Source organism: Candidatus Accumulibacter phosphatis, from assembly GCF_012939955.1.
Taxonomy (GTDB): domain Bacteria; phylum Pseudomonadota; class Gammaproteobacteria; order Burkholderiales; family Rhodocyclaceae; genus Accumulibacter; species Accumulibacter delftensis.
The window spans coordinates 1-55360 of sequence record NZ_SPMY01000023.1; the positions used below are offsets into that span (position 1 = coordinate 1).

General features: G+C 62.4%; 46 protein-coding genes, 1 tRNA gene and 8 pseudogenes. 25 read left to right on the plus strand and 30 right to left on the minus strand.

Translation table 11 applies throughout. The annotated features are described in order from the left end of the window. Positions 1 to 200: pseudogene (locus E4Q23_RS08650) on the minus strand (IS1634 family transposase); the annotation flags it as partial. Between the two features lie 575 nt (positions 201 to 775). Between E4Q23_RS08650 and E4Q23_RS08655 the strand changes: the two are divergent. Continuing rightward, positions 776 to 1249 carry a phosphate-starvation-inducible PsiE family protein gene (locus E4Q23_RS08655; RefSeq protein WP_423753329.1) on the plus strand — a complete coding sequence of 158 codons (474 nt, stop codon included), beginning with the start codon at positions 776 to 778 and terminating at the stop codon, positions 1247 to 1249. Between the two features lie 280 nt (positions 1250 to 1529). Here E4Q23_RS08655 and nqrF (E4Q23_RS08660) read toward each other — a convergent pair whose 3' ends face one another. The 16 genes and pseudogenes from nqrF (E4Q23_RS08660) to E4Q23_RS08735 form a co-directional block, all read right to left on the minus strand. Further along, positions 1530 to 2213 carry an NADH:ubiquinone reductase (Na(+)-transporting) subunit F gene (gene nqrF, locus E4Q23_RS08660; protein ID WP_423753330.1) on the minus strand — a complete coding sequence of 228 codons (684 nt, stop codon included), beginning with the start codon at positions 2211 to 2213 and terminating at the stop codon, positions 1530 to 1532. After that, entirely contained in the window at positions 2095 to 3792 is a 1698-nt protein-coding gene (locus E4Q23_RS08665) for a hypothetical protein (protein WP_169066271.1), read from the minus strand. The genes nqrF (E4Q23_RS08660) and E4Q23_RS08665 overlap by 119 nt, the downstream gene beginning before the upstream one ends. Positions 3793 to 4052: 260 nt before the next feature. Beyond that, positions 4053 to 4718 (minus strand): annotated as a pseudogene (gene nqrF, locus E4Q23_RS08670) (NADH:ubiquinone reductase (Na(+)-transporting) subunit F); the annotation flags it as partial. 12 nt (positions 4719 to 4730) lie between these two features. Beyond that, positions 4731 to 5339 carry an NADH:ubiquinone reductase (Na(+)-transporting) subunit E gene (gene nqrE / locus E4Q23_RS08675; RefSeq protein WP_169066272.1) on the minus strand — a complete coding sequence of 203 codons (609 nt, stop codon included), beginning with the start codon at positions 5337 to 5339 and terminating at the stop codon, positions 4731 to 4733. Between the two features lie 33 nt (positions 5340 to 5372). Next, positions 5373 to 6056 (minus strand): NADH:ubiquinone reductase (Na(+)-transporting) subunit D, encoded by a 684-nt coding sequence (locus tag E4Q23_RS08680; RefSeq protein WP_169066273.1) that lies wholly within the window; start codon positions 6054 to 6056, stop codon positions 5373 to 5375. Next, positions 6053 to 6859: a Na(+)-translocating NADH-quinone reductase subunit C gene (locus E4Q23_RS08685; protein ID WP_169066274.1), complete on the minus strand. Its 807-nt coding sequence runs from the start codon at positions 6857 to 6859 to the stop codon at positions 6053 to 6055. Before E4Q23_RS08685 ends, E4Q23_RS08680 begins: the two co-directional genes overlap by 4 nt. Further along, positions 6846 to 8063 (minus strand): NADH:ubiquinone reductase (Na(+)-transporting) subunit B, encoded by a 1218-nt coding sequence (locus E4Q23_RS08690; RefSeq protein WP_169066311.1) that lies wholly within the window; start codon positions 8061 to 8063, stop codon positions 6846 to 6848. Before E4Q23_RS08690 ends, E4Q23_RS08685 begins: the two co-directional genes overlap by 14 nt. A gap of 3 nt (positions 8064 to 8066) precedes the next feature. After that, positions 8067 to 9434 (minus strand): Na(+)-translocating NADH-quinone reductase subunit A, encoded by a 1368-nt coding sequence (locus tag E4Q23_RS08695; protein ID WP_169066312.1) that lies wholly within the window; start codon positions 9432 to 9434, stop codon positions 8067 to 8069. Between the two features lie 55 nt (positions 9435 to 9489). Next, positions 9490 to 10068, minus strand: coding sequence for a TerB family tellurite resistance protein (locus E4Q23_RS08700; RefSeq protein WP_336511640.1), 579 nt, complete (start codon positions 10066 to 10068; stop codon positions 9490 to 9492). A gap of 67 nt (positions 10069 to 10135) precedes the next feature. Then, positions 10136 to 10741 (minus strand): SOUL family heme-binding protein, encoded by a 606-nt coding sequence (locus tag E4Q23_RS08705; protein ID WP_169066275.1) that lies wholly within the window; start codon positions 10739 to 10741, stop codon positions 10136 to 10138. Between the two features lie 95 nt (positions 10742 to 10836). Continuing rightward, positions 10837 to 13566: a cation-transporting P-type ATPase gene (locus tag E4Q23_RS08710; RefSeq protein ID WP_169066276.1), complete on the minus strand. Its 2730-nt coding sequence runs from the start codon at positions 13564 to 13566 to the stop codon at positions 10837 to 10839. A gap of 599 nt (positions 13567 to 14165) precedes the next feature. Further along, positions 14166 to 14747: a histidine phosphatase family protein gene (locus E4Q23_RS08715; protein ID WP_248595331.1), complete on the minus strand. Its 582-nt coding sequence runs from the start codon at positions 14745 to 14747 to the stop codon at positions 14166 to 14168. A 119-nt stretch (positions 14748 to 14866) separates the two neighbouring features. Further along, on the minus strand, positions 14867 to 16216 hold the full coding sequence (locus E4Q23_RS08720; RefSeq protein ID WP_169066277.1) for an ABC1 kinase family protein: 1350 nt from the start codon (positions 16214 to 16216) through the stop codon (positions 14867 to 14869). 57 nt (positions 16217 to 16273) lie between these two features. Continuing rightward, on the minus strand, positions 16274 to 16633 hold the full coding sequence (locus E4Q23_RS08725) for a hypothetical protein (protein ID WP_169066278.1): 360 nt from the start codon (positions 16631 to 16633) through the stop codon (positions 16274 to 16276). A gap of 32 nt (positions 16634 to 16665) precedes the next feature. After that, positions 16666 to 17124, minus strand: coding sequence for a DUF3429 domain-containing protein (locus E4Q23_RS08730; RefSeq protein WP_169066279.1), 459 nt, complete (start codon positions 17122 to 17124; stop codon positions 16666 to 16668). A 6-nt stretch (positions 17125 to 17130) separates the two neighbouring features. After that, on the minus strand, positions 17131 to 17871 hold the full coding sequence (locus tag E4Q23_RS08735; RefSeq protein WP_169066280.1) for an SDR family NAD(P)-dependent oxidoreductase: 741 nt from the start codon (positions 17869 to 17871) through the stop codon (positions 17131 to 17133). Positions 17872 to 18050: 179 nt separating this feature from the next. On the opposite strand from E4Q23_RS08735, the gene E4Q23_RS08740 reads away from it, so the two are divergent. The 8 genes and pseudogenes from E4Q23_RS08740 to E4Q23_RS08775 all read left to right on the plus strand — a co-directional run bounded on the left by E4Q23_RS08740 (position 18051) and on the right by E4Q23_RS08775 (position 27715). Further along, the gene (locus tag E4Q23_RS08740) at positions 18051 to 18338 is read left to right on the plus strand and encodes a TIGR02450 family Trp-rich protein (RefSeq protein ID WP_169066281.1); all 288 of its coding nucleotides are present in this window, start codon (positions 18051 to 18053) and stop codon (positions 18336 to 18338) included. 57 nt (positions 18339 to 18395) lie between these two features. Then, positions 18396 to 19389 (plus strand): annotated as a pseudogene (locus E4Q23_RS08745) (NAD(P)/FAD-dependent oxidoreductase). Positions 19390 to 19488: 99 nt separating this feature from the next. Further along, positions 19489 to 21027 (plus strand): annotated as a pseudogene (locus E4Q23_RS08750) (cryptochrome/photolyase family protein). A gap of 155 nt (positions 21028 to 21182) precedes the next feature. Then, complete coding sequence (locus E4Q23_RS08755; protein WP_169066282.1) at positions 21183 to 21644, plus strand: DUF1499 domain-containing protein; 462 nt, start codon at positions 21183 to 21185, stop codon at positions 21642 to 21644. Between the two features lie 55 nt (positions 21645 to 21699). Continuing rightward, positions 21700 to 22152: a pyridoxamine 5'-phosphate oxidase family protein gene (locus E4Q23_RS08760; protein WP_169066283.1), complete on the plus strand. Its 453-nt coding sequence runs from the start codon at positions 21700 to 21702 to the stop codon at positions 22150 to 22152. A 165-nt stretch (positions 22153 to 22317) separates the two neighbouring features. Continuing rightward, positions 22318 to 23343: an alpha/beta hydrolase family protein gene (locus E4Q23_RS08765; protein WP_248595332.1), complete on the plus strand. Its 1026-nt coding sequence runs from the start codon at positions 22318 to 22320 to the stop codon at positions 23341 to 23343. 420 nt (positions 23344 to 23763) lie between these two features. After that, positions 23764 to 25959: a catalase/peroxidase HPI gene (gene katG / locus E4Q23_RS08770; protein WP_169066285.1), complete on the plus strand. Its 2196-nt coding sequence runs from the start codon at positions 23764 to 23766 to the stop codon at positions 25957 to 25959. Positions 25960 to 26504: 545 nt separating this feature from the next. Continuing rightward, positions 26505 to 27715 (plus strand): annotated as a pseudogene (locus tag E4Q23_RS08775) (AMP-binding protein). 42 nt (positions 27716 to 27757) lie between these two features. Here the strand turns inward: E4Q23_RS08775 and E4Q23_RS08780 are convergent. Then, positions 27758 to 28510 carry an SDR family NAD(P)-dependent oxidoreductase gene (locus E4Q23_RS08780; RefSeq protein WP_169066286.1) on the minus strand — a complete coding sequence of 251 codons (753 nt, stop codon included), beginning with the start codon at positions 28508 to 28510 and terminating at the stop codon, positions 27758 to 27760. A 345-nt stretch (positions 28511 to 28855) separates the two neighbouring features. Beyond that, a complete protein-coding gene (locus tag E4Q23_RS08785; RefSeq protein WP_169066287.1) occupies positions 28856 to 29026 on the minus strand; it encodes a hypothetical protein in 171 nt (56 codons plus the stop codon). 50 nt (positions 29027 to 29076) lie between these two features. Here E4Q23_RS08785 and E4Q23_RS08790 point away from each other — a divergent pair, with 50 nt between their 5' ends. Both E4Q23_RS08790 and E4Q23_RS08795 read left to right on the plus strand, forming a co-directional pair. Beyond that, on the plus strand, positions 29077 to 29298 hold the full coding sequence (locus E4Q23_RS08790) for a tyrosine-type recombinase/integrase (protein WP_211203696.1): 222 nt from the start codon (positions 29077 to 29079) through the stop codon (positions 29296 to 29298). 8 nt (positions 29299 to 29306) lie between these two features. Further along, a pseudogene (locus tag E4Q23_RS08795) lies at positions 29307 to 29513 on the plus strand (transposase zinc-binding domain-containing protein); the annotation flags it as partial. Here E4Q23_RS08795 and E4Q23_RS08800 read toward each other — a convergent pair. Continuing rightward, the gene (locus tag E4Q23_RS08800; RefSeq protein WP_169066288.1) at positions 29494 to 30282 is read right to left on the minus strand and encodes a tyrosine-type recombinase/integrase; all 789 of its coding nucleotides are present in this window, start codon (positions 30280 to 30282) and stop codon (positions 29494 to 29496) included. The pseudogene E4Q23_RS08795 and the gene E4Q23_RS08800 overlap by 20 nt on opposite strands. Before the next feature lie 275 nt (positions 30283 to 30557). Between E4Q23_RS08800 and E4Q23_RS08805 the strand changes: the two are divergent. The 3 genes and pseudogenes from E4Q23_RS08805 to E4Q23_RS08815 form a co-directional block, all read left to right on the plus strand. Next, a pseudogene (locus tag E4Q23_RS08805) lies at positions 30558 to 31164 on the plus strand (IS91 family transposase); the annotation flags it as partial. Between the two features lie 184 nt (positions 31165 to 31348). Further along, on the plus strand, positions 31349 to 33013 hold the full coding sequence (locus E4Q23_RS08810) for a hypothetical protein (protein ID WP_169066290.1): 1665 nt from the start codon (positions 31349 to 31351) through the stop codon (positions 33011 to 33013). 364 nt (positions 33014 to 33377) lie between these two features. After that, complete coding sequence (locus E4Q23_RS08815; RefSeq protein WP_169066291.1) at positions 33378 to 34226, plus strand: DUF3014 domain-containing protein; 849 nt, start codon at positions 33378 to 33380, stop codon at positions 34224 to 34226. A gap of 221 nt (positions 34227 to 34447) precedes the next feature. On the opposite strand, the gene menC is transcribed toward E4Q23_RS08815, so the two are convergent. After that, positions 34448 to 35566 (minus strand): o-succinylbenzoate synthase, encoded by a 1119-nt coding sequence (gene menC, locus E4Q23_RS08820; RefSeq protein ID WP_169066292.1) that lies wholly within the window; start codon positions 35564 to 35566, stop codon positions 34448 to 34450. A gap of 55 nt (positions 35567 to 35621) precedes the next feature. After that, positions 35622 to 36461 (minus strand): 1,4-dihydroxy-2-naphthoyl-CoA synthase, encoded by an 840-nt coding sequence (gene menB / locus E4Q23_RS08825; RefSeq protein WP_169066293.1) that lies wholly within the window; start codon positions 36459 to 36461, stop codon positions 35622 to 35624. 307 nt (positions 36462 to 36768) lie between these two features. Between menB and E4Q23_RS08830 the strand changes: the two genes are divergently transcribed. The 5 genes and pseudogenes from E4Q23_RS08830 (at position 36769) to E4Q23_RS08850 (ending at position 43915) form a co-directional block, all read left to right on the plus strand. Then, positions 36769 to 36969: a hypothetical protein gene (locus E4Q23_RS08830; RefSeq protein ID WP_169066294.1), complete on the plus strand. Its 201-nt coding sequence runs from the start codon at positions 36769 to 36771 to the stop codon at positions 36967 to 36969. Positions 36970 to 36978: 9 nt separating this feature from the next. Then, a pseudogene (locus E4Q23_RS08835) lies at positions 36979 to 39739 on the plus strand (ATP-binding protein). A 158-nt stretch (positions 39740 to 39897) separates the two neighbouring features. Continuing rightward, positions 39898 to 40266 (plus strand): response regulator transcription factor, encoded by a 369-nt coding sequence (locus E4Q23_RS08840; protein WP_169066295.1) that lies wholly within the window; start codon positions 39898 to 39900, stop codon positions 40264 to 40266. Beyond that, a complete protein-coding gene (locus tag E4Q23_RS08845) occupies positions 40267 to 42471 on the plus strand; it encodes a 3'-5' exonuclease (protein WP_169066296.1) in 2205 nt (734 codons plus the stop codon). Continuing rightward, positions 42452 to 43915, plus strand: coding sequence for a DUF294 nucleotidyltransferase-like domain-containing protein (locus E4Q23_RS08850; RefSeq protein WP_169066297.1), 1464 nt, complete (start codon positions 42452 to 42454; stop codon positions 43913 to 43915). Before E4Q23_RS08845 ends, E4Q23_RS08850 begins: the two co-directional genes overlap by 20 nt. 78 nt (positions 43916 to 43993) lie before the next feature. Here E4Q23_RS08850 and E4Q23_RS08855 read toward each other — a convergent pair whose 3' ends face one another. The 3 genes from E4Q23_RS08855 to E4Q23_RS08865 all read right to left on the minus strand — a co-directional run bounded on the left by E4Q23_RS08855 (position 43994) and on the right by E4Q23_RS08865 (position 45164). Next, positions 43994 to 44419 carry an acyl-CoA thioesterase gene (locus tag E4Q23_RS08855; protein WP_169066298.1) on the minus strand — a complete coding sequence of 142 codons (426 nt, stop codon included), beginning with the start codon at positions 44417 to 44419 and terminating at the stop codon, positions 43994 to 43996. A 242-nt stretch (positions 44420 to 44661) separates the two neighbouring features. After that, positions 44662 to 44841 carry a hypothetical protein gene (locus E4Q23_RS08860; protein ID WP_169066299.1) on the minus strand — a complete coding sequence of 60 codons (180 nt, stop codon included), beginning with the start codon at positions 44839 to 44841 and terminating at the stop codon, positions 44662 to 44664. Positions 44842 to 44933: 92 nt separating this feature from the next. Beyond that, on the minus strand, positions 44934 to 45164 hold the full coding sequence (locus E4Q23_RS08865; RefSeq protein WP_169066300.1) for a hypothetical protein: 231 nt from the start codon (positions 45162 to 45164) through the stop codon (positions 44934 to 44936). 122 nt (positions 45165 to 45286) lie between these two features. Between E4Q23_RS08865 and gcvA the strand changes: the two genes are divergently transcribed. Further along, entirely contained in the window at positions 45287 to 46255 is a 969-nt protein-coding gene (gene gcvA / locus E4Q23_RS08870; protein WP_169066301.1) for a transcriptional regulator GcvA, read from the plus strand. A 3-nt stretch (positions 46256 to 46258) separates the two neighbouring features. Here the strand turns inward: gcvA and E4Q23_RS08875 are convergent, their stop codons facing one another. Next, positions 46259 to 46771: a phasin family protein gene (locus E4Q23_RS08875; protein ID WP_169066302.1), complete on the minus strand. Its 513-nt coding sequence runs from the start codon at positions 46769 to 46771 to the stop codon at positions 46259 to 46261. Positions 46772 to 47076: 305 nt separating this feature from the next. On the opposite strand from E4Q23_RS08875, the gene E4Q23_RS08880 reads away from it, so the two are divergent. Next, positions 47077 to 48474, plus strand: a complete 1398-nt coding sequence (locus tag E4Q23_RS08880) for a wax ester/triacylglycerol synthase family O-acyltransferase (RefSeq protein WP_169066303.1) — start codon at positions 47077 to 47079, stop codon at positions 48472 to 48474. A 243-nt stretch (positions 48475 to 48717) separates the two neighbouring features. Here the strand turns inward: E4Q23_RS08880 and E4Q23_RS08885 are convergent, their stop codons facing one another. Continuing rightward, positions 48718 to 48900, minus strand: coding sequence for a hypothetical protein (locus E4Q23_RS08885; protein WP_169066304.1), 183 nt, complete (start codon positions 48898 to 48900; stop codon positions 48718 to 48720). A gap of 257 nt (positions 48901 to 49157) precedes the next feature. Here E4Q23_RS08885 and E4Q23_RS08890 point away from each other — a divergent pair, with 257 nt between their 5' ends. The 3 genes from E4Q23_RS08890 (at position 49158) to E4Q23_RS08900 (ending at position 52136) form a co-directional block, all read left to right on the plus strand. Next, complete coding sequence (locus E4Q23_RS08890) at positions 49158 to 50540, plus strand: replication-associated recombination protein A (protein WP_169066305.1); 1383 nt, start codon at positions 49158 to 49160, stop codon at positions 50538 to 50540. Positions 50541 to 50659: 119 nt separating this feature from the next. Next, positions 50660 to 51943 carry a serine--tRNA ligase gene (gene serS, locus E4Q23_RS08895; protein WP_169066306.1) on the plus strand — a complete coding sequence of 428 codons (1284 nt, stop codon included), beginning with the start codon at positions 50660 to 50662 and terminating at the stop codon, positions 51941 to 51943. Between the two features lie 103 nt (positions 51944 to 52046). After that, positions 52047 to 52136, plus strand: a tRNA-Ser gene (locus tag E4Q23_RS08900). Positions 52137 to 52242: 106 nt separating this feature from the next. Here E4Q23_RS08900 and E4Q23_RS08905 read toward each other — a convergent pair. The 3 genes from E4Q23_RS08905 to E4Q23_RS08915 form a co-directional block, all read right to left on the minus strand. Then, the gene (locus E4Q23_RS08905; RefSeq protein ID WP_169066307.1) at positions 52243 to 53346 is read right to left on the minus strand and encodes a tyrosine-type recombinase/integrase; all 1104 of its coding nucleotides are present in this window, start codon (positions 53344 to 53346) and stop codon (positions 52243 to 52245) included. 18 nt (positions 53347 to 53364) lie between these two features. After that, complete coding sequence (locus E4Q23_RS08910) at positions 53365 to 53616, minus strand: DUF4224 domain-containing protein (protein WP_336511643.1); 252 nt, start codon at positions 53614 to 53616, stop codon at positions 53365 to 53367. Positions 53617 to 54060: 444 nt separating this feature from the next. Next, positions 54061 to 54714, minus strand: coding sequence for a hypothetical protein (locus E4Q23_RS08915; protein WP_169066308.1), 654 nt, complete (start codon positions 54712 to 54714; stop codon positions 54061 to 54063). Positions 54715 to 54974: 260 nt separating this feature from the next. Here E4Q23_RS08915 and ssb point away from each other — a divergent pair. After that, the coding region (gene ssb / locus E4Q23_RS08920) for a single-stranded DNA-binding protein (RefSeq protein WP_169066309.1) at positions 54975 to 55360 on the plus strand (386 nt) is incomplete at its 3' end.

The window sequence follows — 55360 nt, forward strand, 5'->3', positions numbered from 1 at the left end:
TTCCTGGGGATGCTAGGAAGCTGTTCGATGCGACGACACAGCACCGGCCAGTCCTCCTGCTTGATGGCGAAATTACGCCCGAGATTCAGCAGGGTGATCTGACGGACCTTGCCTGCGACGCGTTCGCCCCGCACCAGCCGAAAGGTGAAGTAGCCCTCGCCGGTGACCTTGTTGTTCGTTCGTGTCTGTCGGATATACATGCCCACGATCGTACAAGAAATGCAAGGGGAAAAACTAGGCTTGAAAAACTATTATGGCACAACATTGCGCCTCAGAAATGCGGCCTATTGAGAATCAATGACTTACAATCGCCGCAGCCCGGAAAAGGCCGCAATATGACAAAGAGTTGTTAAAGAGGGGTTAACCTCAGAGGTCATTCACCTCGCCGCGTCGATCCGCGCGAACGACCGGCAGCATCGTGGGGGAGTCGTCGAACCGGTCACGAAAAGACACGAATCCACCGTGAACGTCCGGAACGGTTCGTATAAACCACCGCTCAGACCTTTCTACCCACCGACAGCCCGCGAGAGATCGGCGACGTCCAAGCGGTATTGGGAGAGCATTGATCGTCGAACTGGCGTCAACTCGGGTAGCTGAAGAGACGATGGAACGTCTCCAGAAAAAACTGGCTTCCCCAGGCTGCTGCATCACCGTCGCAGGCCGTCGGCAAAGAGAATTTCTTGATTGACTTCGGCCATGGCGGTTAAGGATACTTCCGGACGTGACTTTGGCGTACGCTTTGTCAGGTCATCATTCAACCAACGGTCAAGGGGCCATGAACATGCCAGAGGAAAACGGGTCGTCGCTTCACGACGATCATCTTTCGGAGAAACACGACGACCCATTGATACGGGGATTGCATCGAGTCATCCGTCAAGCGATTCGCTTGCTGGCCGTCCTGATGACGATGGTAATCCTGTGGTGCGTTGCCGATGTGGTGCTGGAGCTCTACAAGGGGTTGTCAAGCCCGCCGGTGCTGCTTCTTGACCTCAACGATATTTTCGTCGTCTTTGCGGCCTTTCTGGCAGTGCTGATCGCCATCGAAATCCTGGTCAATATCACCCTCTATCTACGCGACGACGTCATCCACGTCCAGCTTGTCGTAGCGACTGCACTGATGGCCATCGCCCGTAAGGTGATCGTGCTTGACCTGAGCACCTTGCAGGCCGAATATCTCTACGGCATGGCAGCTATCCTGCTGGCGCTCGGTGTTACCTACTGGCTGGTTTCTTCGCAGCCCAAGAAGTGAGAGCACGGGGGCAAGTGCTTCGCGACGGCTAACGGACGGTCGCGGATGGTGCCGACTTACTGGATGCGGGCGGACATCGCGCAGGTGTTTTACCGGTTGCGCAGGCACAGGCGCCACTCGCCAGACCACCGCAACTGCCACGCGGTGGCGGACCGCCGAAGAACATGCCGAGTGAAAGCCCCAGTCCGGCCAGTACAATCACGGCCAGCGTCGCGGCCATGATCGGCCAAAAGGTATTGAGAAGCGTCATGTTGCTCCCTTGCGGCGCCTGTGGCGCTGCTCAGCCACCGAAATCGTCGAGCAGGATGCTTTCGCGTGCGACGCCGAGATCGGTCAGCATCCTTGTCACCGCACTGTTCATCATCGGCGGACCACAAAGGTAGTACTCGCAGTCCTCCGGCGCCGGATGGTTGTTCAGGTAATCGTCGAGCAAGACTTGATGGATGAAGCCAGTGCGGCCCTGCCAATGGTCGCTCGGCAGCGGATCCGATAGCGCCAGGTGCCAAGTGAAATTGCTGTTGTCGCGGCTCAATTGCTCGAACTCCTCGACGTAGAATGCTTCGCGCAGGGACCGTGCGCCATACCAGAAGGCGATTCGGCGCTTGCTCCCTCGGCGCTTGAGCAGGTCGAAAATGTGCGAGCGTAGCGGTGCCATGCCGGCACCGCCGCCGATGTAGATCATCTCGGCGTCGGTCTCGCGGGCGTGGAATTCTCCGAAGGGGCCGTAGAGCGTCACCCTATCGCCGGGTTTGCGGCCGAATACCCAGGACGACATCTTGCCCGGCGGAATGTCGTTTCTGCCGGGCGGTGGCGTGGCGATACGGATGTTGAATTTGATTAGGCGCTTAAGCGGGTGTTGACGCAAACATGTTGGTGTTAATGTAGGTGCCAGGACCAACGGTGATGTGCAGGGTGTCGAAGGTGCTGCGCAACTGGCGCTGGAGATTTTCGTAGTGCTGGTCAAGGGCCTGGATGTTCTTGGGTGGGGGTCCCAGGTGTGGTTTGCCGGCGCCGGCGAGAACGGGTTTGATGACTTTCTCGCGCAGGATGAGCCAGCCAGCCAGAATGCTGATGCCCGTCGGATGGGGCCGGTAGCGGCGCGTTGTGGCGATGCGCTCGATGAGTTTCTTGCCACGGAACTTCATGAGATCGTAGGCGGCCTGACGCCCGGTGTAGCCGTCGCGGGCGACTTCAGGCAGCGAAGGACGCACTGCGTCAGCAAGCTCTTGTACCGTGAACCCGTCGGGATTGGGCGCGAGATGCAGGACGGCTTCGGCGACAGAGCGCATGCGCGGCTTTTGTAGATCGACGCCGGACAAGCGGCGATTGCCGCGCTCGGTCGGTTCGATGAGGGAGTCGAGCACGCCATCGGGAAGGAAGCTGACATGTGCGGCCTGCATGGCGTTGAGAAAGTCGATCGCCATGTGCTGGAGCTTGGCCAGCATGATCGAGAGTTTCTCCAGCGAACGCCCGCAGCGCAGTTCCTTGATGTTGTGGGCGATGGCCTCGGCGCGCAGCACGCGCGCTCCCTTGTCGTAGAGCTTGAGGGTCAGCGCTCCGAAATGTACCTTGAAGACCGTCAGGTCGTAGGCAGACTGATCCACGATACGAGCCACGCCGTGGCTTCTGTCGGTACGCCAGCGGGGTCTTTGTTTGCGGCCGAATAGCGTGCGCAGGACCGGCACGTCGAGCAGACGCCGGGTACGATCGATCAAGCCCTGGAAGATCGCATCCAGGGTGTTGCCACGAACGAACAAGAGATTGCGACTGTACTCGATCTGATAGACCGAGTAGCGGTACCGAAAGCGGCTGCGCTCTTGCTCCTCGATCGTCAGAGCGAAGCACAGGCAGCTCGAGTACACCCAACGGTCACAGACCTCGGCCAGTCGCCCTATGGCGTGCTCATCGCACAAGGTATCTGCGAGCTGATCCAAAGCCTGGAACGAACCCCCGACGAAGCAGTTACCCTCCTTCTCCAAGGAGATGGTCTGCGCGCGGGCTTGCCGTTCGACCCATTCGTGACCGTTGAGCATGATTTGGACACCGAAAGGCGGATGTCCACTCATTTTGATGGTGAGGTGACCCCACTCGGGGTCGATCAGGTGAAAGTGGTAATGATTGACGTAGGGCCAGGGCTTCTTGCGCTCCAGGTGGGGCGAACCGTTCTTGCAGGTCGTCACCTCCCAGACCAGGGCAGGTGCCTTGGCGACGAGGATCAGGAACAGGCCGCGAAACTGCGGATCCGCGGGTAGGTATTTCTCGGCCAACTCGTGCTTGCGCAGATCGGGAGGGCAATGGATCAGGGGAATGTCGTGCTCCTTGGCCCAGGCATGAACCCGACGGCTGAAGCGCCCGGCCATCTGCATCAGGTGATCCGCATCCAGGGTCGCGTCCGATCCGGTGAGCGCTCGCCACCAGGTACGGAAAGCGCCCCCTTGCTGGCCGAGGGGAAAGTAGCCATTGAGCACGATGCGATCGATGCAGTCATAACGACCTTCAAGGAGCTCTTCGTAATACGCGGACAAGTCATCGGCTTGTTTCATCGCAAGAACCTCGGTGGGCACCGGAAAATCCCGTCATCCTTTGACAGGCGCGGCGCGAACGGGATTCTTTTCTTTCGCCCGGCGAGGCGTGACCCTCTGTTTGCCCGGAACCACCCCTGAGTGTGGCACCCCTCGCACGGTCTGCGTACCATCACGAATACCCATCCCATGGCGTCAGGACCGCACCATTCCGACAACTCAGTTCGCGGCTGTTCTCCGCAGGAGAACCTCTTTTCCCAAGCGCAGTCTTGGGAAAAGCCTAGCCCCTTCTCTTGCGGATAGTTGGCCATCGAATAGGCGCGTATCGTCGATTCGCCTACGTGCGAAACATAGCGCCAGAGATCCAGGCGATCCCAGTCTTCGCGGTATTCCGGGGCGACATCGATGTCGGCGTAGCGTTGCTCGTGCGGGGGGCATTCGAGCTGCATGTAGCTGCCGGCGCGAAAGCTCACCGCCTCGCCGTCGGGCATGGCCAGGGTCAGTTCCTTGATGAAGGTGGCTACGTTGTCGTTGGCGATCACCCGACAGTCCCAGCGCCGAACACCGAAGACCGACTCCGGAACTCGGATGCTCATATCCTGGCGAACGGGCAACTGGCACGAGAGACGCCAGCCCTCGCGTTCCTGCCGACGAGTGAAATGCCCGCGCTCGGTCGGCGTCATGTCTCCGCCACCGGCCTCGACCAGGCATTTGCACTGGGCACAGGTGCCACCGCCGCCACAGGCCGACGAGAGGAAGAGATTCTGGCTGGCCAGCGTCTGCAAGAGCTTGCCGCCGACCGGGACGAGCAAGGTACGCTGGCCATTGACCTCCAGCCGCACGTCGCCGCTGGGGACCAGTCGCTGCCGTGCCAGCAGGATGACCGCCACCAGAAGGAGCACGGTGCCGGTGAAGACAGTGATGGCCAGCGTGATTTCGGCAAGCATGGAGGGCAGTCCTCAAAGCTTGATGCCGGCAAAGGACATGAAGCCCAGCGACATCAATCCAATGGTGATGAAAGTAATGCCGAGACCAGAGAGACCGGCGGGCGGATCGCTGTACTTGAGCTTTTCGCGAATACCGGCGAGCAGTGCGATGGCCAGCGCCCAGGAAAACCCCGAAGCGAGTCCATAGACCGCGCTCTCGGCAAAATCGTAATCGCGCTCGACCATGAATAGCGTGCCGCCGAGGATTGCGCAATTGACGGTGATCAGCGGCAGGAAAACGCCGAGCGCGTTGTAGAGTGCCGGCACATAGCGGTCGAGCAGCATTTCGAGGATTTGTACCAATGCGGCGATGACGCCGATGTAGGTCAGCAGGCCGAGGAAGGCAAGATCGCTTTCGGGCAGGCCAACCCAGGCCAGGGCGCCTTCGCGGAGCACGTGCGTGTAGATCAGGTTGTTAACCGGCACAGTGATCGTCTGGACGAGCATCACTGCGATCCCGAGTCCGATTGCCGTCTCGACCTTCTTCGAGATGGCTATGAAGGTGCACATGCCGAGAAAGAAGGCCAGCGCCATGTTTTCGACGAAAACCGCGCGGACAAAGAGAGCCAGTAGATGTTCCATCTCAGCGGACCCTGGAATTGCTGTTCGGGAGGCTCATGGTTCTTGCTCGCGCACCTGTGGTGCCATACGGAAGGCCGGCGATTCGACCTGCTCCGGCTTCCAGCTGCGCAGTGCCCAGATAAACAAACCGATCAGGAAAAAGGCGGAGGGTGGCAAAAGGAGCAGGCCGTTCGGCAAATACCAGCCACCGTCGGCGACGGTAGGCAGTACCCGGTAACCGATCAGCGTGCCGCTGCCAAAGAGCTCGCGGGTGATACCCAGGGCAATGAGTAGCGCGCTGTAACCCAGCCCGTTGCCGATGCCATCCAGGAAAGACGGCCATGGCGGGTTCTGCATGGCAAAGGCTTCGGCGCGGCCCATGACGATGCAGTTGGTGATGATCAGCCCGACGAACACGGACAGCTGCTTGGCCAACTCGAAGGCGACCGCACGCAGTACCTGATCGACGACGATGACCAGAGAGGCAATGATGACCACCTGCACGATCATGCGGATAGCCCCGGGGATCTGGTGGCGGAGCAGCGAGATGAAGAGGTTCGAGAAGGCGGTCACCAGCGTCAGGGCCACGGACATGACGAGCGCCGTCTTGAGGTTCGCCGTCACCGCCAGCGCCGAGCAAATGCCGAGGATCTGCAAGGCAATTGGGTTGTTGTCGAAGACCGGGGCGAAAAGTACGGTGAGCGCACGCGGTTTCGTTGCCGAAGTGCCGGTATTCACGATTCAACTCCCTCTTGTCGCAGACGTTTCAGATAGGGGCCGTAGCCCTGCGGACCGAGCCAGAAGCGAATCATGTTGTTGACGCCATTGCTGGTAAGCGTCGCGCCAGCCAGCGCGTCGACGCGCCATCTCGAGTCCTGGTTATCGCTACCGGCCTTGCCGACGCGCAGCTTCAGCTGCCCGTCGCTATCGAACAGGTGCTTGCCTGGCCAAAGCGCCTTCCAGCGCGGGTTGTCGACTTCTCCGCCCAAGCCCGGCGTTTCAGCGTGCTGATAAAAACGCAGCCCGAGGACGGTATTGAGGTCGGCGTCGACGGCGAGAAAGCCGTACAGGGTCGACCACAGGCCATAGCCGCGCACGGGCAGGATCAGCGCCTCGACGCGCTCGCCCTTCATCAGCTTATAGACCACTGCGTAGCGCTCGCGCCGCTGGATGCCGGCGATGTCCTCGCTACGCGACAGTGCTCGTGAGAGCGCCGGATCGGTGGCGGCGCGGGCGCCCTCCCAGGTCAGTGGGTCGAAATTGTCGTGGCCTGGTGGGGAAGCGATGTAGGCGCCGGTGTTCAGATCGACGAGGCGCGGCGTGATGCGTTCGCGAAAGCGTTCGCCGACCTCGGTGGCCGACAGCGCACGATCGTGCAGACCGACGATCGCCAGCAGGTGACGCTCGCGGTCGACGCGGCGATTTTCCAGCTGCATCGACTTCAAGCCCACCGCCGTCCCGGCGACGACCATTGAACAAACCAGGCTGACCAGCAGCGCGATGCGCAGAACGGCGAGCGGCGTTTCCCTAAGGGCAGGCATCACGTTGCTCCCGGCGACGAATGTTGGCGCGCACGACGGCGTAGTCGATCAGCGGCGCACACAGGTTGGCGAACAGGATGGCGAGCATGATTCCCTCCGGAAAGGCGGGATTGACGACCCGTATCAGGACCGCCATCACGCCGATCAGGGCACCGAAGATCCACTTGCCGGCGTTGGTCATGGCTGCGGAAACCGGGTCCGTGGCCATGAAGAACATGCCGAAAGCGAAGCCGCCAATCACCAGATGCCAGTACCAGGGCATGGCGAACATCGGGTTGTCGGACGAGCCAACAAGGTTGAGCAGCGAACTCATCGCCACCATGCCCAGGAAGACACCGAGCACGATGCGCCACGATGCAACGCCGCTGGCGACGAGCAGGCCACCGCCCACGAGAATCAGCAGCGTGCTGGTTTCGCCGATTGAACCGGGAATGACCCCGAGGAAGGCAGCCGACCAGCTGTAGCCAGCTGCACCGATGCCGTCGGCACCGGACTGCGCGGCGATGGCCAGTGGCGTGGCGCCGGTGTAAGCATCGATCACCGTCCACACCGCGTCGCCGGACGACTGTGCCGGGTAGGCGAAGTACAGAAAGGCGCGCCCGGTGAGCGCCGGATTGAGGAAGTTCTTGCCGGTACCGCCGAAGACCTCTTTTCCGATGACTACGCCGAAGCTGATGCCCAGCGCCACCTGCCAGAGTGGGATCGACGGCGGTAGGGTCAGCGCGAAGAGCACCGAGGTGACGAAGAAACCCTCGTTGACCTCGTGCCGGCGGATGCTCGCAAAGAGCACCTCCCAGAAGCCGCCGACAATAAAAGTGACTGCGTAGATCGGGAGAAAGCACGCCGCACCGTAGACCAGATTGTCCCATGCCGACGACGGGTCGAAGCCGGCCATCAGTCCGATCAGCGACAGCCGCCACCCGTCTTGCGCCGATAGCAGCGCTGGCTGTGCCGCCAGGATTTGGTTGGCCTGGAAACCGATGTTCCACATACCGAAGAAAAGTGCCGGCAGGGTGCACGCCCAGGTCATGATCATGATGCGCTTGAGGTCGATGCCGTCGCGCACGTGGGCCGTGGTGCGGGTCACCGAAGCCGGCCGGTAGAAGAAGGTATCGACGGCCTCGTAGAGCGCGTACCACTTTTCGTGGCGCGCGCCGGGCGCGACATGTGGTTCGATGCGGTCGAGCAGTTCGCGCAGTCCCATCACTCAGCCCTCCTTGGCGATACGCGTCAGCACATCACGCAGGATGGGACCGTATTCATACTTGCCAGGGCAGACGTAGGTGCACAAGGCGAGGTCCTCTTCGTCGAGTTCCAGGCAGCCGAGACTCTGTGCCATTTCCGTATCGCCGACGATCAGCGCGCGCAGCAGTTGCGTGGGCAGGATGTCCAGCGGCATGACCGCCTCGTAACTGCCGACCGGCACCATTGCCCGTGGACTGCCCTGGGTACTCGTGGTCAAGGCCAGCGGGCGACGGCCAAACAGGCTGGAGGTGAACACGCGCAGTGCCGAATGCTTGTTCACCCCGGCTCGCAGATAGTGCATGAACTCGCGGTCGTCGCCCTCCGGCAGCACGCTGACCTGCAGATGCAGGCCGCCGAGGAAGGTGTTCGGCGCACTGACCGTGCGCCCACCGAGCAGTGAACCCGAGACGATGCGCTGGCGACCGGGGTGGAGCGAGCCGGCCGTCAGCGCCAGCAGGTCGGCGCCGGGTAGGGTACGCAACAGGCGTGGTGAAACGACCCCTGGTCCGGCCAGCGAGACGATTCGTTCGTACCACGGGCGACCGCTGGCAAACAGGCGGCCAATGGCAATGCAGCTCTGGTAATGCAGATGCCAGACCGTGCGCGTGGCACTTGCCGGATCGAGATAATGGATGTGGGTTCCAGGCAGCCCTGCCGGATGTGGGCCAGCAAAAGCCGCGCAGTGCACATTGGTGAGTCCGGCCGCGGCGTCGGCGGCTGGCGAACGCCCATCGCCAGCCGCCGGAACGGCGACGAAAACCCGTGCCAGCCGCGACAAGGCGATGATGCCGCGGCGGAAATCGTCGGCATATGCGGCAATGATCAATGCCGGATCGGCTGCCAGCGGGTGTGTGTCGAGCGCGGTCACGAAGATGGAACGTGGCGTCGCGTCTGCCGCCGGCAACAGGCTGTAGGGGCGCGTCCGCAGGGCTGTCCATAGCCCCGAGGTCAAGAGCTGAGCGCGCACGACCGTCGCATCGAGCACGGCCAGTTCGGCGTCTTCGCGCGCTGGTCCCAACGCCGGACCCTCGCTTGCGCGGGCATCGGTTTCCAGCACCAAGGCCTGAAAGACACGTTGTGCGCCGCGCCAGATCTCCGCTACGGTGGCCGCGCATGGTGCGGTGAACACCACTCCCGGGCGATCCTTGCCCGAGAACAGCACCTGCCCGGCTTCGACCCGCTCACCCTCGCGAACGGCAAGGGAAGGTCGAAGGCCGTGGCAATCGGCACCAAGCAAAGCCACTGCAGGCGGAAAGAAAACAGCACCGGGGATTTGCTGCGCTGGCTCGCCCGCGACAGGTATTTCCAGTCCTCGCCGAATTTTCGTGATCGCTTGATCGAAGCCGTGACCGGCGTCTTTCTTGCCCATTGTGCTGTTCAGTCAATCAGGCTTCAGCCACCTGAGCCGGCGCTGGAACGAGCGGCGACAAGTGCTTCGCCTCGCGTACCTCGATGTGTGTCACCCGCTGCAGCTCGAGCCCCCAGCGACTCATGGCCTGCGATATCAGAATGGCTTCTCCGGAGTTGAGGCTGCCGTCCGCATTGACGATGTCGACGATCGCGGTCAAGGCCTTCTTTTGCAGTTCAGGCGACTGAATGTCATCCAGCAGGTGATCAACCAACTGTAAATCGAGCTCGATCTGTCCGATATTCGGCGCGCGGGCAGTTTGCATGAGGTCATTACAGAATTCATGTATTACTCGCTCAAGGGTTTCGGCGGGGAGGCCGAGATTCTCGCGCAGTTCGTGTTTTTCGAGTGCCGCGACTTCGCTGTGGTCGAGCGCGCCGTCAGCGAGCAGGGCCAGGGCGACGATCCGTGCCATGGCTTCCGCACTATCGATGGGATAATTCCGCATTCTTTTCTCCTTGTTGGAACGGTCAAAGGGTTTTTTTTTTGGCCGGTAAAAGACTTCTCGGCCAGAACAAAGTTCCGTTGTGCATGACAGCGACTTGCGCCACTGCACAAGCGGTCACGGCTGGCTGGCGTAGCGTCAAATGGTCATGAAAGCCTCCGGGCGATTGAGAAAAACCTCACTGGAGCTTCAACCAGATCTCGTTGCGGCGCAGGAACCACGGCATGAAAGGAGGGTTGTAGCGCGCCAGGACAGGCTCTCCGAGCCAGCCCACGTTTGCCGTACGCAAGACGGTTTCGAGTTCGGCGAGGTGCTCATCGTAATTGGCCTGGGTCCAGAAGCCCGAGTAGCGAATCACCGCGACGGTGCTTGCTGGCACTTCGCGCAGTTGCACCCGCGCATCGTCCGGTTCTGGCGCCAGGTCGAGCGTCACCTCGCTGGGCAATACGAACTGTACGCGATAGCCACCCGGGGCAGCGGCCTGGGTCACCGGTGCGGTCATTTCGAGTCGCATAGGCTCTGGTGCCTGGGTCACCGGTGCGGTCATGGCGAACTTCGTCGAGCCCTTGTTCTTGCCGAAGATATAGCCGGCAAGGATGGGGAACGCTTCACTGCCTGCGTCTTCGGCCGGCGTGTTGATGATCACCTCCGCTACAACATACGGCGCGTAGCGCCGGATCTCTATTTCGCCGATCTTTCGCTCGACTTCATAAGAGGGTTCCTCGATGGCGCTCGACAGGCTCGGTACGGCTGCGATGGCCAGGGAAAGCAAGAGCTTGCGCATGGTAGTCAGTCCAGCAGGGGTAGCGACCGGGCGCCGAGCGGCTGACCCGGAACACGCCCGCGTTGATTGTTGATAGGTCCGCATCGCCTCGCAGCTCATCGCAGCGGTCGCGCAGACCGCGACAGACCATGGCTTCGGCGCCGGTAGGCCTTCTCCAGTTCCATCGCCAGATAGATCGTCAGTCCGACAGCAATGATCGGTAACCAGTCGAAAGCCGCAATCGGCGCGGTGTGGAACAGGCGGTTGAACAGTGGCAGGTAGGTGAATGCGAGCTGGGCGAGCATCATGGTGCTGATGCCGGCCCAGATCCACGGGTTGCTCAGCAAGCCGAGGTGGAACATCGACCAGCGCAGCGAGCGGCAGTTGAGCAGGTAGAAGGACTGCCCGACGGCAAACACGTTGACCGCGATGGTGCGCGCCTGATCTTCACTGGCGCCGCGGAGCAGGGACCACTCGAACAGCCCGAAGGCGCCGACCAGAAGCATCACGCCGACCATCGCGATACGCAGCGCCAGTTCGCCATTCAGGATCGGCGAGCCGGGAGCGCGCGGCGGACGGCTCATGAGATGCGGTTCCTTCGGCTCGAAGGCCAGTGCCAGCCCGAGGAAGACCGCCGTAGTCATGTTGATCCACAGCGCCTGCACGGGCAGGACCGGCAGCGGTTGGGCGAGCAGCACGGCGACGACGATTACCAGTCCCTGGCCGGCGTTGGTCGCCAGGATCCAGGTGATGAACTTGGTCAGATTGTCGAAGACCCCTCGTCCTTCTTCGACGGCGGCGGCGATGGTGGCGAAGTTGTCGTCGGTGAGCACCATGTCCGCGGCTTCCTTGGCCACCTCCGTGCCGGTGATTCCCATCGCCACGCCGATGTTTGCCCGACGCAGGGCGGGTGCGTCATTGACCCCGTCGCCGGTCATCGCCACCACCTCGCCGCGCGTTTGCAGCGCCTGCACGAGGCGCAGCTTCTGCTCGGGAGTGACGCGCGCGAACACCGCCGTATCGTTCGCCGCAGCGGTCAATTCGCTGTCGGAGAGGGTCGCCAGTTGGGTGCCGGTCAGCGCCGCCGGAGCAGTGCCCGGAGTGGCGCGCTGATCGAGGCCAATCTGGCCGGCGATGGCGGCTGCGGTGACTGCATGGTCGCCGGTGATCATCTTGACGCGAATGCCGGCGTCGCGACACGCAGCGACTGCCCTGATCGCTTCCTCGCGTGGCGGGTCGATCATTCCCTGCAGGCCGACGAAGGTCATTTCCTCGGCCAGGTCCGGATGGTCGAGCGTCTCCTGATCCTTGCTCGCCGGCCGCTGGGCGAAAGCGAGCACGCGCAGCCCGGCCGCGGCCATTGCCTCCACCTGTGCGAGCACCACCTCGGGCTCGAGCGGCACCGTCTGTGCCCCGCCGTCCAGCGCGCCGTTGCAGCGCGCCAGCACGCTCTCCACCGAGCCCTTCATGTAAATCATTCGCGACCCGCCGGCGTGCAGGCTGGCCATGTACTGATGCTGCGATTCGAACGGCACTGCATCGAGGCGAGGCGCGCCGGCCAGGGCCTCCTGGGTATCCAGGCCGGCCTTGCGCGCCGCTACCAGCAGCGCACCCTCGGTGGGGTCGCCCTCGACCTGCCAGTGGCCATCCTTTTCACGTAGCAGCGAGTCGTTGCAGAGCAGGCCGGCGCGTAGCAGCGCCAGCAGGGCGGGATGATTGCCGGGTTCGACGGCCAGCCCGTTCTGCTGCAGGCTGCCTTCAGGGCCGTAGCCCACGCCGCTCAGGTCGAATTGAGCGCCCCCCGCAAACAGCTTCTGTACGGTCATCTCGTTGCGTGTCAGGGTGCCGGTCTTGTCCGAACAGATCACGGTCGTGCTGCCCAGTGTCTCAACCGCGGGCAGGCGGCGGATGATCGCGTGCCGTTGCGCCATGCGCCCGACGCCGATGGCCAGGGTGATGGTGAGCACCGCCGGCAGACCCTCCGGGATCATCGCCACCGCCAGTGCGACGGTCGCCATGAACATCGCTACCCAGGATTCCCCATGCATGAGTCCGACCACGAAGGTCAAGGCTGCCAGGGCGAGGATGACGTAGAGCAGGTAGTGGCTGAAGCGCCCGACCTGTCGCGTCAGCGGCGTATCGAGCTGCTGCGTGCCGGCAATCAGACCCGAGATGTTGCCGATCTCGGTGTCGTCGCCAATGGCGGTCACCACTCCGGTCGCCGTGCCGTAGGTCACCAATGTCGACGTGTAGGCCATGTTGCGGCGATCGGCAAGCGCCGTGTCGTTCGCCAGTTCGCCAGCCTGCTTGGCGACCGGCACCGATTCGCCGGTCAGAGCGGACTCGTCGACCTGCAGGTCGCGGACCTGCAACAGGCGCAGGTCTGCCGGAACCTTGTCGCCGGAAACCAGCATGACCAGATCGCCCGGAACGAGGTCGCGAGCGTTGATCCGCTGTTTGTTCCCGGCGCGCAGGACCGTAGCCTCGGTGGTCAGCGCGCGCGAAAGCGCTGCAAGGGCGTTCAAGGCCTTGTTTTCCTGAGCGAAGCCAAGAACTGCGTTGAGCAGGACCACGGCGAAGATCACAGCCGCATCGACATAACCGCCCAGAGCCAGCTTGACCACGATCGCAGCCACCAAAATGTACACCAGCGCCTGGTTGAACTGTTGGAGAAAGCGCTGCAGAGGGCTCTTGCCCTTGGCTGGGGTCAGGGCGTTGGCGCCGAATCGTTCCTGGCGCCCGGCGACTTCGAATTGATCGAGCCCGCCTTCGCCACTGGTATCGAGCAGGTCGATCACCTCGCTTGCCGGCAGATGGTGCCAGTGTTTCTCCAAGAGGTCTTGCACTGCTTTTACTCCTGTACGATTGGTTTTGCAGTCGCGCGTACGAGCTGAGCTCCTGGAAGCACAGCCACGCACAGGATGCGCCCATGATTGGAAGTAGGATTTTTTTATTTTATATGTCTAGGACAAAGAATAGACAAAAAGTTCAGAAGTCGCAAGTGAAGGCGGTTTTTGGTGCTGGTCGAGCGCTTGAAGGCTCGACAGGCATCGGAATGGAACTTCAGGACGCATGCTCGCTTTGCGTCACCAGATCAAGCAGGCGCGAACGATGCCTTGTGCGCCGCTTCGCGCTCGGCGCTATCAAATGCCAGGCTGCTGGAGTGAAGACGACAAGCCAAAACTGGGAACCCGGATCAGGGGGGGCGCCGCTATGGCGACAATTCACGTAGCAGTTGGCCGGCTCGCTCATTCGCCGACCCAGGTCAGCAAGGCTGCCCAAGCTTTCTCCCGCGGCTTGCGTGATGCTGCTGTGGTTCCTCGTACGCCTTGCTCTTGGCCCTCCGCCGGCTCCCTCGCTTTCCGACTCGTCATCGGGGTTCGGGTAGCAATGGAACAGCCGACCGAGTTGAGAGCTGGGCAGGCGCGTCGAATGGCGGTCATGCTCAAGAACCCTCTCTTTCCTCGCTGGGGATGACGCCAAGCCATACTGGCGTCTGGGATTCATTTGTCTGAAAGACGCTGCCGCCACCGGAAGGCGGCGCTGCCTCGGTGAAGGCGTTGATCACGACTTGATGAGTGACCAGAATCACCGGCGGGCCATCGACGGGCAAGCTGGCGAGAAACGCTCGCAAGGCGTCGAGAGTTTTTCGGCGATCGTCCGGCCGTGCAAAAAAGGAATTCAACGCCGGCAAGGACTCTACCGGCCCAAGGTTCAGTAGGCGGGCCGTTTCCAGCGCGCGGCACCACTGGCTTGAAAAGATCCTCGCATTGGTCAGGCCGACCGCCCGCAGACGGGCGCCCAACTGTCGTGCCTGAGCCCGGCCACTGGCATCGAGATTGCGTTGGGTGGAACAATCGCCGATGACGAAATTTGGCGGATCGCCGTACCCCGGCGCGTTGGCATGCCGCAGCATGAGCACACGGCCCGGCTTGGCAAGTTCGTCGAGCGGCACTGCAGGGTCATCGCCCCGCGCCGCAAAGGACAAAGACATGAACACAAGCGACAGGACGAGCAGCGTGCGCATTCTCCTCCTTCCTTCAGTCGACAGGTTCGATAGCGCGTAGATCGAGCTTGAACGGAGGGACCCATCTGTCGATCGGCGATCAGACGGCCGACTTGACCATCCGGTGTCTCGCTGCCGGTTCATGGCGGCAACTGCCTCGACGCGTAATGCAGGAACAGGGCGCGAATATCCACTCGTGCCTTCAGCTTTGCCGCCAGCAGATAAAGACCTCCTGCCTTGCGGTGCAAGAACAGGGCGTCCGCCGGTGGCGTATGCCAGGAATCCCTTTCGGTGCTCAATGCCAGAGCGGCGTCGCGGATTCGCGCTGGCAGATCCGAGTTACCGAAATCGTAGGCACCGGCGTAGCGCAAGGGGTCGCAGGCGTGCATGAAGACATCCAGGACGAGTTGCCGCTGCCGTTCCCCGATATCGGCCCCGAAATACCCGATGGCGCTGGCGGCCACGCTCATTTCCTGCCGGTTTCCGCCGACGGCACCCTCCATCAGCCGGCGATAGGCGTCAACGATGGCTGCTGGGTAGGGGCGGGTGGCGCCAAAGTCGAGCAGAATCAATTGCCGGGTGGCGTTGTTGTAGCGGTAATTGGCGAAATTGGGGTCGGTCTGGATCAATCGGAATTCGAAAATTTCCCGGAAAAGAAGCCTGAACAGCAGTCCTGCCACACGATCTCGCTCTGCTTGCGGGGCATGCAGCAGAGATTCGACCGGCACGCCGCCCATGCCAGACATGACCAGGACGCTCTCCGTCGTCAGGTCAGCGTGCACCTCGGGCAGCATGAACTCGGGCGCGTCGGCAAGCAGTCCGGCGTAGCGGCCGAGCAAGGCCGCCTCGCCGAGATAATCCGCTTCGGCGTGCAACTGACGTTTCGCCTCCAGTAGCAGTGGCCCGATCTCGATGCCGCGCGGCAGCAGGCCCGAAACGCGCAGCAAGGTCGCGACATTGTCGATATCGCTGTCGATACTTCGGCGAACACCGGGGTACTGGACTTTTATGGCCAGGCGTCGCCCGTCCTTCGTTTCCGCCAGGTGGACCTGTCCGATCGATGCTGCCGCCACCGGAGTGAAGGAGAACCGCCGGAATCGACGGTCCCAGCCCATTCCCCAGTTGGCATCGAGTACACTCACCAGCTGGCTCATCGGCATGGCTTTGGCGTCCGAGCGCAAGCTGGCGAGGATATCGCCAAACTCGGGCGGCAACAGGTCGCCTGCATCCATGGACAACAATTGCCCAAGCTTCATCGCTGCACCGCGCAAGCGGGCAAGCTGATCGGCAATACGGTAGGCGTTCTCAGGCGTCAGCAGCAAGTCGCCAATGCGCGGACGCTTGCCCTGGGCTAACTGCCGCGTCCCTTCTGCCAGCATACTGCCGGCAACACCGCTGGCGAGAACACCCAGCCGGGCAAGCCTGGACCACCGTCCGCCGGGAACGGCCGAGGTGCTTGCGTCGCGTTTGCTTCGCTCATCGTCGAGCATGTGGCCTCGCTTTCCATCTGATCCGACAGTTGCCCGGAACACTTGGCGAACAATTCTTCAGAACGAAGCCGGCTGCCGGCAACCGGGAGAATCCGGGGTTTCCGAATCCTCAAGGGGATAGGCGTCCGCCACATAAGCGGGACCTTTCATCACCATGACGATGAATGCAGCAATCGCTACCGTGAGCACCGCCGTCCAGTGCAGGACGACGATACCGAGCGCAAGAATGTCGACCATCTGGAGGCCAGTCGAGGCTTCCACCGCATCCCATTCGCCGAGAAAAATTCTCGCCGCAAGCGACGGCAGGGACAGAAGCAGCGTGCCGAAAACGAGCACCCGGGGTAATAGGCGGAGCACGTCGCGCTCCCGACCAGCAGGCGTCTGCACGAATCCCGGAAGTCTGTCGAAGGCGTTCATCGTGGCTCCTTTGCTCGATGGGTTTTGAACGATTACCAGGTTTCAGCGAAAGCACCAGCGGTCAGGCAAAGGCAGGCCACGCTAGTCAGCCGGAAGCGCAACGGCAGGTACCAGGCCGGCAAATGGCTGCTGGCGATCAGAAATCTATCCTGCCAGTAGTGGGCCAGAAACCCGGTCACCAAAAGAATGCTAGCCAGCATCGGCGAGAACAGAAACGCCGACCAGGCGATAAGCGCCGGGACGACACTCCAGACGAAGCACCACGTCCTCTGACTTGCGCTGAGATCGGTCAAAGTCATGGCGAATCCCCAATGCAGGGCACCGACGAAGGTCAGGATCACCGCGCCGTAGGCAAACAGCGCATCGCTCCAGAGCTTTGCGTGGTGCGGGTCGACGAGGCTGGCGGGGGCCAGGACGAGAAACGGCAGCAGTCCTCCGTAAGCGAGCCAGGCAACGCCGCGCGGCATGGGATTGGGCAGTGAGTGGTCCATCGTGTCCTACCGGACCAACGGTCGGATGCTGGAAAAGCCGGCATCCATCGACCACACCTGGCCGGTCACCCGGGCAGCCTTGTCCGAGAGCAGCCAGACCATCAGTTCGGCCAGTTCGTCGGGGGAACCAATACCCGGTAAGGGGTACTGGCGAGCCGCCGCGTCGCGGCCCATCGCGGTACCGAGAATGGCGGTGGAGGCTGGCGTGTCCATGATGCCGGGGGCGACGGCGTTGATGCGGATGCCATTGCTTGCGTAGGTCGCCGCCGCGCTGCGTACCAGTCCTTCGACGCCGGCTTTCGCTGCCGCAACCGCCTCGTGATTCGGAGTGCCAATCCGCGCTGCAGCCGACGAGACCAGCACCGCCGATCCGGGGGCCTTGGCATCGCGCAAGGCGCCGACAAAAGCGGCCAGCGTATGGAAGGCGCTGATCAGATTGGCGTTGAGGCAGGCCGCGAAGTCGACCTCGGACATGCGATGCAGCGCGCCCAAGCGGATGTTGCCGACGCAGTGCGCGAATGCCGTGGGCAGCATTTGATGTGCTTTGGCGACCTCGAAAATGTGGCGCGATCCGGCAACGCTGGAGCAATCAGCGACCACCTGAACGTGGCTGTCCCCGTAGCTGAGGGTCAAGCGCTCACCCTCCCGGCTGGTCACCAGCAGTTTCCAGCCTGCCTCTGACAGTCTGGTCGCCACCGATTGACCCAGTCCGCCTGACGCTCCAGTAATCAGGGCTACTTTTTCCATGGTATCTCTTCTCCAGTTTCACCGGCTTTTTGGGAGGCGACTCCCCTGAGCGCCGCCGAGAGCATCCGTTTGAGCGATCGAAAGATATTTTGTATTAGACAAAAAAGAAAAATGTAGATCACAAATCCCCGTCGTTTAGCGTATACTACGCATCAGACTTTCGGTTGTCCAGGACAAAAATGAAAAAGGCAGTGAAACCATCTTCCGCACCCGGATCCGAGGTGCAGGCGTTCGCTTCACAGGCTGCTCGCCGCCTCAACCCGAAGAAACTGCTGCTCAGCAAGTGGACGGCTGCTTCCCCGTATGGCAAGGAAAGGCACTTCATGGTTACCGAGGTGATTCAGCCCGGGCAGCCGGCTACCCGCATTGAAACCATCGTTCTGGAAGCCGTGTATTCTGGGCGATTGTTTTCGCTATCCTGGCGTGATCTAAGCGATGGCCGGCAGTGGCTGCAAGGCTGGCAATGACTTGTGCCGGGAAGAATCCACGCACCGGCTCGTCCGACCGATGATTGACAAAAAAACATGCGTCCGACTGTCCATCTTGCGCTGATCGGTGCCGGTATTGCCGGCCTGGCCTGCGCCACAGCACTTCAACGGGCTGGCCTCGAAGTCAGTCTGTTCGACAAGAGTCGCGGCCCCGGTGGGCGCATGAGCACCCGTCGGGGGCGCCGACTGGCAATGCGATCACGGTGCCCAGTATTTCACTGCTCGCGACCCCGCCTTCCGCGCCGAAGTGGCGCGCTGGCAGCGCGCCGGGGTCGCAGGCGTCTGGGAACCAAGGCTGGGGACGTTTGATGGAGCTTCGCCGCAAGGACGCGAGTCGACCGTCGAGCGCTTTGTCGGTGTGCCTGCCATGACGGCGCCTGCCCGTTATCTGGCCAGCGCACTGGCCGTGCACGCACTAACGAACATTGAGCAACTGAGGCAGCAGACGCACGGCTGGCAGATCCTTTCGGCTGAGCAAGGCTGGCTGGAGACGCGCTTCACTGCCGTTCTGCTGGCCGTACCTGCGCCGCAGGCGGTACCGCTATTGCAGCAGGCGGCCCCCGAGCTGGCGGCACTGGCCGGCAGCGCTGTGATGCGCGGTTGTTGGGCACTGATGCTGCGTTTTGCTGCGCCGGTCGACCTGCCCTTCGATGCCGCCTTCGTCAATCAGGGCCCACTGCGCTGGATCGCCCGCAACAGCAGCAAGCCGAGCCGCCGCGGCGAGGAAACCTGGCTCCTGCACGCATGCGCAGACTGGACTGAGGCGCATCTGGAGGAAAATCCCGAGAGCGTCGCCGCAGCCCTGCTGTCTGCCTTTGGCCAACTCGGCGGTCCGGCGCCACAGGATTGGACTGTGCACCGCTGGCGTTACGCCGACACCGAACCGGCTCTCCACGAGGGTTGCGCCTGGCGTCCGGACATTCGACTGGGCCTTTGCGGAGACTGGCTCAACGGCGGCAAAGTGGAGGGTGCCTGGCTCAGTGGTCAGGCGCTGGCCGAACAGGCGTTGCGGTCGTTCGCTCGATGCTGACGGCCGGACCTGGTCAGATGCGGCCTGGCACGATGACCAGCCGATCATGTTGACGCCCCAGGACCTGCGCCAGGGCAGCGGGCTTTGGCAGGAAATTGCATGAGTCCCGGCATAACCCTTCGGCTGATTCTCGGGGACCAGCTCAATCCATAGCACACTTGGTTCGAGCAACAGCGCGACGACGTGCTGTACGTGTTCATGGAAATGCGCCAGGAAACCGACTACGTGGTGCACCACGCGCAAAAAATCATCGCCATCTTTGCCGCGATGCGCGACCTGGCCCGTCAGTTGCGTGCGGCCGGACACTGCGTGCACTACCTGGCGATCGATGATCCGCACAACCGGCAAGCGCTGCCGGACAACCTAGATGCGCTGATGGTTCGGTTCCGCGTTCGGGCCTTCGAATACCAGGCCCCCGACGAATGGCGACTCGACGCGCAACTGGCCGACTATGGGCGGCGTCAATCCATCCCCACCAGAATGGTGGAAAGCGAGCACTTTTATACTCTTCGCGACGAGGCAGCGCGGCTATTTCCGGGACGTAAGCAATGGCTGATGGAGCGCTTTTACCGCCACATGCGGGTGCAACATCGCATACTGATCGATGGTGATAGCCGACCCGTCGGCGGTCAATGGAACTTCGACCACGACAACCGCAAGCCCTGGCCAGGGCTACCGTCCGAACCCGCAGACTTGCGGGCGTCTCACGACCATTCAGCGCTCTGGCAGACGATCGTCGCCGCAGGCGTCAGCAGCTTCGGCGAGGCCAACGCGGCACAGTTGGCCTGGCCGCTCAATCGCGCCGAAGCCTTGCAGCAACTTGACGCCTTCATCGCGAGGGCGCTGCCGCACTTCGGCGACTTTCAGGACGCGATGAGCCATCGCGCCTGGCGAATGTTTCACTCGCTCTTGTCATTTGCACTCAACACCAAGATGCTCGGCCCGCGCGAGGTCGTTGCCAGGGTAGACGCCTCCTGGCGCGCGGGGCGGGTATCACTGGCAACTGCCGAGGGCTTCATCCGGCAGATCATCGGCTGGCGCGAGTACATTCGTGGCTTCTACTGGGCGCACATGCCGGAGTATGTCGAGAACAACACATTCGGCCACGTCCGGTCGCTGCCGGAATGGTTCTGGGACGGTCAGACCAGGATGCGCTGTCTTGCACTCGCCATTGGCCAGTCTCTCGAACAGGCCTACGCCCACCACATCCAGCGACTGATGGTGATCGGCAACTTTGCGCTGCTGGCCGGCCTCGACCCCTCTGGCGTGCATCGTTGGTATCTCGGTGTCTATGTCGACGCTTTCGAATGGGTCGAACTCCCCAACACCATCGGCATGAGCCAGTTCGCCGACGGCGGACTCCTGGCCACCAAGCCGTACGTATCCAGCGCCGCCTACATCGATCGCATGAGTGACTACTGCAAGGGCTGTCATTACGACAAGAAGCTGCGTACCGGCGAGCGAGCCTGCCCCTACAACTCGCTCTACTGGGACTTCTTTGCGCGCAACGCTGGAAAACTCTCGACAAATCCGCGTCTCGGCATGGTCTATCGGCAGTTGGCGAAGATGGATGAGGCGACGCGAGGTTCGTTACAGGAGCATGCAGACGAGCTACGCCGCTCGCTGGATCGCCTGTGATCTTTCATCCCGATGGTTGGCGACCACGGCAAGGAGATCCCGCAACGCTCCGATCTTCGCGGCACCGGGCCTGGCGTCGTGATTCCCGAGTTGCGGGCCGGACCTTCCTTGTCATGCCGTGCCATACTGGCCCACTTCTAACTTTGGGGAAGGCCTTGCGAATCGTTCGAAAAAACACCGGATTTTTGATTGCGAGCCTGGCGATACTGCTCAGTGGATGTGCCTCGGATGCGCCGAAGCCCCACGCCAGCGATGCTTCCGACAGCATCTCTCCGCACCTGGCCTGCACGCTCTCCAGCAACTGTGCCAACTCTCTGGGCACTGGCAGCCTGGTCCCGCTGCGCTATACAGGCACCCCCGCGCAGGCCATGGCAATGCTGCAAGCCACGCTGAAAACCTTCCCCGAGGCAACAATCGTGCGCAGTGAAAATCTTGCGCTGGAAGTGATCTTCACCACGCCCGTTGGCTTCAGGGACCAGGTCAATTTCAGGATCGACGCGGCGATGCAGCGCATTGACTTTCGATCACGGTCGTTGTTCGGGTTTTTCGATTGGGGTAAAAACCGTTCGCGGATGCAGGAATTCGCTGTTCGCTTCGAGCGCGCGAGCGAGCGCTGATGGCCCGCTATTCGAAACCGGCGTCGAACCCGGCTTTTTTTACGGAATGGAAGCGATGAGCACAGATGTCGAGATGCAGAGGGTTCTGACGGACCTGTTTCAGGCGCAACGTTTCGCGGTGTTGGCGACCGATGACCACGGGCAGCCTTTCACCAGCCTGATGGCGTTTGTGGCCTCCGCCGATTTGCAGCAACTGGTCGTTCTGAGCGATAGGACGACGTGCAAGTTCGCCAACCTTGCGGCCAATTGTCGGGTCGCCATGCTGATCGACAACCGTGAGAACAAGGGCTCTGATACCAGGGATTCCGTGGCGGTAACCGCCATCGGAAAGGCACAGGAAGCGGGCCCTGGTGAACGCGCTCCTCTGCTCGAGTTGTTCCTCGCCTGCCACCCCTATCTGGCCGAGTTTGCAGCCTCTCCGACTTGTGCTGTTGTCCGGGTGAAGGTCGATTCGTACCTTCTTGTTTCCAGTTTTCAGAAGGTTGTCGAATGGCGCACCGGAGACTGATACCGTCGGTCGACTCGCGGCAGATTCGCAACTTCGGGGCAAGGCAACGGTCGATTGGAGTCGTCAAACCACCTTTGTTGGCCGTGAGGTCCCGCCATGAAATCTCTCAAGCTTCACATGCCAGCTGTCGCAACTGACAACGCGACACCCGCATCCAGCAGGCCGTTGATCAGAATCACAGCCGCCGCCGGTACCGCACTGTTGGTGCTCGTCCTGGCGTCGCCTCACCTCGCGGCCCAGGTGGTAGAGGTGCCGGTGGCCGTGCCCGCCGTTAACGCGTTGACGGAGAGTGCAGCTGAAGCGGGCACTACGAAGATCGTTACCCGTGATTTCGACTGGTTCGATAGGGCTCGCAACCGCGCCGTTCCGGTTCGCTTGTATCTTCCGGCCCAGACGGCGCCGGCGCAGAGACTGCCTCTGGTGGTTTTCTCGCACGGCATGGGCGGATCGCGGCGGGGCTACAGTTACCTTGGCGCGTACTGGGCCAGTCACGGCTATGCCAGTCTGCATCTGCAGCATGTTGGCAGCGACCGTTCGCTGTGGAGCGGTAACATCTTCGGCCTCGTCGGACGCCTGCAGGGGGCGGCCCAGGAAGAGGAGGCGATCGCTCGCGTCGAGGACCTGCGTTTCGCGCTGGACCAGGTTCTCGCCGATCAAGAACTGGGCTCGAGAATCGACGCCAAGCGCATAGTTGGCGCCGGCCATTCGTACGGCGCCAATACCGTTATGCTGGCCCTGGGTGCGCGCATCCTGCGCCAGGATCGCATCATTGACCTTTTCGAGCCGCGTCTCAGCGCGGCCGTTCTGCTTTCAGCACCGCCCTTCTACGGTGAAAGCAACATGGCTGGAATTCTCGCCGAGATCAGTGTGCCGACACTGCACATTACGGCGACTGAAGACATCATCCGCATTCCGGGCTACTACTCGGGGGTTGCGGACAGGATCGCTGTTTTCGACGCCATGCCTGGCGCCCACAAGGTTCTTGCCGTATTCGACGGCGGATCGCACAGCATGTTCACCGATCGTAATCGCACCGGCGGCGTCGCTCTCAATTCGTTGGTGAAGGCCGCGACAAGGGAGCTGTCGGTCGCTTTCTTCGAGAGTGCGCTGGGCGGCAGCAATGTGGCGCTGCGCAACTGGCCTGCACGCCACGACAGTATTCTCGCCAAGTTCCTTACCCCGGGCTACTAGGCCTTGCGTCGACGTGCTATCCCCTCTTGCTGACCGGATGCCGTGTGCCTCGCTTCGAATTCGAGCGTGTCAACCGCATCCCGATCGTCGCGCTCAATTGCGATGCCAAACAGACCCACGCCATTGGCGATAGGCGCCAGAGGCCGCTCAAAAGCGCGAGCGTGAAGGCTTCGGCCTGGCGGCGCCGACTGGCGAGGCTCGGCAGCACTGCGAACACGGGCTGAGCAATAGCCGTGCACAATCGAGTCTATGACTATAATTGATTGGAACAATGCCCCAGGCCGTCCTAGACTTGGATCGTCTGGTGGACATACGGGTGATTCTGCAGGCAGACCCGTTGGCGGCGCTTCGTTTGTTGATCGGTGCCCAAACTCCAGATTGAATCGGGTAGTCAATTTCAAACATCCAAAGGAGAGAACCATGTCAACCGAAGCAAAGTGCCCGTTCGCGGGCGGCGCTGGCAGCCACACTGTCTCCGGAACATCGACCAACGCAGGCTGGTGGCCCAAGCAACTGAACCTCAAGATGCTGCACCAGCAGTCGTCAAAGTCCAATCCCATGGGCGAGGCGTTCAATTACGCCGAGGAATTCAAGAGCCTTGATCTGGATGCCGTCGTCAAGGATCTCCATGCGTTGATGTCCGATTCGCAGGACTGGTGGCCGGCGGACTATGGCCACTACGGGCCGTTCTTCGTCCGCATGACCTGGCATGCTGCGGGCACCTACCGCATCGCGGACGGTCGCGGCGGTGCAGGCACCGGCGCGCAGCGCTTCGCCCCGCTCAACAGTTGGCCGGACAACGGCAACCTCGACAAGGCGCGCCGCCTGCTCTGGCCGATCAAGCAAAAGTATGGCCGCAAGCTGTCCTGGGCCGACCTGATCGTCCTCACCGGCAACGTGGCGATGGATTCGATGGGCTTCAAGACCTTCGGTTTCGGCGCTGGTCGACCGGACATCTGGGAACCGGAGGACCATATCTACTGGGGCCCGGAAACCACCTGGCTGGGGGACGAGCGCTACACGGGCGACCGTGAGCTTGACAGGCCGCTTGGCGCCGTTCAGATGGGCCTGATCTACGTCAATCCCGAAGGCCCGAACGGCAGGCCGGATCCTCTTGCCTCGGCGCGCGACATCCGGGAGACCTTTGCCAGAATGGCGATGGACGACTACGAGACCGTTGCGCTCACCGCCGGCGGTCACACCTTCGGCAAGGCCCACGGTGCCGGCGACGCCGCCCACGTCGGTCGCGAACCGGAAGGCGCAGGCATTGAGGAGCAGGGCCTGGGCTGGACAAGCAGCTTCGGCTCCGGCAAGGGCGGGGACGCGATCACGAGCGGTATCGAAGGCGCCTGGACCCCCAACCCGATCCAGTGGGATGGCGGTTACTTCGAGACCCTGTTCGGCTACGAATGGGAGCTGACCAAGAGCCCGGCTGGCGCCCACCAGTGGCAGCCCAGGGACCCGGCTGCGGCGACCACCGTGCCGGATGCCCATGATCCGGCCAAACGGCACGCGCCGATGATGACCACTGCGGACATGGCGATGCGCATGGACCCGGCCTACGAGAAGATCTCGCGCCACTTCATGCAGAACCCGGAGGAGTTCGCCGATGCCTTCGCCCGCGCCTGGTTCAAGCTGACCCACCGCGACATGGGCCCGCGCGCGCGCTACCTCGGCAAGCTGGTGCCGAAGGAAGCGTTGATCTGGCAGGACCCGATCCCTGCCGTCGACCATGCGCTGGTCGATGAGCAGGACATTGCGGCGCTGAAGGCCAGGATCCTCGCCTGCGGTCTGTCCATTTCCCAACTGGTCACGACCGCCTGGGCGTCGGCGTCCAGCTTCCGCGGCAGCGACAAGCGTGGCGGCGCCAACGGCGCGCGCATCCGCCTCGCGCCACAGAAAGATTGGGAGGTCAACCAGCCCGCTGATCTGGCGAAGGTGCTGCCGTCGCTAGAGGCCATCCAGAAAGCGTTCAACGGCGCGCAGTCCGGCGGCAAGAAGATCTCGCTGGCCGACCTTATTGTGCTTGGCGGCTGCGCAGCCATCGAGGCGGCAGCGACGAAAGCCGGCCACGAAGTAAAGGTTCCCTTCTCGCCGGGGCGCATGGACGCGTCTCAGGAGCAGACCGATGCAGACTCGTTCGCCGTACTGGAGCCGACCGCAGACGGGTTCCGCAACTACGTCCGCAATGGGCACGAGGGATCGGCGGCCGAGTTGCTGGTGGATCGGGCAAACCTGCTGACACTGACCGCTCCGGAGATGACGGTTCTCGTCGGCGGCATGCGCGCGCTGGGTGCAAACGCCGGGAAGTCCAAACACGGTGTCTTCACCAAACGCCCCGAAGCCTTGACCAATGACTTCTTCGTCAATCTCCTCGACATGAACACCAAGTGGCAGAAGTCCGCCACCTCTGAAGGCGTCTTGGAGGGGCGTGATCGGGCGACGGGCGACCTGAAATGGACGGGCACGATCGTTGATCTCGTCTTCGGTTCGAACTCCCAGCTCCGGGCCCTCGCAGAAGTCTATGCGTGCAGCGATTCGCAGCCGGCGTTCATGGGTGATTTTGTGGCAGCCTGGAACAAGGTGATGAACCTCGATCGCTTCGACCTTGCATGACTTCAGAGAACAGATCCCGAACGTTCTCTGCCGCGCAGCCACGACCTGGAATCGGGCTATCCCGGACCGGGTAGAGGCCGCGCGAATGCCAGCCGGGGACTGTTCAAGGAAAAGAGATGCAATGGCACTCTCGTGAGTAGATAGGCTCCCATCACGCGGCGTCCTTTGCAAACTTTTTGCATGAACCCCATGAAACTCATCTGAAATCCGCTTCGTTCAGCAGCGGTGTTTGCCCCACGATGGGCAATGACAACTCTTCTTACCTTGAGCCGCCCTAGCAGCCTGTCGGACTAACGGTCATGACATGGCGAGATACCCCGGATCATGAAAGTCATGACCGTTTTCCTCTCTTCCCCGACCCTTCTGCCGCGAGGGGAGAAGGGAGATTCGTGAGTCGCTTGCGCGACTTTCACATTAACAATGAATCGCGCCAGGTGATCCTGGTTCAGCCAGTCGTCTACCGACGGCGGTAGCAAGCAGATGGTCGGTCTGGCGGTCAGCGACGATAAACTTGGCCATGTGACGACTCGGTTGCTCGAAGAGATATGATTATATCATGCACGGATCTGGCGCCGGGAAAGTCCGACAGGCTGCTAGAGACGGCGCGACGCGGGCGAGTAGCGTTTCGCTTCATCAGTCGAAACGACCTACGGCGCGACGTCAGCTTCGTGGAACTCGCACGCCAGACCAACCGCTTCGCCAACGTGCTGCAGCGACTCGGCGTCGGCAAGGGCGAGCGCCTGTTCATTCTGGCCGGTCGGGTGCCGGACCTGTACACAGCGCTGATCGGCGCGCTGAACAACGGCAGCGTGGTCTCGCCGCTGTTCTCCGCCTTTGGTCCCGAGCCGATACGCACGCGCATGGCCATCGGCGAGGGCAGGGTGCTGCTGACCAGCGAGTCCCTGTTTCGGCGCAAGGTGGCCGGCATTCTCGGCCAACTGCCGGCGCTCGAGCACATTCTGCTGATCGGCGACGATGGCGGCCGGACCGACGTTCCCGGAGCCCTCGATCTGGCGACACTGATGGAGCAGGCCACGGATGACTGCGCGTCGTTGCAACCTCGGGCGAGGACATGGCCTTGCTGCATTTCACCAGCGGCACCACTGGCGCACCCAAGGCCGCGATACATGTCCACGCGGCGGCAATTGCCCACTATGCGACTAGCAAGTCGGGCATCGATGCCCGCCTGATGCGCAGGCGCGCAGGCGGCGGCATCGAAGAGGCCATTGCTGACGACGTCGAGGGAGAGCTTGCCCTGCGGGTCGGCTGGCCGTCGATGTTCCGCGGCTATCTCGGGCAGGAGGAGCGCTACCGCAAGTGCTTTTCCGGCGACCATTACCTGACCGGCGATCTGGTCAGGCGAGACGCAGAGGGCTGCTTCTGGTTCGTCGGCCGCGTCGATGACCTGATCAAGTTGGCCGGACACCTGATCGGCCCATTCGAGGTCGAGAGCGTCCTGATGGAGCATCCGGCCGTTGCCGAAGCCGGAGTCATTCGCAAGCCCGATCCGATGGCCGGCGCCGTGGTCAGGGCCTTCGTCTTGCTCAACCCGGCATTCGGCGAGAGCGAGTCCTTGCGCATGGAACTGCTCGGCCACGCATGCAGGCGCCTGGGCGCCGTCGTGGCGCCGAAGGAGATCGCGTTTTTGTCGACCCTGCCGCGTACGCGCAGCGGCAAGATCCTGCGCCGCCTCCTGAAGACGCGCGAGCTTGGACTGCCCGAGGGCGACAGCTCGGCGCTGGGCGACTCGGGGTGAGCGCGCTTCGGGCAAGTCCGGCGCAATCCAGTGCGCACGACGTCAATCCGCACGCGCCACTTTGAAGCCGGCGAAGGACTGATTCACGGGCATCAGCTCAAGGCGGTTGATGTTTAGGTGCGGTGGCAACTCAGCGACCCACAGCATCGCGGCTGCGATATCGTCACCCGTCATTGGCGCGGCGCCATGGTAGAGCGCGTCTGACGCGGCCTGGTTTCCACCCGTACGCACCAGGGTGAACTCTGTTTCGACCATGCCAGGCTCTATGGAAGTCACACGAACGCCTGTGCCGTGTAGGTCGCAACGCAGCCCAAGTGAAAACTGCTCGACGAAAGCCTTGGTGCCACCATAGACGTTCCCGCCGGGATAGGGATAGGTGGCCGCGACTGACGACAGGTTGATGATGGCGCCCCGCCGGGAGACCAAACCAGGAAGCAGCTTATGGGTCAGCGATGCGAGCGCGGTCACGTTGGTGTCGATCATGGTCTTCCACTGCGCGAAATCTGCCTGCTGAGCAGGCGACGTCCCAAGCGCGAGGCCCGCATTGTTGATCAGCAGATCAATGTCGCGAAAGCCCTCGGGTAGCCTCGCGAGCGCCGCGTCGCGCGCGATTTCGTCGCAAACGTCGAAGACGGCAGGATGCAGCCTGTCGGCCCCGAGAGCGGCCAGAAGCGCATCAAGCCGCTCCACGCGGCGGCCCGTCGCGACGACACGCCAGCCCGCGGCGACGAACGCGACCGCAGCGGACTTGCCAATTCCGGCGCTTGCACCGGTTATGAGAACGGTTTTGGTCATGATATTCCTTTCCCCGGCGACGCCCAAGGGCGCGCGCTGAGTGGTTTGAAGGCTTGCTACTGAGATACGGTAACCGCAGTCTGCCTCTGCAAGAGGCACTTCACGGTGGTATCGATCATTCTGTCCCACGCGTAGACACGCAGCTTTGGTACGGGCGCGATCGTCATCCGTTCTTCCTTGTTGATCTTGACGCTTATCCAACCGAACGCGCTCCTGGCGCGTTTGACCACGATTTCTCGATCTCCAGCAGAGTCCGCTAGGGCTCTGCCGTGCTGCGGGCGCCGAGAACTACGTGATGCCGGCAACGATCTCACCAAAACGGCGTCGACGCCCGCTTCGGTATCTTCATCTTCCGCTCGCGAAGTCACTGAATTTTACACCGCCCTTGGAAGGCTGAATTTCGGGGACGTTGCTGGTCAGGATATAGGCGATGCATTTCTTGATGTTGGAGAAAATGGTGCGCCCCGCCTCGATGGCTTGCACGATGGTCGCAAAGTTGTCGTCCATCAGCACCATGTCCGCCGCCTCTTTCGCCACCTCGCTACCGGATACGCCGCCGTTCAGCGCTGGAGAACTGGCGGCGGCGCGCCGTCGCCACGCACCTGCTTGAGGTTGGCACCAATGTTCGTACCATACAACTTTTTCTCGGGCACCGCCGTCTGGCCATCACCTCGCGGTACCTGAAGGTGACCCGCAGCACGGTTTGCGCCACGACCAATCCCTTTGACCCGTTGCCCAAGGTGGCGGAGCTTCCACCCCTGACACCGACGCCGCCGGCTCATTTCTGAGGCCGGCGTTGCGCGCCACCGGGCTCGAACTGGCGGACATCTTTCGTCAGGCCGGGCCCCGCTATCGCGAGGACCACGCTGGCACACTCAGCCGTGGGCAGCATCGCGTCATGAGCGCGATCGAGCGTTGCCGCACGGCCGCTCTCGGCGGACATGTCAAACGGTGTGACGCCTGCGGTCACCTGCCCATTTCCCTCAACGAATGTATGCCACGCCCCATCGACTCAAGGGATCGCCGCGAGCGTTGGCGAACACCTCCGGCGTTGAGAGGGCACCTCGCACCGCCAACCATTCCGGTAGTGCGGCGGCGGCTGGTTTCCATAACGGCAATGCTCGCTCTCGACGGCCCTTGCCAAGCACACGGACACTGGCCGACTGCGCGCCCACATCGGCAATGTGCAGGCCCGTCAACTCTGACGCCCACAGGCCAGCACACACCCCCAGATGCAGCATTGCCCGATCCCGCACTCCGTCGCGGGTAGTCGGGTCAGGCGCATCGAGCAAGGCCTGAACCTCCTCTTTGTCGAAATGCGCAACCAGCCGTGTATCGGTCCGCTTGAACGGTATCGCAAGGACGCGGCGGACTTGTTCGAGCGCTGCCGGTTCGCGATGTTGGAGGAAGCGGAAGAATGATCGAATGGCCGCCAAGCGGACATTGCGCGTCTGCGCCGTGTTGCCGCGGTCGACCTCCAGGTGCCCCAAAAAAGCTGCGATCAACGCCGCGTCGAGTTGGTCCAGCCGAAGGGCCGACGGCGCAACCTTGAGCTTGAACGCAGCAAACTCGAACAAGGCCTGGAAACTGCAGGCGTAGGAGTCACAGGTGTGTTCGCTCGCGCCGCGCTGCTTACTCAGGTGATCGCGCAAGAACGCTTCGATGTGCGGGGCGATCAGCTCATCGCTGCTCCCCCGACAAGAACCTCTCACCGGCGGCAGCAATATCCACGAGCAACTCGGCAGTCGCCTGCAAGTACCAGTACGTCGCATCGATGTTCACGTGCCCGAGATAAGTCGCCAACGCCACCATCTGCTGTCCGATGCCTTGACGACCCGCTGGCGCTGACTCCAACGCTCTGACGGCGAACGTGTGCCTCAGCTCCTGCAGCCTCGGTCGGTGCCGGCGAGCTGCGTTTCTTTAATGTGAAAGTCGCGCAAGCGACTCACGAAACTCCCTTCTCCCTTGCGGGAGAAGGGGCAGGGGAAGAGGGAAACGGTCATGACTTTCATGATTTGGGGTGTCTCCACGTGTCATGACCGTTAAAGCACTCGAACCGCTTCGGGTTCCGCGTGCGTTTGTCCGCTATCTGGCTCCGGTGCGACAGGCCGAGTGGGTGGTCTACGCCAAGCCGCCGTTTGGCGGCCCCGAGAACGTCCTCGAGTATCTCGGTCGCTTTACCCACCGGGTGGCCATCGCCAATAATCGGCTGACCGACTTTGCCGATGGCATGGTCTGCTTTCGCTGGGAGGATTACCGCCACGAGTCGCGGCAGAAGGTGAGGCGTCTCGACGAACAGGAGTTCATCCGCCGTTTCTTGCTGCATGTACTACCCGACGGATTTCAACGGATCCGGCATTACGGCCTCTTGGCCAATCGCCATCGGGCCATCAAACCGGCCCGCTGCCGGCAGCTGCTCGCTGAACCTGCGCCGGTGTTCGAGAAGCCCGATACGCCGCTCGACTACCGCGACCGTTATCAGCTGCTTACGGGGAAGTCGCTGCGTTGACTGCCCGAAGTGCGGATGTGGACACATGCTTTGCATTGAAACCTTCCAACCGGGCACTTTGCCACGGGGAGCGCCCCACCAAGGCCGGCCCCAAAAGTCGGGCTTTTGCTTTCCGGCTTCCGGAAATCGCCTGCTAAGCAGCTGAGCGCAATCCAAAATCAGCGCCGCCAAAAAAAACTCCGCGCGGTGCCGGGCCGGCTCTGCCCTGTCTGCCGCTGGTTCGGGATCAGAACATCACACCCCTGGCGACGATGCCATTGACGCCCTGACGCCAAGGACCTAGCATGGCCGGCCGGTTGCTTCCGGCGATGATTCTTCCGGAGACGCCCATGGATGTGGCGACAAACGATGCTGACCAGCGGGTCCGCCATTTCCGGCAGATCCTGATGTGGCCTTTGCAACTGATGCCGCTGGCCGAGGGCGGACCTTTCCAGAACCATAGTCAGCTGCTCGATCGGACCGATGCCGGCAACCCGTGGCGGGAACTGGCCGACGAGTTCAGCGGCGACCCCGAACAGTTTCACGAGCGCCATTACAGCGAGTTCGTGACCTTCCTGCCTTACGTCCAGCGCTTTCTCTACGGCGAAGGCGATGGCCAGAAAGGGAGCAATGCGCGCGACGGCGAATCGCCGATCCGCATCTTCCGTCGCCACGACGTGGCCAAAGTGCGCATGTACTACAAGGACCGCGACGAGCCGATCGATTTCGACATCGCGCACCTCGACCTCTATTTCTTCTACGACATCGAGGTGCTCATCCTGGTCGTCGAGATTTTCGCCGACGACCTCGAACTACGGCAGGTGCACGACACCCTGTACCGCTTCGGGCGGGCCTATCCGCCGTCCTGGGATGACGATGGCAGCGGTAGCCACTGCCTGAAGCGCAGCGAATGGATGGCGCCGGATGGCCGGGTGCTGGCCGCTTCAGACTACGAAAAACGCAGCAAGTACCTCACTTTCGTCTCGCGCTTTCGCGTTCCGTGCATCTCGTCCCATTGGGAGTTCCTGCTCCGGCCACTGGTGCTGCATCACTCCGACGAGGAAGGCCTGGTGCGCTACCGGCAGCTCGAGTATCACCGCATGCCGCTCCTCGCCTACCTGGCGATGGACGACCCGCGCGCCCTCAGCCGTGACGACTTTGCCCGTCTGGTGTTGGTCACCGGACCGGGGAAAATTGGCGCGCCGCCTGCTTCCGAGCTGCCGCTTGACGGTTTCGAAGCACGCTACTGCTACGACCGCTACTGGCACCCGCAAGCCGAGCAGCCAGGGAGCCGCCAGCTCTCCTGCGGGCACGCGGTAGTCATGGTCGGCAGTGCCCGCGACGCCTACTTCTGCGGCCTGGAGGACGGCCTGCTTGGGCAGTTTCGCCACCAGTTCTTCCTGCTGGCCTTGATTCCGCACTTTCACAAGGCTGCCTTGCTGATGCTCTCCGATCGCCTGGTGACAGCGCTCAATCACCTCCGCATCGGCCAGGCCGAGTCGGTCAAGGAATTCAAGCGTGCCATTCGGCAGATCCTCGAAGTCTTTCTGCGCTTCACCCATCGCTACTGGTTCTACGAGATTTCCGACCAGGCCCAGGCTCGCTCGATGTTCAGGCTGACCAGAAAACACCTGGGCACCGAGCGCCTGTATACCGAATTACGCGAGGAAATTCATGACATGAGCCAGTACCTCGACAGCGACAGCCTGCGCCGGCAGTCCAATACGGTCGTCCGCCTGACCGTGGTGACCACCGCCGGCCTGATCGCGACGATCACCACCGGCGTTCTTGGAATGAACCTGCTCGACGCCACGCACGTCCCCTTCGCCGACCGCCTGGCGCTGTTTGCGCTGGTCGCCGTGCCGTCGGCGCTACTCACCGGTTTTGCCATCGCCAAGTCGAAGGCACTCTCGGAGTTTCTCGAAGCGCTGTCCGACGAACGTCTCTCGCCGCGCGCCAAACTCGCCACGCTGACGGCCGTCTGGCGACGGCCGCGCCCACCCGCCGGCGGCTGAGCGGCGGGCTCTCGTCGGTCACGGCCAGGTTCGAACAATCGCTGCAACCCTCAGTCGGCGTGGTAGGTGGCGTTGATGGGAGTGCGCCCGTCGGGTCAGTTGCGTGATCTTGCGCTGTGCACCCTCTCCCGCTAGGGAAGTGGGGCTATTGGTGCTGTCGAGGGGAGTGCTGCGCTTCGTCGAAGCTGCGAGTCGCGCTGAAGAGGTGATGGCAGCCGGCGAGTCCGGCGTGTACCGTGGTATTTGGCGAACGCGTAGAATCACATTTGCACGAACGACATTGTCGGGTTCGCGCCCGCGTGAGGGAGTAGCCTGCGCCGTGGCAACGCTGAATGGGCGCAGGCAGAAATAGAGAGAGGTCTTGATGAATGATTTGTCACGTTCGCTGATTGCCGGTGTGGTCCTCGTGGGCCTCGCCGGAAGTGCTTACCTGTGGTGGCAGCAACGGCAAGAAGGACAAGCCGCAGCGCTGGCTCCGCTGGTGGCGCCAAATACACGCGCGGTGGAAGCGGTGGCGCCGGAGCCAGCGCCCGTACCGCTTCACCATGCCATCGAAGAGATCACGCCGCCGCTTGCGGAGCCTCTGCCGCCCTTGACGGATAGCGGCAGTGAAGTGAGTGACGCGCTGGTGGCCCTGCTGGGCCGCGAGCAGGTGCTGTCTTTCGTGGACGCCAGCGGTTTTGCGCAGCGCGTGGTGGCGACGGTCGATAGCCTGGCCCGTGGCCATGCGGCCTCACGCCTGTGGCCGGTGCATCCCGCACCCGGACGTTTTCAGGTCGTCGAGCGTGACGGCGCGACCTACATTGCCGACGACAACCGCGAGCGTTATAAAGCTTTCGTGCGTTTCGCATCGGCCATCGATACCGAGGCTGCGGTGGCCTTGTACCTGCGCATCTACCCCTTGCTGCAAAAGGCGTATGAAGACCTCGGCTATCCGGGCAAGTACTTCAACAACCGGCTGATCGAAGTGATCGACCAGTTGCTGGCGACTCCTGATCTGCTGAAGCCAGTTCGCCTGAGCCTGGTCGAAGTGAAGGGGCCGGGCGAGACGCCGTCGCCCTGGTTGCGATACGAATACGCGGACCCGGCGCTTGAGGCGCTCCCTGCGGGCCAGAAAATCCTGCTGCGCATGGGGCCGGGGAATGCTGGCGAGTTGAAGGCCAAGTTGCGCCAGTTCCGTCAGCGCGTTGCCAGCAGCGGCGTGACCGGCTAACGGTCATGACATGTCGAGACACCCCTGATGATGAAAGCCATGACCATTTTCCCTCCACTTGCAGTGCGCATTCCGGCTTGCACGCCGGAATCGTTCGCCGAGCGGGGAGTATGCTCCCCGAATTCCCCGCCTCACCCCCCGGCCCTTCTCCCGCGAGGGGCGAAGGGAGTTTCGTGAGTCGCTTGCGCGACTTTCACATTAACGCGCGGTAGCGGTTCAGGTCACTCTGCGGCCGGCCGGTCGGCAATCGGCGAGAAGGCGATTCCTTTGCCGGGCTTGAATCCCAGGCCCGTGGCAAGCGGCAGCAGCAGGTGACCATTGACGATCAGCGGTGGCGCGCCGGTATCTGCCGCTAACCATTGCGAGGTCGCCAGACCATGCGCCAGCTGATTGCCAATGGCGGCTGCGAGATGCGCGGCCGCCGTTACCCCGCAGGCGCTTTCCACGCTGCTGGTGACGACGCAATCCAGACCCGCAGCGAGCGCGCGCTGCGCGAGCCGGAACGCGGGCAGCAGGCCGCCGCAACGTGTCGGTTTGATCACCAGCCGGCGTACGGCTGACCTGCCCAGGAGGTGCTCGGCGTCGAGCAGCTCTGCCGATTCGTCGATGGCGATGGCGATCTTCGTTTGCGCTTGCAGGCTTAGCAGTCGCTCCAGGCTCGGCTCGGCGAGGGGTTCTTCGAGCATCTCGATCGGCATGTCGGCGCAGTGGCGCAGGAAGCGTTCGGCAGCCGTGCTGCTCCACGCGCGATTGGCGTCGAGTCGCAACTGAATGCCCGGCGGCAGGAGCGCGGTGACGCGTCGCAGGTGTTCGATTTCGTGGTCGATCGAGGCCACGCCGACCTTGAGCTTGAGTACACCGAAACCCGCGTTGCACGCGCTGCGTACGCTTTCGTCGGCAAGCCGGTCGATGCTGCCCAGCGCGGCGTTCACCGCCACCGCGGCGACTGCGGTAGCCGTTTCGAAGCCTTGCTGAGTGGTGCGCAGGTAGGTGGCGAGTGACAGTCCGGCGGCCTGGGCGGCGAGGTCGAGCAGCGCCATTTCGACCCCCAGGCGCGCAGCCGGCGCGTCACCGGGGGCGGGGCCGATGGCCTGGAGAGCGTCGCTTGCCTGCATGCCGAGCACGCGTCGTGCCTGCGCACATAGCCGCGATGCGGCGGCAGCGAGGGTTTCCGCAGCGCCTCCCGGTAGCGGCGCACAATCGCCGTAGCCACTCGCGCCGCTGGCGCTATCGAGGCGCAGCAGCCAGCCTTCGCGCTCGCTGAAGCCGCCGGCCGCGGTCTGCCAGCTGGCGCGCAAGGGCAGTCGATAGTGGTGGACGGCGGCGCTAGTGATCTTCATCGCTTGAAAGAAACGTTCAGCAACAGCAGAAGCTGCCACTGGACGCCGCATCGCGCTACGGGCGTTGCCGATATTTCGAGAAGTCCGGCGCCCGTTTTTCGAGCCAGGCGTTACGTCCTTCCTGGCCTTCCTCGGTCATGTAGAACAGGCCGGTGGCGTTGCCGGCGAGTTCCTGGATTCCCGCCAGGCCGTCGGTGTCGGCGTTGAAGCCGGCCTTGATCATGCGCAGCGCCATCGGCGACAGCTTGAGCATGTCGCGGCACCAGCGCACGGTCTCTTCCTCGAGTTCGGCGAGCGGCACGACGGTATTCACCAAGCCCATGGCCAGCGCCGCCGCGGCGTCGTACTGGCGGCAGAGCAGCCAGATTTCCTTGGCCCGTTTCATGCCGATGGTGCGCGCCATGAGGCCGGCGCCGAGGCCAGCGTCGAAACTGCCGACGCGCGGGCCGGTCTGCCCGAAGCGGGCATTGTCGGCGGCAATCGTCAGGTCGCAGACCAGGTGCAGGACGTGCCCGCCGCCGATGGCGTAACCGGCAACCATTGCCACCACCGGTTTCGGGCAACGGCGAATCTGCATCTGCAGGTCGAGGACGTTGAGATGCGGCATGCCCGCCTCATCATGGTAGCCGCCGTCGTCGCCGCGTACGGTCTGATCGCCGCCCGCGCAGAAAGCTTCGTGTCCGGCACCGCTCAGGATGATCACCCCGACCTGCGGATCGAACTGCGCCTGGTGGGTGGCGTCGATCAGTTGGGAGACTGTTTCCGGTCGAAAGGCATTGCGTCGTTCGGGCCGATTGATGACAATGCTGGCGATGCCTTCGGCGAATTCGTAGCGAATATCGGAGTAGGCCTTGCTGGCGGCACGTGGCTGCCAGTCGAGAGCGGGGCGGATCATGGGGACAATTTCCTCGGCAAGGGGGACGGCGGGCAGTATAGCCGCTGCCAAATAGCAAATAGCAAATAGCAAATAGCAATTGCCACCTACCCAATCACGATGGAGCGTTGGCAGGTTAATGTGTAAGTCGCGCAAGCGACTCACGAAACTCCCTTCTCCCTCGCGGGAGAAGGGTCTGGGGAAGAGGGGGAACGGTCATGGCTTTCATGATTCGGGGTATCTCGACATGTCATGACCGTTAGCACGCGGCGCCGCCTGGCAAGCTGAGCGCTTCCGGGGCCCATCTTTTTCGCGGCGGGAGAGAGAGATGCATCGCAGGATACTGGCAGGTGATCGACTGATCGCGGCTTTCCTCATCGGCTGCGTGCTGTTCAATTATCCCCTACTGTCGCTGTTCGACCGGCCGAGCGAGATCTTCGGCATTCCGCTGGTTTATGCCTACATTTTTGCTGCCTGGGCGCTGGTCATTGCCTTGATGGCCTGGGCCGTCGAACGGCGCTTCAAGTAGGCGGCGGCGATGCTCGAAGCGCCGGTACTGATTACTGTCTCGCTGCTCTATCTGGGGCTGCTGTTTGCGGTGGCCTGGTGGGGCGACAAGCGCGCCGATCAGGGACGCTCGCTGATCGCCAGTCCGACCATCTACGCCCTGTCGATGGCCGTTTACTGCACGACCTGGACTTTCTACGGCAGTGTCGGGCGTGCTGCCGTTTCGGGAATCGGCTTTCTGCCCGTTTACCTGGGGCCGACGCTGGTCATGGGGCTCGGCTGGATCGTGCTGCTGAAAATGATTCGCATCGTCAAGGCAAACCGCATCACCTCGATTGCCGATTTCATTTCCTCCCGTTATGGCAAGAGTCATGGGCTCGGCGGCCTGGTGACGATCATCGCCGTGGTGGGCATCATTCCCTACATCTCGCTGCAGCTCAAGGCGGTCTCGAACACCGTCAGCCTGCTCTTCAGCTATCCGGAAATCGTCATGCCGCACCGCAGTGCGACGATGTCCGTAGGGGCAGACATCAGCTTCTACATTGCCTTGATCCTGGCCGCCTTTACCATCGTCTTCGGTACCCGCCATCTCGACGCTACCGAACGCCACGAAGGAATGGTGGCGGCGATTGCTCTGGAATCGGTGGTCAAGCTGGTCGCCTTCCTGGCCGTCGGAGTATTCGTGACCTACGGCGTTTTCGACGGTTTCGGCGATATTTTTGACCGCGTCGCGGAGCAGCAGGAACTGCAAAAGCTGATGACTGCGATTCCCTCCGGGGCGGGTTATAGCGGCTGGTTTTCGCTGGTCGTGCTGTCCGGTCTGGCGTTTCTCTTCCTGCCGCGCCAGTTCCAGGTCGCCGTCGTCGAGAACGTCAATGAGGCGCACCTGAAGCGGGCGGCATGGTTGTTTCCCCTATACCTGCTGTTGATCAATATTTTCGTATTGCCGATCGCGCTGGGCGGCCTGCTGCACTTCGCCGGACAAGGGGTTGACGCCGATACCTTGGTGCTCACCTTCCCGATGTCACAGCGCCAGGAAGGGCTGACGCTGCTGGCCTTCATTGGCGGCCTGTCATCGGCCACCGGCATGGTCATCGTCGAAACCATCGCCTTGTCGACCATGGTCTGCAACGACCTGGTGATGCCGATGCTGCTGCGCCACAAGCGGGCCGCGCTGGTCGAGTCGAAAGACCTCTCGGGCTTGCTGCTCGCCATCCGGCGTGGCGCCATCGTGGTCATCCTGCTGCTCGGTTACCTCTACTTTCGGCTGGCAGGCGAGGCTTATGCACTGGTCGCCATCGGCCTCATCAGTTTTGCGGCGGTGGCGCAGTTTGCGCCGGCGCTGATCGGCGGCATGTACTGGCGCGGCGGTACGCGCGGTGGCGCGCTGGCCGGTCTGACGGCCGGTTTTCTGGTCTGGGCCTACACTTTGCTGTTGCCGTCGTTTGCGAAATCCGGTTGGCTTCCAGGTGATTTTCTCGCGCAAGGATTTTTCGGGATCGAGCTCTTGCGGCCGCAGCAGTTGTTTGGTCTCACCGGGATCGACGAAATCTCGCACTGCCTGTTCTGGAGTTTTTTCGCGAATATTGGTGCCTACGTCGCGGTATCCTTGCTGCGCCCGCCGATGGTCGCCGAGGCGACACAGGCGACCCTGTTCGTCGATGCGCTATCGGAAACCGGGCAGGGTGGGGCCGTGCTCTGGCGTGGCCGGGCGCAGGTCAGTGATCTGCAGGAGCTGGTCGGGCGCTTTCTTGGCCCAAGTCGTGCGCAATCGGCTTTTGCCGGTTTCGCGCGCCGCAACGGTCGCGACGGCGACTCAAAGCCCGAGGCCGATGCCAGGCTGGTGCAGTTCGCCGAATCCCTGTTGGCCGGCGCGATTGGCAGTGCTTCGGCGCGGGTGATGGTCGCCTCGGTGGCCAAGGAAGAGCCGCTGAGCATCGAGGAAGTGATGCATATCCTCGACGAAGCGTCACAGCTGCGCACCTACAGTCGTGAACTCGAGCGCAAGTCACGCGAGCTGACGGCGGCGACGCTGGAGTTGCGGGAGGCGAACGAGCGCCTGCAGGAGCTCGACCGTGTCAAGGACGACATCATGTCGTCGGTAACCCACGAACTGCGCACGCCGCTGACGTCGATCCGTGCTTTCTCGGAACTCTTGCGCGACGATCCGAAAATGCATCTCGCCGATCGCGTGCGCTTCCTGGGCTTGATCGTCAGCGAGGCCGGAGCGTTTGACGCGGCTGATCAACCAGACGCTCGACCTGGCGAAAATCGAGTCCGGGCGAGCCGACTGGAACGGCTGCGAACTCGATCTGAAAGAGGTCGTCGAACAGTCGATCGCTGCTACCAGTCAGCTGGTGCACGAGAAAGAGGCGCACATCGAGGTCGATCTGCCCGATAATCTACCGCTGATTCTTGCCGATCGGGATCGATTGATCCAGGTGATGCTGAATCTGCTTTCCAATGCGGTGAAGTTCCTGACGCCGGGCAGTGGCCTGATTCGCGTGACCCTGAGTCGGCGGGACGATGGCCTGCAAGTCAGCGTTGCCGACAACGGACCGGGGATTCGCCCGGAAGATCAGCAACTGGTTTTCGAAAAGTTTCGTCAGGTCGGCGATACGATGACCGCCAAGCCATCGGGCACCGGCCTTGGGCTACCGATCAGCCGGCGTATCGTGGAACACTTCGGTGGCGAGCTGTGGGTTGAAAGCGTCCCGGGCGAGGGTGCCACATTTCGTTTCACCTTGCCTTTTGCACCTGTGCAGCCGCCAGCGGCGGCACCAGCAGAGTAGTCCATTAATCTAAAAGTCGCGCCAGCGTCGCACGAATCTCCCTCCTCCCCGCGCGGGAGAGGGGTCGGGGAAGAGGGGGGAACGGTCATGACTTTCATGATCGGGGGTATCTCGACAAGTCATGACCGTTAGCGTAGTTATTTATGAGCGGAGTGTTGATGAGCACGAAAATACTGATTGCCGACGACGAGCAAAACATTGTCATTTCGATCGAGTTTCTGCTGCGCCGGGAGGGTTTCGAGGTGCTGGTCGCCGGCGACGGCGAAGAGGCTCTGGCGAAAGTGCGTGCCGAGAAGCCCGATCTCGTTCTGCTCGACGTCATGATGCCCAAGATGAATGGCTTCGACGTTTGCCAGGCCTTGCGCGCTGACCCCGAGCTCAGCGCTACGCGCATTCTGATGCTCACTGCCAAAGGGCGCGACACGGAAGTCAGCAAAGGCCTCGGACTTGGCGCCGACGGCTACATGACCAAGCCCTTCTCGACCAAAGAGTTGCTCGCCGAGGTGCGCAAGCTCCTGGAGACGTAGATGAAGGCCACGCGCCAGCTGTGCAGGGCCGCGCTGTTGGCCGGTCTGTTCGTGCTTGCCGTGGTGCTCGCGGCGGCGACCCTGATGTGGGTCACCGAAGCCGATGGCCGCGCTGGCGGCTGGTCCGCCGAAGGCAGGATCTTCGTCCTGCTCTTGCTGACCCTGGCCGGGGCGGGGGGCGCCTACCTGGTGATCGCCGGCTGGTATGCACGCTACGTCAATGGGCCACTGCGCATGGCCGAGGACTTGGCGGCGGTGGCTACCCACAGTGGCCTGCGTTTGCCCGAGCAGGTAACGCCCGAATTGCGCACTCTGGGGCAGGCGGCAAATCAACTGCTGGCCGCACGCGACGCGCTCGAGCGCGATGTCGCCGAGCGCGTGCGCGAAGCACGCGCTTCGCTCGAGGAGGAGCGCAGCCGTCTGGCTGCGCTGATGGCCGATCTGAGCCAGAGCGTTGTGGTCTGCAATCTGGATGGCCGCGTGCTGCTCTACAACCAACGCGCCAAGCAGGAGCTTTCTGCCGGGCCTGACGGCAGTAATGGCGAATTGCTTGGCCTGGGGCGTTCGATTTACACGGTTTTCGATCGGGCGCTGATCGAGCATGCGCTGGAACGTTTGCAGTCGGCCAGTCGCGATGCGGGCGGCGAGGCCGGTGTGGACCGCAAGAAACTCCTCGGCTCGGCGCAGTTCGTTACCGCCACCCGTGCCGGACGCTTGCTTCGCGCGCACATGTCGCCGGTCCTGGGTAGCGACGGACAGCCCGGCGCGCAGGTCGCCGGCCTGTCGATTACCGGCTTCGTGCTCGTTCTCGACGACGTGACGAGCACCAACGAGCGGCATGCGCGCCGCGACGCCCTGATCCAGTCACTGATCGAAGGCGGGCGCGGGCCCCTGGGGAGCTTGCGCGCGGCAGCCGAAATGCTCTCCGATTTTTCCGATATGCCAGCCCAGCAGCGTGATCGCTTTCTCGGCGTGATTCGCGACGAGGCCAGTGTGCTGTCGACGCAGTTCGAGACAGCGGCGGCAGCTTTTTCGAACGATCTGCGCGAGCGCTGGCTGCTTGAGGAAATCCTCGGCGCCGAGCTCGTCGAAGTCGCTGCACGCCGCATCGCCGAGCGCGGCAACGCCGGGCAGCACAAGCTGGCGGTCAAGTCCGAGCAAATCGATGACGGCCTGTGGCTACGCGTAGACAGCTTCGGACTCCTGCAAGCCCTGAGCTATCTGGCCCTGCGTTTGCAGGACGAGTACGAGGTGCGCGAAGTGCGCCTGTCCTTGCAACGCAGCGGTCACCTCGCCCAGCTCGATTTGTACTGGACCGGCACCTTCCTGAACAATGAAGCGGCCATGATCTGGTTGCAGGACCCGATGAATATCGGTAGCGAAAGCTCGCCGCTGAGCGTCGTCGATGTCATCGAGCGCTGTAACGGCGAGATCTGGTTCCAGCGCGAGCGTGTCTCGCATCGGGCTTTCTTCCGGACCATGCTGCCGGCGGCGGAGGCGCCCAAGGATCTGCCGCGGGCGATCATTTCCGCGGCCGAAGGCGAACGTCCCGAGTTTTATGACTTCGATATCTTCCACTGGTCGGGAGGCAGCCACGAACTCGACGATCGACCGCTGGCGGAGCTTTCGTACACCGTTTTCGATACCGAAACGACCGGTCTGGAGCCTTCTGCCGGCGACGAGATCATCCAGATCGGTGCGACGCGCATCGTCAATCGTCGCCTCCTGCGTCACGAGTGCTTCGATCAACTGGTCGACCCGAAGCGCCCGTTGTCGCAACAATCCGTCAAGGTGCACGGCATCACCCGCGAAATGCTCACCGGACAGCCGGTGATCGCGACCGTCCTGCCGACCTTCCATGCTTTTTGTGCCGACACCGTCCTGGTCGGTCACAACGCCGCTTTCGACATGCGTTTCCTGCAATTGAAGGAGCGGCAAAGCGGCGTGCGCTTCGATCACCCGGTGCTCGATACCTTGCTGCTTTCGGCGGTCTTGCAGCCCAACCAGAACACGCACCGCCTGGAGGCAATCGCCGAGCGCCTTGGCGTCTCGGTGTTCGGACGCCATACCGCGCTCGGCGATGCAATGGTGACCGGCGAAGTCTTTCTGAAGATGTTGCCCTTGCTTGCTGAAATGGGCATCACGACGCTGCGCCAAGCGCGCGAAGCCAGTGAGAGAACCTACCATGCCCGACTCCGCTACTGAGCAGACGGCACGCGTCACCCCGTTTTCGCCGTATGTCGGACTGCGCCATCTGGTGCGCAGTCAGCCCTTGATGGTCGGCCCGTCGACCAGCGTGCGCGAGACGCTACAGCTACTCGACAAGACGCACGGCGATGCGGTGGTAGTGGTCGACGAGGGCAGCCGGGTAGCGCTGGGCATCATCACCCTGCACGACGTCGTGCGCCGCGTGGCCATTGAAGCCTGCGATCTGAATGCGCCGATCGCGGCGGTGATGACCGGCGGCCTGATTACCGTGCCGGCGGACAGCACGGCCCACCAGGCCAGCGTGGTCATGGTGCGGCGCGGGGTGCACCATTTGGTGCTTACCGAGGCGGACGGCAGCTACTTCAACCTCGTTTCGCAGACCGATCTGTACACTCTGCCGGGCGCGCAGGGCACCGATCTCGTCAAAGCAATTCTGGCGGCACGCGACCTGCCGACGCTGGTCCACCTGGCTGCCGAGATCCGCGCACTGGTCGGGCGTCTGGTCGCCGAGCGGGTCAGCGCCGATGCGCTCTGCAATCGCCTCTCGTCGCTCAACGATCTGCTCACCCTGCAGGTCATCGAACTGGTCGCCGGGAAGCACGAGCTGCCCTACGTCCAATGGTGCTGGCTGGTTTTTGGTTCCGAGGGGCGGCTCGAGCAGACCCTGGCTACCGACCAGGACAATGGCCTGATCTTCGCCGCCGACTCGGACGAGCAGGCGGCGCATCTGCGCAACGCTTTCCTGCCTTTCGCCCGGGCGGTGAACGAGGCCCTCGACGCCTGTGGTTTTCCGCTATGCAAGGGCGATATCATGGCCAGTAACCGGCAGTGGTGTTTGTCTGCCGACGAATGGCGAACAGCCTTTTCAGGCTGGCTGGAAAGCCCGCAACCGGAGGCTTTGCTCAATGCGAGCATCTTCTTCGATTTGCGCGGCCTGTATGGGCAGGAGTCGCTGGCCAACGACTTGCGTAGCTGGCTGCTGGCGCGGGCGCACAGTTACCCGATTTTCCTGCGCGCGATGGTCGAGAACACGCTCAACTGGGAGTCGCCGCTGAACTGGTGGAAGGGGTTCCGAACCGATCTTGACAAGGAGTTCCCGAACACCATCGATCTCAAGAAGCATGGTTCACGCCCCTTGGTGGACGCCGCGCGGGTTTACGCGTTGGCCCGCCAGATTCCTGATACCAACACTGCCGAGCGCCTGCGCGTGACCGGCGAGCAGATCGGCGCTGGTGTCCACGAAATGGCGGCGCTGATCGACGCCTTTCAGCACATCCAGCGTCTCCGGCTCCAGCAGCAGGTCAGTGGCGCCGCCGACGCCGTTTCCAATCGTGTCGTGCCCGACGAACTGCACGAACTGGATCGCCTGATCCTCAAGGAAGCGCTCAAGCAGATCGGCTATTTGCAGAAGCGCTTGGTGCGCGAGTACGCCCCGGAATAGAGGCTGGCGGCAGCGCTTGCGCCGGAGCAGATGGGCTGCTGGAAAGGATGCGGGCGGGGAAACGCGGCCGCCGAGCGTTCAGGCTTGCGTGCGGGCGCGGAAGTTGGCCGGTACCGGCGCCACTTTGCGGGCCGCATAGTCGAAGAAGACGATTCCGGTCTTGCCGCGCGCGACTTCACGTTGGCTGAGTTTCTCATGCATGCGCCACAGCAGGTCGCAGCCCTTGCTGCCAAAATCGCCGGCGCTCATGCCAACGACCATCACTTCACCGTGAAAGGCTTCGGACTTGTACTGCACGGCCGCGTCGGCGACGACGATGCCCACCCCCTCGACGTTCAGCTCGGTATAGTCCAGAGACATGAAAAACCGCGCGCGGGCCTCGGAAACCAGGGACAACAACAAGGCATTGTCGAGGTGGCCGGCATAGTTCATGTGGCTGAGATAGAGCGTGATCTCGGTCGAGTACGCGAAATGCTCGGGGATGTCGATCTTGATTCTGGGCATGGTGGGGTCCGTCGTGGCTGGTTGGTTCCGGAGGCCGATCGTACGTCAATCCGCCGGCTCCTGTCACCGCTGGCCGCGGCCAGCGGTGAAGAGGGGAAGAGCTGAGCCCCCAAGCAGGTGCCTGCCTAAATCCCGAACCGTCGCCCCACCAAAAGCCAAACTCCCCTCCCCCCTCGCGGGGGAGGGGTTGGGGGAGAGGGGGCTCAGAGGGGGACGCAGAGAGCAGGTTCGCTTGGCCAGCTTCAGAAGCCAGCCCTGGCATCCACCCGGAGTGTGTTCACAAACTTCTCGAATCCTCTTGCTGTCGCATCGAGCACTTTGTCGGCGAAGGTGGCGATGAAGTCGGAGAGGGCGGCATTGCGTTCCCGGGTGGCACGTTCGACGATCATCGTCATCTGTTCGTGGCTGAGGGGGGTTTTCATTTTACTTTCTGTTCCTGTACTGTTTTGGACTATCGTGAGTCTGGTATAAGAGCGGTGTAAGGTTTTGTCTGCGCTTGCCTGGCGGCCAAAAATCAAACGAAGGCCGACGTATCGAAACCCTTGGGATGGCTGCCTTCGCTGCTCAGGTGGTAGCCACTCTGCTTCGGCGCGGTCGTTTGCGGGGTGTCCTGCTTGCCTTTTTCCAGCCAGTCGAGCAGCCTGTGCATGGCGGTGGCGATGTGTCTGCCAACGGCGAGACTACGTTCCTTGCGTGCGCGTTCAATGATCACTGCGATCTGGTCATGGTTGAGGTTGGTTTTCATTTGGGGTTCCTTCTGTCCTTGCGTTGTTCCCGGTTTCCGAGAGTTCGCCGTAACTTTATTTGTTGGCGGCTGCGCCGGCAAACGATCAAATGTCAGCCGATGCGTGAAAAAATCTCACCTATATGACTTACCGCCTGCCACCCCTGAGTTCGCTGCGCGCTTTCGAAGCGGCGGCTCGCCACCTCAGTTTCAAAGACGCGGCCGCCGAGCTGTCGGTGACGCCGACGGCGATCAGCCACCAGATCCGTGGTCTCGAGGAATACCTGGACTGTCTGCTCTTCAAGCGGCTGACGCGCGCCCTGGAACTGACGCGCGAAGGTCGGGCGATGCTCCCCAAGGTGCGCGAGGGACTGGAGTGCTTCGCCGCCGCGATCGAGAGCACACATCAGGTGGTTTTCGGCGGACGCCTGGTGGTGACTTCACCGCCGGCTTTTGCGGCGCGTTGGCTGCTCCGTCATCTGCCCGAATTCACTGCCGGGCATCCCGAGATCAAGCTGCGCATGGCGACCTCGCTGGATACTATCGACACCGGTGAGGCCTCGCATCTCTCGGGCCTTGCCAGTGTCGATGTGCGTGACGACAAGACCGAAACCTTTATCCGCTATGGCAATGGGCACTATGACGGCTGCCGCGTCGACCGGCTCTTTGCGCCGGCGTACACCGCCGTCTGTAGCCCGTTGCTGCTGAAGGGAATGCGGCCTTTGAACGTACCGGCCGACCTGCGCCGTCACAATCTTCTCCACCACGAAGATGAAGCTCACCTGGATCTCGACCAGCCCGCCCTGGCGACCTGGGACCAATGGTTGCAGGTCGCCGGCGTCACTGGCATCGATTCCGACGGCGGTACGCAGATCAGTGACCCCGGGCTGCTCCTCTCGGCAGCGATCGACGGCGTTGGCGTTGCGCTGGCGTCCAAGCAGCTCATCGAGGCAGAAGTGGCTGCCGGCCGTCTGGTGATGCCTTTCGACATCGTCATCCGCCCGGCACAGGCCTATTACCTGGTCGTCCCTGAAGCGGTCGCCGAGCGCACGGTGGTTACTGCCTTCCGGAAATGGCTGCTCAAGGAGGCGGCGAAGGTGCGCGAGGGATAGAGCTCAAGAAGCGCTGAGCATCATTGGCGCGTCGTCCGCTACGGTCGCCTCGGCTGCCGGCAGTGCGACTGTGGTGGCGGCCGCTTTGCTGCCTGGCTTGGTGCTTGCCGCGGCTTTCTTTGCCGTCGGCGCGTCACCGCTGCCGGTCAGCTTGCGCACTTCGGTGGACAGCTGAGTGAGCCCTTCCGCAAGCTGTTCGACATCGCCCTTGCTGGCCAGGAGCATGGAATGCAGAGGCCGTAGCAGTCGATCTCTGAGCAGCTGTTCGCCACGGTCGATGCTTTCCGTGGCCGTGCTGACCAATTCGGCCGAGCTTTCCTTGATCTGCCGACGTGCTTTGGGTCGCAATGCCTTGCCTTCTTCGAGCAGCGTTTCGAAGGCCTGGGCACCGGTCCTGGTAGCCAGGGAATAGGCGCCAAGGCCAAAAAGCCAGAACTTGCGCACAGATTCCTGGGCGCTGCTAATCCGTTGCGCGTTGCCACCTTGATCAACCAAGGTTGTCTTTGTCTTGCTCATTTTGTTTCTCCTTTATCCAACTGGAACTGAGAGTTTCTGCAACTGCCCGTGCAGCTGACGAAATGAAGTCTAGCGACGATCACTAGAGCACACACACTAAATGCCTGGGTGTTTTCTTCTAAAGTGCAGGCCTTTCGATGTTGTATCCTTGGCAGTCGACGTGGTTGCAGCCGGTCGCAGCCGGCCACCGCTGACCGTCGGGACCCGCTCGCCGCTGGCCGCAAGCTGCCGATCGCAGCTGCGCGCTCTCGCCGCTACGGATTCTCATCTCGCCGCATAGAGCACGAACAAAGAAAGGTGTCTCGATGAACAAACTCTCCTTGCTCGATCTCGCTTTCTTTGTCGCCGAGTCGGAGGCCAGCCCGAAACACGTCGGCGGGCTGATGATCTACAAGCGACCGGCCAGGTCGCCGGCCAGCTTTGTCGCCGATCTTTATCAGGAACTGCTCGCTTTCGACGACGTCCAGCCGCCGTTCAACCGCATCATCCATTTCTCGCTGACCGGCATGCCGACCTGGCAGGAAAGCGAGGCCGTCGACCTCCAGCAACACCTCTTCTTCCACAAGCTGCGCCGGGGCAAGAACGGCCGGCAGGAGCTTTATCAGCTCGTTTCCGAACTGCATCAGCCGATGCTCGAGCGCTCGCGGCCGCTATGGGAACTACATCTCATCGAGGGCTTGAGCGAACGGCGTTTTGCCATCTACGTCAAGATGCATCATGCCAGTGCGGATGGCGTGACCATGGTGCGCTGGGCCGCGGATTCGCTGGCCTCGTCGGCGAGTGATCGCGAACTGCGGCCGCTGTGGTCGACTCCCCGTGGCCCGGCCGACAAGAAACAGAAGCGGCTTAAAGAGAAGATGACGCAGTCCCTGCTCGGCGACCTCTCGGGTGCTGGCACGCGCCTGCTGGGAATCGCTCGTCTGGCCGCGATGCTGGCGCTGGAAGGGGTCAAGCTGACCAAGAACGCCATTTCCTTGCCTTTCGTCGCCGACGGCAACACGCCGCTGACCGGGCAGGTGACCGCGGGTCGGCAGTTTGCGACGGCCAGCGTGAGCATGGTGCGCGTCAAGGAAGTCTGTGCCCGGACGCGGTCGACGCTGAACCACGTCGCCCTGACCTGTCTCGATGGCGCTTTGCACCGCTATCTACACGATGAGGGCGTCGAGCTGAAGAGGCCAATCACCACTCAGATGCCGGTCAACCTGCGCAAGGAAGGGGAGAGTGGTACCGGCAACAAGATCGGCATCATCCCGGTCGAGCTTTCGCCGCCAACCGACGACCCTTACGTTCGCCTGCGCAACATCGGTTTTTCCTTGCGCAATGTGCGTTCGATGATCGACAGCGTCACGCCTGACGCGATCGAGTCCTACACGCTGATCACCGGCGTCGTCGCGCAGCTGGCCGAGATGCTGGGGCTCAGCAAGCGCCTGCCACCGATCGGCAATACCCTGGTCTCCAACATCCCCGGGCCGCCCGAGTTTCTGTACCTCAAGGGCGCTAGAATGGAAGAGCTGCATCCGATCAGTACGCTGCCGGCCGGAAATCTGCTCAACATCACCCTCTTCAGCTATGCCGGACAGCTTTTCTTCGGCCTGATTGCCAGCGACGAATTGCCGAACCTCGAGCGTTTGGGTCGCTACGTCGGCGAAGCATTCAGCGAACTCGAACAATCGGTTTTCGACGCCCATCAGACGCTTTCCTGAGGGGGGCTGGCCGCATCGCTGACTGCTCTCCCGCCCTCGCCAACGCAGCGCCGCGCCTTGGGCGCTTTTCGACAGCTTGGCGCAGGAAATCAGGGCGAAAAAAAGACCGGGCATTGCACCCGGTCAAAAGCTCGGCTTCCGCCTTGCTGCGGGGCCAGAATCGGCCCTCACCATGCCCTTGCTACGTCGCAGTAGACCAGTTGATACGCGATTCCGAGCATGACACCACGGATGTGGAGTCGTTTATTGACCACTGGAAAAGCTACGTAGAAATACCGAAGCCTGTTTGCCCAGAGCCGCCAGTTCCGCCTCGAATTCTTCGTATGGCAGGTCCGTCAGTTCCGGTAAGCGGCGCTCGGCCTTGTGCCGCCGCTCTGCCACTTTTTTCTGGCGGGCCGACGTCGCGCATGCGGCGGTCGCTTGCACTGCGAGTTCTCTGTTTTCTCATTGACTGAATGCCTGCTGTTCGTGTTCGGGAAGTGATGGACGAAAGATAGCGCTGGCTCGCTACCGGGTGTGTGAGCAATTTCACGGCCTCAACAAATCAGTGCCCTTGAGCGGCCGCCTGGGTGCGGCGAGCGGGATCCGGAAAAGCTGCTAGCATGCGAGCGTCGCCAGCATCGGCGCCGCACCGACCTCCATCTCCAGCACTGACGCAAGCCCGTGAATGACGTGAAAGAGAAATGAACGACCTGTTTGCCGAGCATCATTCCGACGCGCCGCTCGCCGAGCGCTTGCGTCCACGCAGCTTGTCGGAGGTGATCGGACAGGCGCATCTGCTCGCTGCCGGCAAGCCGCTGGAGATGGCTTTCCGTTCCCGGCAGTTGCACAGCATGATCCTCTGGGGCCCGCCCGGGGTCGGCAAGACGACCCTGGCGCGGCTGATGGCGGACGCTTTCGACGCTGACTTCATGGCCCTGTCCGCGGTCTTCTCGGGGGTCAAGGAAATTCGTGAGGCCGTCGCGCGCGCCGAGTTGACGCGCGCCCGCAACGGACGCCGCACGATCCTCTTCGTCGATGAAGTCCACCGTTTCAACAAGGCGCAGCAGGACGCTTTCCTGCCCTACGTGGAAGGCGGGCTGTTGACTTTTGTCGGCGCGACCACTGAAAACCCGTCCTTCGAGGTGAACTCGGCGTTGCTCTCGCGCGCCGCGGTCTATGTGCTGCAACCGCTCTCGGCCGAGGAGATCGGGCAACTCCTCGAACGCGCGCGCGCGCAGGTGCTGCCCGATCACGAGTTTGACGACGACGCCCGCGCACGCCTGGTCGGTCTCGCCGACGGTGACGCGCGACGCCTGCTCAACCACCTCGAACAGATTGCCACTGCCGCGTCGACTGCCGGGGTGACGACGATCGATGGCGCTTTCGTCGACACCACCGTGGCGCAGAGCTTGCGTCGTTTCGACAAGGGAGGCGACGCTTTCTACGATCAGATTTCGGCGCTGCACAAGGCCGTGCGCGGTTCGTCTCCCGACGCCGCGCTGTACTGGTTCTGCCGCATGCTCGACGGTGGCGCCGACCCGCGCTACCTGGCGCGGCGCATTGTGCGCATGGCCTGGGAAGACATCGGCCTGGCCGATCCGCGCGCGGCGCGCATCGCACTCGACGCCGCCGAGACTTTCGAGCGCCTCGGCTCCCCGGAAGGCGAGCTGGCGCTTGCCGAAGCGCTGCTCTACCTGGCGATGGCGGCCAAGTCGAACGCTGCCTACCTCGCGTATAATGCGGCGCGGAGTTTCATCGCCGCTGACGGGTCCCGGCCGGTGCCGGTGCATCTGCGCAACGCGCCGACGCGACTGATGAAGAATCTCGGCTACGGCAAGGACTACCGCTACGCCCACGACCAGACCGACGCCTACGCCGCCGGCGAGAATTATTTTCCGGACGGCATGCCGGCGGTCGAGTGGTACCGACCGGTCGAGCGTGGCCTCGAGATCCGGATCGGCGAGAAGCTGGCACAGCTGCGCGAGCTCGACCGCCGGGCGAAAGAAAAGCAGCACACGAAACAAAAGCAGGAAAAGAACGACCAGCACGACCAGCACGACCAGCACGACAAGCACGAAAAGTAGGACCAGGCCGACCGGCCGACCACAACATCGTTCCGCTCGCGCGCAGCCGTCCGCCGGACCTGCGGTAGCAGTGGAAGAGGGCGGATCGCGCCGCGCGATCGCCAAGCTGAGGACTGAGCATGCTCGACATCCAACACCTGCGCAGCGACATCGATGCCCTTGCCGAACGCCTGGCAAGGCGCGGTTTCGTACTCGACAAAGCGACTTTCCAGAACCTCGAAAGTGAGCGCAAGACCCTGCAGACCCGCACCCAGGACTTGCAGGCCAGCCGCAACAGCCTCTCCAAGCAGGTCGGTATGCTCAAGGGCCGCGGTGAAGACGCCGCGCCGGTGATGGCGCAGGTGGCGGCGCTGAAGAGCGAACTGGACGCCAACGAAGTCCGCCTCGGCGAGCTGCTCAAGGAACTCGATGCCTTCCTGGCGCTGCTGCCCAACCTGCCCGACGAGAGCGTGCCGATCGGAAAATCCGAAGCCGACAACGTCGAAGTCAAATGCTGGGGGGCGCCACGGGCCTTTGACTTTGTCGTCAAGGATCACGTCGACCTCGGCGAAGCGCTCGGCCAGCTGGACTTCGCCACCGCCGCGAAAATCGCTGGCACGCGCTTTTCCCTGATGCGCGGACAGCTGGCCCGTCTGCACCGCGCACTCGCCCAGTTCATGCTCGATACGCATACCATCGAGCATGATTACGTTGAAGTGTACGCGCCGTACCTGGTCAACGCCGCCAGCCTGCTCGGCACCGGACAGTTGCCGAAATTCGAAGAAGATCTATTCAAGATCCTGCGCGCCGACGCCGAGCCGCTGTACCTCATCCCGACCGCCGAAGTGCCGGTCACCAACATCGTGCGTGGCGAAATCCTCGCCGCCGACGCACTGCCGCTCAAGCTCGTCTGCCATACGCCGTGTTTTCGCTCCGAAGCCGGTTCCTACGGTCGCGACACGCGCGGCATGATTCGCCAACACCAGTTCGACAAGGTCGAGCTGGTGCAGATCGTCGCTCCCGAAGCCTCGCTGGCGGCGCACGAAGAGCTCACCGGCCACGCCGAAACGATCCTCGAACTGCTCGATCTACCGTACCGGCGCGTCACCTTGTGCAGCGGCGACATGGGCTTTTCGGCGACCAAGACCTACGACCTGGAAGTCTGGTTGCCGGCGCAGAACGCCTATCGCGAGATCTCCTCGTGCTCCAACTTCGGCGCCTTCCAGGCCCGCCGCATGCAGGCCCGCTACCGCAATGAGCGCAACCGGACCGAACTGGTGCACACCCTCAACGGCTCGGGTCTGGCCGTCGGGCGGACGCTGGTGGCGATCATGGAAAACTACCAGCATGCCGACGGCAGCATCAGCATTCCGGCCGTCCTGCGCCCCTACATGGGCGGATTGGAGCGCATCGGCGCGACGTGAACGGGCCAGGCGGCGAGCGCCAATAGCGCGTTTCCCGTGGTGTGCAAGAATATTGCCCTTGGCGCGTCATCCAGCACTTCTTGTGCTAACATTGCGCCCCGTCGGAGAGGTGGCAGAGTGGCCGAATGTACCTGACTCGAAATCAGGCGTAGGTGTGAGCCTACCGAGGGTTCGAATCCCTCCCTCTCCGCCAGTAAATGGCTGATTAAGATTGTGTTTTGTATTTGTGGTTGCTATTTTTCGTCATACGAAAATCTCGCATTTTCCGCAACTTGCGGAAACGATTTCCGCAACCCAGGCTACCTCGTTGGCCGCACGCGCTTGCCAACACGTTGGTAGACGACCTTCGTAATCTGCTTGTCGGTGTGCCCGAGCAAGTCACTGGCGTGATCCAGAGCCATCTCGCTTGCGGCCTTCGGGCGCGCATCGCGGAACTGGAACTGTCGGATACGAGCAGCGAGGCGTTGGTCACCAGACTCTTCGACTTGGACCGCCGCGGCGTTTCGAGCCGCGGTGAACCGCAAGCGCAGCATCCCCGGTGTGAGCCTCTTTCCATCCGGCGTTGCCAATAACCATAGGCTGCGTACCGTGCGCGCTCCGATACGATCCAAGAGCCGCCCCAGCTCCGTTCGGGTACCGGTATCCTGGTCTGTCAACATGATCGCCAAGCGCTTTGAGGTTTTTCCCTGCTGAACGGTGAGTGCGTCTTCCACGATGTCCCGCCGGGTGAAGCGCAGCACGTCGCCAGGGCGCTGTCCGCTGAGATAAGCAAGGTCCATGGCATCCTGCAGTTCGATGGCGGCGCGGTTTCGCACCGCTTTCCAGACTTCATCGTCAGCGTAGAAGTCGCGCGGTGCTTCCTTGTTCTTTGCCACACCCGCGCAGGGATTCGTCTTCGCTGTATATCCCCATTCGCGCGCCTTGTTGAAGATGTGGGAGAACAGTGCAAGCTCACGGTTTGCGGCGACCGTCGCGGGCTTGGCTGGGACGACTGTGCCGTTCTTGAGCGTCCTCGCCCGTGTCATTCGGGCGTCCCTGTACTGTGCGATATGCTGTGGAGTGATGGCGTCAATCGGGGCAGTGTCGAAAACCGAACGTAGCTTTGCGAGTTCGAGCTGGTTGCTCGCTTGGGTTTTCGGTGCCTTGTCGGGGATGACTTCCCGTGCGTATCGGTCGAAGGCAATGCGCATTATTCCAGTTTCAACCGGGGCTGGACGGCACTCCAGCTCCGCCCACTTGCGCTTCGCCTCATTGATTTCGGTGCCGAGGGGGATTTCCTTGCGGTTCCCCGCGTCATCCCGTCCGTCGTAGTAGTACCCTTCCCACCGTTTACCGCTCGCCAGCGTCCGCACTCTACGGAGCATGCGGGGTGGCAGGTCTCGGGCTGAGGATTTCGGGCGCATTAGAATAGAATACTCGGACTACCGGATACTTGAGAAGTCCGGAAGCCATCCCCCTGTCGTAGCCAAGGTCGCGGGGCTGATCCCGGTGAGCTTCAGCCTAGTGTACAAGCGCCCGACAATGGGATTGCCGGCCTTTGTTTTGTGGAAAGTCCATGCGTTGTCGGTAAGCCACTGAATCTGGTCCGATCGTCGTCCGCAGCCGGTTATCTCGGCTACTTCACCCGGGCTCAGAACTTCGCTAGAAAGGGGCATCTCGAAAACGGCGGCCATCGGTCGATTGCTATGTCAGTCTGGGTTCGACGTTGCTGCAGTCGCGGGATCCGACGTGGGGGGGCGTGCGGACGATTCGGCTGCGGTACGCCAAGTTGCTGCCGAGTTTCAGTACCCATCTATTGCGCACTGAGGCAGTCGGAAGCTTCCTCAAGTTCTCAACGCCCCTAGTAATACAAGGGTTCATTTGCTCAGCGTCGATTAGCGCAATGCGCGGGCGAGCGTTGTACAGAGCACTCGGGATGTGTTGGGGGTACGCACCACGGCTGAGGTCACCGCGAAGAACAAATTGCAGTGAGTGACAACGGTATGGCAATGGTCGGTCAGTCAGTGGGAGCGCCATGTCGTCAATCAGAACCGAGTTTTTGCGGGGCTGACGAGAACCAATACCCCGCTCGAACCGCACGCGATAACCGCGTGTCCGTGAAACCGCCGGTACTGCACCTAGTCGTCCTCCGGTGGGTTTTTACCCGCGACTTCCGCCGCCAGATCGCGATCCTGCCCAACTCTGGCCGTGCCCGACTCATCCGCCATCTCCCCCGTCTCCTTCCGCCGTGCCGCCAGCACTGCACGCGTAGCGAGCTGCCGGACCTGTCCGGCCAGACGAAGAATCCGCCGCTTCCATTCATAGACTCCGCGCGCGTATTGGCTGTCGGTGATGACGCATGACAGCCAGAGTGCATCCAGGTGGGCCATCATCCCGTCGAACTCGCGGATGATCGCCAGGTACTTGATCGCGCGCGGCGAGGTGATCTGGACATCGATGGCCTTGGCGCTGGTGTAGCCGATCGTGGTCTCGATGCCATTGCCCTCGGCCACTTCCTTCAGCCGCAGCGACTCCTTGCGAATCTCCTCCAGGGTCTGGTCGATCTGAGTATCGACCAAGGTATCGACTTCCAGCGCCTGCTCTTCGCTCCCGATGAATCGCAAGACCACACTCAACGAGAACAGCGCGTTGGCGCACATCTCGTAGCCACGGTCGAAGATCTGCTGCGCGTGCAGCGAATTGAGCAGGGTCGTCTGCGTCAGGAAGGGCCGGCTGTTGTCCTGCCGGACCGACGGAATTTGCGTCGAATCGTTCCTCTGTCGCTGTGCCATGTGCCATCTCCCGGGGTGTCGATCAAGCCCAGCGTATCGCTTGACCAGCAATGCGGAACGTCGAAATGCGAACAGAAGAGACGCTTTTCGCGTCCCAGCGACGACCCCGGCGGCTGAGAATTCAGACATCTCTCGTTCCGTCTATGACGATCGAAGTGAAGGTAGCTGGCCTTCTTCATGAACAGCATTTTCTCCAACCCCCGGCGGGGTAGCCCCGTCAGGATACGGCGGCGTCCCTGCCTTCATTGTCAGGAGGCCATATGCCCTCGTTGAACAGAGTCACCCTCATCGGCCATCTCGGCGCCGACCCCGAGGTTCGCTACACCCAGAACCGAGAAGCGATCGCCACGATCCGGATCGCGACCACAGAGATCAGCAAGGACAAGTCGTCCGGTGAACGCAAGGAAACCACCGAATGGCACCGCGTGGTCTTCTTCAACCGTACGGCCGAAGTCGTCGGCGAGTACCTCAGGAAGGGCTCCCCGATCTACGTCGAAGGTCGCATCCAGACCCGCAAGTGGCAGGACAGCGCAGGTCAGGATCGCTACGTCGTCGAGATCATCGGCAGCGAAATGCAGATGCTCGGTGCTCGTCCATCGGCGAAGGACGCCAAGGCATCGGGTTCCGTCCCTCGTCGCGCCGACAC

Bases quoted from the DNA above. Each gene is read 5' to 3' on its own strand.
- E4Q23_RS08705 (WP_169066275.1), bottom strand. From the start codon at position 10,741: ATGCGCAAGCTCTTGCTTTCCCTGGCCATCGCAGCCGTACCGAGCCTG.
- E4Q23_RS08915 (WP_169066308.1), bottom strand. From the start codon at position 54,714: ATGGCACAGCGACAGAGGAACGATTCGACGCAAATTCCGTCGGTCCGG.
- E4Q23_RS08730 (WP_169066279.1), bottom strand. From the start codon at position 17,124: ATGGACCACTCACTGCCCAATCCCATGCCGCGCGGCGTTGCCTGGCTC.
- E4Q23_RS08735 (WP_169066280.1), bottom strand. From the start codon at position 17,871: ATGGAAAAAGTAGCCCTGATTACTGGAGCGTCAGGCGGACTGGGTCAA.
- E4Q23_RS08865 (WP_169066300.1), bottom strand. From the start codon at position 45,164: ATGAAAACCAACCTCAACCATGACCAGATCGCAGTGATCATTGAACGC.
- E4Q23_RS08860 (WP_169066299.1), bottom strand. From the start codon at position 44,841: ATGAAAACCCCCCTCAGCCACGAACAGATGACGATGATCGTCGAACGT.
- gcvA (WP_169066301.1), top strand. From the start codon at position 45,287: ATGACTTACCGCCTGCCACCCCTGAGTTCGCTGCGCGCTTTCGAAGCG.
- E4Q23_RS08905 (WP_169066307.1), bottom strand. From the start codon at position 53,346: ATGCGCCCGAAATCCTCAGCCCGAGACCTGCCACCCCGCATGCTCCGT.
- E4Q23_RS08845 (WP_169066296.1), top strand. From the start codon at position 40,267: ATGAAGGCCACGCGCCAGCTGTGCAGGGCCGCGCTGTTGGCCGGTCTG.
- E4Q23_RS08815 (WP_169066291.1), top strand. From the start codon at position 33,378: ATGAATGATTTGTCACGTTCGCTGATTGCCGGTGTGGTCCTCGTGGGC.
- E4Q23_RS08655 (WP_423753329.1), top strand. From the start codon at position 776: ATGAACATGCCAGAGGAAAACGGGTCGTCGCTTCACGACGATCATCTT.
- serS (WP_169066306.1), top strand. From the start codon at position 50,660: ATGCTCGACATCCAACACCTGCGCAGCGACATCGATGCCCTTGCCGAA.
- E4Q23_RS08665 (WP_169066271.1), bottom strand. From the start codon at position 3,792: ATGAAACAAGCCGATGACTTGTCCGCGTATTACGAAGAGCTCCTTGAA.
- E4Q23_RS08760 (WP_169066283.1), top strand. From the start codon at position 21,700: ATGAGCACAGATGTCGAGATGCAGAGGGTTCTGACGGACCTGTTTCAG.
- E4Q23_RS08740 (WP_169066281.1), top strand. From the start codon at position 18,051: ATGAAAAAGGCAGTGAAACCATCTTCCGCACCCGGATCCGAGGTGCAG.
- E4Q23_RS08725 (WP_169066278.1), bottom strand. From the start codon at position 16,633: ATGAACGCCTTCGACAGACTTCCGGGATTCGTGCAGACGCCTGCTGGT.
- E4Q23_RS08840 (WP_169066295.1), top strand. From the start codon at position 39,898: ATGAGCACGAAAATACTGATTGCCGACGACGAGCAAAACATTGTCATT.
- E4Q23_RS08685 (WP_169066274.1), bottom strand. From the start codon at position 6,859: ATGCCTGCCCTTAGGGAAACGCCGCTCGCCGTTCTGCGCATCGCGCTG.
- menC (WP_169066292.1), bottom strand. From the start codon at position 35,566: ATGAAGATCACTAGCGCCGCCGTCCACCACTATCGACTGCCCTTGCGC.
- E4Q23_RS08910 (WP_336511643.1), bottom strand. From the start codon at position 53,616: ATGGCCGCCGTTTTCGAGATGCCCCTTTCTAGCGAAGTTCTGAGCCCG.
- nqrE (WP_169066272.1), bottom strand. From the start codon at position 5,339: ATGGAACATCTACTGGCTCTCTTTGTCCGCGCGGTTTTCGTCGAAAAC.
- E4Q23_RS08720 (WP_169066277.1), bottom strand. From the start codon at position 16,216: ATGCTCGACGATGAGCGAAGCAAACGCGACGCAAGCACCTCGGCCGTT.
- E4Q23_RS08780 (WP_169066286.1), bottom strand. From the start codon at position 28,510: ATGACCAAAACCGTTCTCATAACCGGTGCAAGCGCCGGAATTGGCAAG.
- menB (WP_169066293.1), bottom strand. From the start codon at position 36,461: ATGATCCGCCCCGCTCTCGACTGGCAGCCACGTGCCGCCAGCAAGGCC.
- E4Q23_RS08715 (WP_248595331.1), bottom strand. From the start codon at position 14,747: ATGCGCACGCTGCTCGTCCTGTCGCTTGTGTTCATGTCTTTGTCCTTT.
- E4Q23_RS08830 (WP_169066294.1), top strand. From the start codon at position 36,769: ATGCATCGCAGGATACTGGCAGGTGATCGACTGATCGCGGCTTTCCTC.
- E4Q23_RS08890 (WP_169066305.1), top strand. From the start codon at position 49,158: ATGAACGACCTGTTTGCCGAGCATCATTCCGACGCGCCGCTCGCCGAG.
- E4Q23_RS08855 (WP_169066298.1), bottom strand. From the start codon at position 44,419: ATGCCCAGAATCAAGATCGACATCCCCGAGCATTTCGCGTACTCGACC.
- E4Q23_RS08850 (WP_169066297.1), top strand. From the start codon at position 42,452: ATGCCCGACTCCGCTACTGAGCAGACGGCACGCGTCACCCCGTTTTCG.
- E4Q23_RS08810 (WP_169066290.1), top strand. From the start codon at position 31,349: ATGGATGTGGCGACAAACGATGCTGACCAGCGGGTCCGCCATTTCCGG.
- E4Q23_RS08880 (WP_169066303.1), top strand. From the start codon at position 47,077: ATGAACAAACTCTCCTTGCTCGATCTCGCTTTCTTTGTCGCCGAGTCG.
- E4Q23_RS08785 (WP_169066287.1), bottom strand. From the start codon at position 29,026: ATGGTGCTGATGGACGACAACTTTGCGACCATCGTGCAAGCCATCGAG.
- E4Q23_RS08875 (WP_169066302.1), bottom strand. From the start codon at position 46,771: ATGAGCAAGACAAAGACAACCTTGGTTGATCAAGGTGGCAACGCGCAA.
- E4Q23_RS08800 (WP_169066288.1), bottom strand. From the start codon at position 30,282: ATGCGACGTACTGGTACTTGCAGGCGACTGCCGAGTTGCTCGTGGATA.
- katG (WP_169066285.1), top strand. From the start codon at position 23,764: ATGTCAACCGAAGCAAAGTGCCCGTTCGCGGGCGGCGCTGGCAGCCAC.
- E4Q23_RS08690 (WP_169066311.1), bottom strand. From the start codon at position 8,063: ATGGGACTGCGCGAACTGCTCGACCGCATCGAACCACATGTCGCGCCC.